Genomic DNA, 55,954 nt, shown 5'->3' with positions numbered 1-55,954 from the left:
CCTGCGCCCAATGCCAGGCCCTCGCCTGACAGTGAGGCGACGATATTCACTTGCCACCCGATCCCGGTCCGTCGCCGCAGGTCGCTGGTACGGCGCATGCCCGGACCGGCGACCGGGGTCGTGGGGCGACTACCGGGTTGTGGTGTGCCCACCGGGTTGTGGTGTGCCCACTACCGACTTTTTGCGCGACTACCCGGTTCCAACCAGGTAGTCGCGCAAAAACTCGGTAGCCGGCCTCGGAGCCACCCGGGGGCGCGCACGCGTCGCCGCGGGCGATTCTCAGCCCTTGACGCGGGCCGACAATCCACGACTCCTCAGTGGACGGGTGACCACGGAATATCCCGGCCCCGGTGAGGTGGACCACTCGCGACCACTGAACCCCTACCCGCGAGTGGTCGCGTCCGCACACTGACCCCCTACCCGCGAGTGGTCGCGTCCGCACACTGACCCCCTTCCCGCGAGTGGTCGCGTCCGCACGCGTCCACTCGCGGGGAGGCGGGACGCACGGGCGCGGTGGGCGAGGGTCGGCGGCTCGAACCCAACCTCTCGGCGTGGCGAGCACGTTTTGGTCCTTACCTCGTCACTGGTGGTCGAGGTTGTTGCGTTCGGCTTCGATACTGGTGTTCTCGCCGTGGCCGGTGTGGACGAGGGTTTCGCCGGGCAGGGTGAGCAGGCGGGCCCGGATGGACTCGAGGATCGTCGGCTTGTCGCTGTACGAGCGGCCCGTCGCGCCGGGGCCACCGTGGAACAGGGTGTCGCCGGTGAAGACCGAGCCGAGCGATTCGACGTACAGGCTGGTGCTGCCGGGCGAATGGCCCGGGGTGTGGATAGCGCGCAGCGTCGTACCGGCCACGTCGAACGTCGTACCGTCGGTGAGGTCGTGGTCCGGCTCCAGCTCGGGGTATTCGGCGGCCCAGAGCATGCGGTCGGCCGCGTTCAGCCAGATCGGCGCGCCGGTGGCGTCCCGGAGGGCGCCCGCGGCGTTGATGTGATCGTTGTGCCCGTGCGTGAGCACGATCGCGAGTACCCGGCGGTCGCCGATGGCCTTCACGATCGGGGCCGCGTCGTGCGCCGCGTCGATGACGATCACCTCGTTGCCGTCGCCGACCAGCCAGACGTTGTTGTCGACGTCCCAGCTGCCGCCGTCGAGACTGAACGTGCCGCTGGTGATCACCCGATCGATCATGGCGCCCATCAGAACACCACCACCGAACGCAGTACGTCGCCACGGTGCATCTTGTCGAAGGCCTCTTCCACTTGGTCCAGCTCGATCGTTTCGGAGACGAAGGCGTCGAGCGGCAACCGCCCTTGCAGGTGGAGATCGATCAGCATCGGGAAATCCCGGCTCGGCAGGCAGTCGCCGTACCAGCTGGACTTGAGCGAGCCGCCGCGGCCGAAGAAGTCCAGCAGCGGCATCTCCAGGCGCATGTCCGGAGTTGGTACGCCGACGAGTACAACCGTGCCCGCGAGGTCCCGCGCGTAGAAGGCCTGCTTCCAGGTTTCGGGCCGGCCGACGGCATCGATCACCACATCCGCGCCGAAGCCACCCGTCAGGTCCTGAACCGCCTCGACAACGCCATCCTGATCGAGGCCCGCCGCGTGGACCGTATGCGTGGCGCCGAGGTTCTTCGCGACGGCCAGCTTCCGCTCGTCCAGGTCGATCGCGATGATGCGGGCCGCTCCGGCCAGGTTGGCACCGACGACGGCCGCCGTACCGACACCACCACAGCCGATCACCGCGACGGAATCACCGCGACCGACGTTGCCGGTGTTGACGGCGGCACCAAGGCCGGCCATCACGCCACAACCCAGCAGGCCCGCCACCTCGGCCTTGACCGCCGGATCCACCTTCGTGCACTGGCCCGCCGCGACCAGGGTCTTCTCGGCGAAGGCCCCGATCCCGAGCGCCGGGGACAACTCGGTACCGTCGTCCAGGGTCATCTTCTGCTCGGCGTTGAACGTGTTGAAGCAGTACCACGGGCGCCCACGCAGACACGCCCGGCAGTTCCCGCAAACAGCCCGCCAGTTCAGTACGACGAAATCGCCGGGCGCGATCGCGGTAACACCCTCGCCGACCGCCTCGACCACCCCGGCCGCCTCGTGGCCCAGGAGGAACGGGTAATCATCGGAGATCCCGCCTTCCCGGTAGTGCAGGTCGGTATGGCACACCCCGCAGGCCTGGACCTGGACAACCGCCTCCCCCGGTCCAGGCGCCGGAATCGTGATCTGCTCGATCGTCACCGGTGCGCCCTTGGCGCGGGCCACCACCCCTCGCACAATTTGGCTCATCCCCGGAGGCTAACCCCCACCGCCGTGTCCCTCCTTCCCCGGCGTGTCGGGCATTCCCGGCCCCTTACGCCCACCTCCCGGCGTGTCATCGGACGCTAGTGACCCGGCGTGTCGCCGTTCATCGGACCCTTGTGACGGAAGGCGGGTGTCCACCGGTCGGGGGACACCCGCGTCATCCGTCCGGCGCCTGTGCGCGCGAGGCGCGGACGCCAGGCTGGAGCCATGACCGATAACGACATCGCGGTACGGGTCCGCGGACTCGTCAAGCGCTATCCGGGCAAGGTCGCCGTCGCGGGCGTCGACCTGGACATCTACGCCGGTGAGGTGTTCGCCCTGCTCGGGCCGAACGGCGCCGGCAAAACCACCACGACGGAGGTACTGGAGGGGTACCGCCGTCGCGACGAGGGTGAGGTCAGCGTGCTCGGCACCGACCCGGCGAAGGCGGATCGCCGCTGGCGCAGCCGGATCGGCATCGTCGCCCAGTCCTCGCGGGATGAGGCCGAGGCGTCCGTCGCCGAACTGGTCCACCACTACGCCGGGTACTACCCGAACCCGCGGGACCCGGACGAGGTCATCGCCGCGGTCGGGCTGGAGTCCAAGCGGAAGACCCGGACGCGCAAGCTCTCGGGTGGCCAGCGCCGCCGGCTGGACGTCGCGCTGGGAGTCGTCGGCAATCCGGAACTGCTCTTCCTGGACGAACCGACGACCGGGTTCGACCCCGAGGCCCGCCGCCAGTTCTGGCAGCTGATCGAGGCGCTTCGCACGGGCGGTACGACGATCCTGCTGACCACGCATTACCTCGACGAGGCCGAGCACCTCGCGGATCGGGTCGGTGTGATCGCGGACGGCCGGATGATCGAGATCGGTACGCCGGAATCCCTCGGTGGCCGCGGGGCGCGGGTGGCCCGGGTCCGCTGGCTCGACGCCGATGGCGCGCGGGAGATCCGTACCGACCAGCCGACCGCCGAGGTGGCAGCGCTGATCAGCCGGTTCGACGGCGAGATCCCCGAGTTGTCGATCCACCGGCCGAGCCTCGAAGACGTGTACCTCGAGCTGATCCGCACCAACACCGCCGCCGCCGAGCTGGAAGCCGGAGTACCCGCATGACCACGTTTGTTGCCACCAGCAACCCGTTGCCCTCGGCACTCAAAGTCGGATTGTCCCGAACCGTTCTGGAGACCAAGCAGTTCTTCCGGGAGCGGGAGCAACTGATCTTCACGTTCTTCTTCCCGGTGATCTTCCTGGCCATCTTCTCGGCGGTCTTCTCCAGCGACGACTTCTTCGACGGCAAGGTCACCGCCGCCACCTACTTCACTCCAGGGATGATTGCCTCCGGCATCTTCCTGACCAGCTTCCAGTCGCTGGCCATCACGATCGCGATGGAGCGCGACGAGGCGCTGCTGAAACGCCTGCGTGGTACGCCGATGTCGCCGCAGGCCTACTTCATCGGCAAGATCGGCCTGGTCCTGGTCACCTCGATCGCGCAACTCGCCCTGCTGCTGGCGATCTCCAGCCTTCTGCTCGGGGTCGAACTGCCGACATCGACGGAGAAGTGGCTCAACTTCGTCTGGATCTTCTTCCTCGGCACCGCCTCGGGTTCGGTGCTCGGCATCGCCTTCTCCGTCGTACCGAAGTCCGGCAAGGCCGCGTCGGCCGTGGTCACGCCGGTGGTGCTGATGCTGCAGTTCATCTCCGGTGTCTACTTCGTCTACAACGCCCTGCCGGAGTGGATGCGGACCGTCGCCGAGGTGTTCCCGCTGAAGTGGCTGGCCCAGGGCATGCGCTCGGTCTTCCTGCCGGACGGGTTCGAGGTGAACGAGGTGAGCGGTTCGTGGCAGCTCGGCACCGGCGCGATCGTGCTGACGGCCTGGCTGGTGGTCGGGCTCGTGCTCTGTCAGCGGTATTTCCGCTGGACCCGCGACGACTCGATCTGAGTCCTGACGATCTGGATGCGCTGAAACGGGTGGCGGGAGATGATGAGCGCTATGGATGGCGTGCGGCACGACCATGAGCAGGATGCCTGGGTGAAGTCCCTGACAGCCTGGCACCTGGTCTTCTGGGCGCTGCTCGGCTCGACTCTGCTGCTCTCGTTCCTGACCGAGATGGCTGCTCCGCATCGGATCGGCTTCGTGGCGGCACTGTTCGGGATGGCATTGGCCCACTACTTCATCGGACAACCCGCCTCGATCTCGCGCCGGCGGCTGCCTTCACACCTGTACCGGATCATCCTGATCGCGCTGATCACGTTCTCGGCGTACATCTATCCGCAATCGATCTTTCTGCTCTTCATCATCACCCCGCAGATGTGGTTGCTGAGCGAGCAAACGCGTGAGGGCGTCGCCTACTGCGTCGCCCTGCTGTTCGCCGTCGGACTGGCCCAGATCGCCGTCGACGGTTTCAGCTGGCAGTCCGTTCGCGAGAACATGCCCTGGATGACGGTCAGCCTCATCGCCAGCGCGATGCTCGGCCTGTGGATCGAGCGGGTGATCAACCAGAGCGAGCAACGGGCCGAACTGATCCACGAACTCGAGGCCGCCCGGGACCAGTTGGCCGACGCTCATCACACCGCCGGGGTGATGGCCGAACGGGAGCGAATGGCGCGGGAGATCCACGACACCCTGGCGCAGGGCATGACCAGCATCGTGATGCTCTCGCAGGCGGCCCAGGTCGAACTCCAGCGCGGTGACACCGACCCGGCGATCGCGCGACTCGTCGCCATCGAGGACACCGCCCGGGAGAATCTCGCGGAGGCCCGGGCCCTGGTGGCCGCGTTCACTCCGATCGCGTTGTCCGGGGCGAACCTGACCGAGGTACTGCGCCGGCAGGCCGCCCGGTTCGCCGCGGAGACCGGGGTCGACGTACAGGTCGAGCTGGATATGGCCGACGACGAGGTGACAGCCCTGCCGCAGGGGCAGCAGGTGGTGCTGCTGCGGGCGGCGCAGGAGGCGCTGGCCAACGTACGCAAGCACGCCGGGGCAACGCAGGTGCGGATCCGGCTGGGGATTTCGGCGGATGGCGTGGGCATCGAGATCCGGGACGACGGCCAGGGCTTCTCACCGTCCGAGCTGCTCGCCGGGTCCGGACAAGCTGCCGGCCCCCGACCAACCTCGGACAGCGTCGGCGGCTCGGGCGGCTCGGGCGCGGGTGGTCAGGTTGCGGCTGGTTTTGGGCTCGCGGCGATGCGGGGGCGGGTCGAGGAGTCGGGCGGCTCGGTTGAAGTGGAGAGCACTCCCGGGCAAGGTACGCGGGTGCAGGTGCTCATCCCCAGGACCAAGCCGGAGGCCGGCGAATGACCAGCGTCGTGCGGGTGGTGGTGGTCGATGATCACCCGGTGGTTCGCTCCGGACTGATCGGCATGCTCGGCGTCACCGACGACATCGAAGTCGTCGGCGAGGCGGGTGACGGTGAAGAGGCCCTCGCGGTGGTCGAGACCACCCGGCCGGATCTGGTCCTGATGGACCTGCGCATGCCGCGCCGCGACGGGGTTTCCGCGACCGGCGCGATCGTGGCGGCCTATCCCGCGACGAAGGTGCTCGTGCTCACGACGTACGACACGGACACCGACATCCTGCACGCGGTAGAGGCCGGCGCGACGGGTTACCTGCTCAAGGACACCCCGCACGCCGAACTGCTCGACGGCATCCGCGCGGCCGCCCGGGGTGAAACCGTACTGGCCCCGCCGGTGGCGGCCAAGCTGATGTCTCGCATGCGTACGCCGGTTTCGGCCGCGGCTGTTCCGTCACCGCGCGAACTGGAGGTCCTCGCGGCGGTCGCGCGCGGGCTGAGCAATGCGGAAATCGGGCGGGAGTTGTTCATCGGGGAGGCGACGGTGAAAACGCATCTACAGCGCCTGTTCGCCAAACTCGACGTCGACGACCGCACCCGAGCTGTCACCACCGCCATCGAACGCGGCCTACTGCCTTCCCCCCGCCGCCGCTGACCGCCCGCGTTGGCCTACTTGGCGCCGCCGTAACGGCGGTCGCGCTGGGCGTAGATCTCGATCGCGCGCCACAGGTCCCGCCGATCGAAATCCGGCCACAGGGTGTCGAGAAAGACCATCTCGGCGTACGCCAACTGCCAGACCAGAAAGTTCGACGTCCGCTGCTCCCCCGACGACCGGACGAACAGGTCCACCTCGGGGATCTCCGGGTGGTACAGATAGCGCGCGACGGTCTGCTCGGTCACGCGGTTCGGACTGAGCTTGCCCGCGGCAACATCCGTCGCGATGTCCCGTACCGCGTCGGCGATCTCGGCCCGGCCGCCGTAGTTCACGCAGAACTGCAGCGTGATCACATCGTTGTCCTTGGTCCGTTCCTGCGCGTCCTCCAGCTCGGAGATCACGCTCTTCCACAGCCGTGGCCGCCGTCCGGACCACACGACCCGTACGCCCATCGCGTCCAGTTCGTCGCGGCGGCGGTGGATCACGTCCCGGTTGAAGCCCATCAGGAACCGGACCTCGTCGGGCGAACGCGACCAGTTCTCGGTGGAGAAGGCGTACGCCGAGATCGTCTTCACGCCGATTTCGATGCCGCCCTTGATCACGTCGAGCAGCGAGGCCTCGCCCATCTTGTGGCCTTCGGTACGCGGCAACCCGCGCGACTTGGCCCAGCGGCCGTTGCCGTCCATCACGATCGCGACGTGCTTCGGCACCAGCTCCGGCGGGATTTCCGGCGGCCGGGCTCCTGACGGATGCGGATCAGGCGCCACGAACTCCCGCCGACCAACCGTTTCCACACTGCGCCGTCGCGTCAACCGAGCCATCCCGCAAGTCTGCCTCACCCGCTTCACAAGCCTGCGAGCGGCCGACTCCGCGGGCCCGGAGGTGGCCGACCTTTGCGAGCCCGCGAGCGGCCGACCTTTGCGAGCCTGCGAGCGGCCGATCACGCGCCGATGCCGACCAGACCGTCGCCGCGAGGCCGGGCGGCGCCGCGGGACCGATGCTGTGGGTCAGACCGCGTTGGGCCGGTCGAGCTCGATCGAGGAGGTCAGGTCCAGGTGCGGCAGGGAACGCAGCTGGCGATCGAGGTGCCATGCGACAAACGCCGAGATGAGCCCGCTGGCCTCGCGACGCGATCTCGGCTCAGCCGCTTCGGCCACGGGCCAGTCGCCGGTCAGCAGCGCGGCCAGCAATCGGACAGTTCCGGGCGCGGGCATGGCCGAGGCCGGCGGACGGCAACTCGCGCAGACCATGCCACCGGCGGCCGGGTTGAACGCGCGATGCGGCCCACCCTCACCGCACTTGGCACAATCCTCGAACGACGGCGCATAACCCGAGATCGCGAGTGAGCGCAGCAGGAACGAGTCGAGCACCAGCCCTGGTTCACGCTCGCCCGTCGACAGCACCCGGAGGGCCCCGGCGAGCAGCAGGTGCTGCTGGGTGGCTGGTTCCTTCTCCTCCACGACCAGCCGATCGGCCGTCTCGAGCAGCACCGTGCCCGCCGTATAGCGCGCGTAGTCGCCGACGATGCGCTCGCCGTACGGCCCGATGGTAACCGCCTGGGTGATGACGTCGAGCGTGCGTCCGGTGGCGAGCTGCAGGTCCACGTGCATGAACGGTTCGAGCCGGGCGCCGAACCGCGACGACGTACGCCGCACGCCCTTGACGACCGCGCGGATCTTGCCGTGCGAGCGGGTCAGGAGCGTGGCGATCCGGTCGGCCTCGCCCAGTTTCTGGGTTCGCAGCACGACGGCTTCGTCACGGTAAAGCGGCACCCGCTCAGTCTCTCACCCCTCGTCGACATTCTTGAGATAAGCCGCCAGGCTCAACGGCGGACGGCCCGTCAGCGCTTCGACATCACCCGACACCGTGGCCAGCTCACCGCTCGCCACCGCGGCGTACGACGTGACCCAGCCGGCCACCTCCCACGAGGGAGCGCCGTACCGCTCGCGGGAGCGGTACGCCTCGTCGAGCGTTTCCGCGTGGTACTTGATCGGACGGCCCCAGGCCTGCGTGAGCAGCGCCGCCACCTCGGCCATGGTCATCGCCTCGGGCCCGGTCAGGTCGTACGAACGCCCCGCGTGGCCCTCGCTCGTCAGAACCCGCGCGGCGACATCCGCCACGTCGGCGCGCGCCACCGCGCCAACCCGGCCTTCACCGGCGGGCCCGCGGATGGTGTCGTCCTCACCGACCATGTCGGGCAGGAAGTCCAGGTAGAGGCTGTCACGCAGGAAGGTGAACTCGACGCCAGCCGCGCGTAGGTGCTGCTCGGTGTGCCAGTGATCCCGCGCCAGCGTGAAGGTGGAATCCGGCGCCGCGTTGAGGAACGACGTGTAGACGATCCGCCGTACGCCGGCCGCGACCGCCGCGTCGATCGTGGCCTGGTGCAACGACAACCGGTCGGCCGATTCGGCGGCGCTGACCATCAACAGGGTCTCGATGCCGTCCAAGGCGTTGAGCAGCGCGTGATGATCGCCGTACGACGCTTGGGCCGTCTCGGCGCCGGGCAGTTCCGGCGCGCGGGCGGGATCGCGGACCACCAGGCGCTGGGTCCTGCTCTCGGCCGCGAGCAGGCGAGCCACCCGGCCGCCGATCTGCCCGGTCGCGCCGGTGATGCCGATCACCGTTCCACCAGCCCCATCGCGCCCTCGGCGTATCGCTCGCCTGCGATGCCGTCGGCCGGGAAGGCCTGCTCGAGCGCGGTCAGATCGTCCTGCGTGAGTACGACGTCCGCGGCGCCGAGGTTCTCCGCGAGATACTTGCGGCGCTTCGTGCCCGGGATCGGCGCGACGTCATTGCCCTGGGCAAGCAGCCAGGCCAGGGCCAGCTGGCTGGCGGACACACCCTTGGCGGACGCGAGTTCGCGCACCTTGTCGACCAGGTCGAGGTTGCGCTGGAAGTTCTCCCCGGTGAAGCGCGGAAGCTGGCGGCGCATGTCGTCGGGCTCGAAGTCGTCCGGCGTGCGGATCTGGCCGGTCAGGAAGCCACGGCCGAGCGGGCTGAACGGAACGAACCCAATGCCCAGTTCACGCAGCGTCGGCAGGACCGCCGTTTCCGGGTCGCGCGTCCACAACGACCACTCGCTCTGCACCGCGCTGATCGGGTGCACCGCGTGGGCCGCGCGCACGGTGTCGCCGTTCACCTCGGACAGCCCGAGATAGCGGACCTTGCCCGCCTTGACCTGCTCGGCCATCGCGCCGACGGTCTCCTCGATCGGCACGGCCGGATCCTTGCGGTGCAGGTACCAGAGATCGACGTGATCAACACCGAGCCTGCTCAGGGATGAGTCGAGCGCGTTGCGGGCGTACTCCGGGGAGCCGTTGACGCCGGTCGGCATGCCGCCGGAGGTGTTGCCCCACTGCAGGCCGAACTTGGTGGCGATCACGACCTCGTCCCGGCGCCCGGCCACCGCCCGGCCGACGAGCGACTCGTTGTGACCCGATCCGTAGACGTCGGCGGTGTCGATGAAGGTGCAGCCCGCATCGATCGCGGCGTGCACGGTGGCGATGGACTCGTCCTCGTCGGTCTGCACGCCGTACGACTGCGACATGCCCATACAGCCGAGGCCAAGACAGGAAACCGTCAGTTCTCCGAGCTGGGATTCACGCATGCTCCGAACTTACCGGCCGTGCCTCGCCAGCGCCCGGAAGGGCAGGTTCACGACCGTTCAGAGGGCAGGTTCACGACCGCTCAAGGGGCAGGTTTACGAAGATGAATACTGATTGCGCAACATCTTCGCATCGGTACGACGACGGTGTCCGGGCGCCGCCGAAACTATCTGGCGAACCGGCCCGCCTCGACCGTAGGTTGCGGCACGTGCGCGGCCGCGGTGGTGGCGCAGGCTGGGGGCTTTGGTGTTTCTCAGGCAAGCGCTTCGTTATCGCTTGTGGCAAACGTGTGTGCTCGCGGGCGTGAGCATGCTGATCGGCACGTGCGCGGCCTTCGCGCCCTGGTTCGCCCGATCGGTGGAACAGACCGTAGTCACGGAGATGCTGACCGTCCAGAGGCTACCTGCCGCCTGGTATCTCGAAGGCCGTCCGGCACCTAGCACGGTCGGCGCCCAGAGGGCTCCCACGCCGGAGCAGCTCACCGAGCTGATCCCTTCTGACGCGGCCGCCATGCTCGAGGCGCCTGTGCACGGGTACAAGACCGACATCGGCTGGGAACCTACTGCGGGTGGTCTCGGCGCCCTCGGCCGGCTGGCGTGGCGCGACAACTTCTGCGCGCACCTCGAGTTCACCAAGGGCCGCTGCCCGAAAGCTCCGAACGAGGTTGCACTGTCGACGACTGATGTCCGCAACTACCGGGCGAAACCCGGGATGACACTCAAGGCCACGCCGACCAAGTACTCCGGCGGCGGTCGACTCACCGTAGTCGGGATCTACCGACCGAAGAACGAACTGGAGCCGTACTGGTTCGGAGTCACGCCGACCGGCCGTTCCGTCGTGCGCGAGGACAAGCCGTCGCAGTCGGATTTCCTGCTGACGGATCGGTCAACCTTTGACAGCACCCCGTCGTGGGGCCAGTTCAGTACGGTCGATACCGCGCCGATCCCGGGCAAGGTCCGGGTGGACGATCTCGCCCTGCTCAAGGCCGTGAGTACCAGCTTTGAGTCAGCCGGGGCAGTGAAGAACCAGGAGGTCGGCAACTTCACGAGCTTCCCGGGGTTGGTGGACTCGCTGTCGGCCGAGCGCCGTCAGGCCACCACGATCATCCCGCTCGTCATGGTGCAGGTGGCGCTATTCGGAGTCGTCGTACTTGCTCTAGCGCTCTCAGCAGTGGTGGACCAGCGTCGGCCCGAACTGGCGATCTCCCGGCTCCGAGGTCTCCGGCAACGCCAGACCGGCTGGCTGCTGGCGGTAGAACTAGCAGGGCCGGTACTAGCTGGAATGCTGGCAGGCCTTCTTGTGGGCTTCGGACTAACGCTCGTGGTTCAGGAGACTTGGCTCGACGGTGGCGCGCCGCTTGAGTTCCCGTGGACAGTGGCGGCAGCACTCGTCGCAGCAGCCATTGCCGGGTTAGCCGTCGTCTTCTGGACTGTGCAAGCCGTTGTTCGGCAGCCGATCTCCACCCTGCTCCGCCGAGTTGTCCCCCGCCGCCGAGGCCGCACGCTCGGCGCGATCGACTTGTCGGTCATCGTGCTCGCTACGGCCGGACTAGTGGCTGCACTCACGGGTGACGGCCGTGGCCCGCTACCGATCCTCACCCCAACGTTGCTCGCTCTGGCCGTCGGACTGGCCTTTGCCCACCTGCTGTTGCCGTTGGCCGGGGTAGTGAGTCGGCGCTCCATGAACAGCGGACGCCTCGGATTGGCGCTTGGCGCGCTGCAGGTGGCTCGACGCCCTGCTGTCACCCGGATCGTGGCGATCGTGGCTGTAGCGAGCGCACTCGTCTCATTCGCCGGCCAGGCGGCATTCGTGGCCGATGACAACCGGGATCTCCGTGCCGGATACGAGACCGGGGCGGAGGCCGTTCTGACCTTGGGCGTGCCGGATCTGCCGAAGCTGGACAAGGCACTCGCGACGGTCGATCCCGAGCGCAAGTGGGTGACACCCGTTTTGCTCGGCATACCGGCATCGCACAATGCGCTCACCACCATGATGGTCGAGCTCGACAGCTTCCGCCGGATCGCCTACCGCGGCGACCGCATCACCGACGAAGCCGGCTTCCAGCAGGTCCGGGCTCCGGCCGACAACGGCGTGCAGGTGAAGGGCAGCCGGCTGCGGATCATCGCGACGCCGTCCCAGATGAGCACGGTGCCGTTACCGACGAACGATGGCACGCCGCCTCCGCCGCTGGAACAAGCCGAGCCGCTGCATATCGAGGCGGTCATCGTGGCTGCCGACGGCGGGCGCTACATCATGCGGATGGGCCCGGTGCCGCTCAGGGCCGGAAAACCCGTGCAGGTGTCGGCCCCGATGGACTGCAAACAAGGCTGCCGTCTGCTGCGGCTGGGCATCGCCCGCCAGTTGGGCGATGTGGCCGGGTTGCAGGGCGAGGTCGCGATCACCAACGTGTCCACCGACGTCCAGCCGAAGGTGGACCTCGGTGCTACCGAGGACTGGCAGCCGATGCGCGGCACGATCCAGGAGGAGGTGATCGAGCCGAGAGCCGAACCGGGCGGCCTGATCCTGGGTTTCACCAACCACGGCAACGCGATCGCGGTCCAGCACGCGTCCGTCCCGGTCATCATGCCGGCCCTGGTGACTCCCGATTTCCCCTTCAGCGAGGGCTCGACTGCACCCGGCCTGGACGGTTTCGCGATGCCGCTGCAATCCGTCCAGCCTCAGCTGGCACCCGTTCCACGGTTGTTGCGATCGACGGCGGTGGTCGATCTCGCCAACGTACGGCGCTTGGGTGGTTCGCCCGATCCCTCCGTGCTTTCGTCGTACTTGTGGCTGAACGCCGAAGGCGTCGCCCATCTCGACGAGATCCTCACGGGTCTCCGGGCCGCCGGACTCACACCCGCGGTGTCGGACCGGCTCGATGACCGCACCGCCGCGTACGCGCGATCCGCCAGCGCCCTCGCTCTCCAGCTCACGCCCGTGGTCGGCATCGCGGGGTGGTCGCTGGCGATCATCGTTTTGCTGCTGATGGTGGTCACCTCGTGGCGATCCCGCGCCCAGGACTACGCCAGCCTGCGGATCGCGGGCGTTCCCGCGGCGGTAACCGGCCGGGCGGCACGCTGGGAACAGACCGGGCCGGTCGCGATCGCCGTACTGCTCGGATCGGTGTGCGGCGTGGTCGGGGCCAAGATCGCCCTGCCACTGATACCGCTGTTCGCCGAGACCACCACGCCCTCGCCCGTACCACTCGATCTCGGCCTCAACGGAGGGGTCGCGATCGGGCTCTGGCTGATCGGCACGCTGGTACTGACCGTGACCACCCTTCTGCTCGGTACGGCGGTCAGCCGGCGAGCGACCTACCCGCGGATCCGGGAGGAACTGTGACCGGACTGGCCATCACCACCCACGGCCTGGTGCACCTCTATCGCAGCGACGGTCACGACGTCGCCGCCCTGTCGGGTATCGGCATCGCCATCCGCCCGGGCGAACTCGTCGGTCTGCTTGGGCCGTCCGGCGCGGGCAAGTCGACCCTGCTGCAACTGTGCGGCGGGCTGATCCAGCCGAGCGCTGGGCGGCTACGGATCGGCGATCACGACGTCGCGAAGATGACCGGTCCCGAACTCGACAACATGCGCGCCGGCGACGTCGGCATCGTCATCCAGGGCGCAGGGCGCAACCTGGTCCCGTACCTGACGCCCGAAGACAACGTCCGCTTCGCCCAACGCGCCGCCCAACGCGCCACCCCGCGCTCCGCCCGCCGCGCCCTGAAACACGCCGCCCGGGCAGGCCAGCCCGGCAACCCTGCGGGGCTGTCGGGCGATTGGGCTGAGCTCGGGCCGAACCGTTGGCGGGAACTACCAACGCCCCTCGAAGTACTCGACCTGGTAGGCCTCGCCGACCACGCACGAACACCGCTCGGCCGCCTCACGCCCGGGCAGGTACAACTCGCGGCAGTTGCCGTCGGCATCGCAACCTTCCCCGGCCTGCTACTGGCCGACGAGCCGACCAGCCAACTGGATCACCGCGCACGCGACGAGGTGATCGAGGCGATCCGCACAGTCAACGCCCAGACCCAGATGACCGTCCTGCTGATCACCCACGATCCCGACGTCGCCGCCGTACTGCCGCGCACGATCACCATCCGCGACGGCCGCATCGCCTCCGAAGGCCGCTCCGGCGAGGAGTTCGCCGTGGTCGCCACGGACGGCTCGCTGCCGCTCCCGCCCCACGTCGCGGACCTACTACCGCCCGGCACCCTGCTCCGCGTAACCACCGTCGACAACGAGGTCCGGCTCACCCCGGTGGACGAGAACGAGGACCCGTCATGATCTCCGTACGCAACCTGACCGTTCGCTACAACCCTTCTGGCACAACCACCCCACCCTCAGGCACCACCGCCCCTCCTTCGCGTTTTCCATCCGACGCCAACGCCGGGGCTGGTTCATCCGCAAATGCCGGTGTTGCAGGTCGATCGGGCGCTGAAGCCGGCATCGTCGCGGTGGCCGACGTCAGCCTCGACGTACCGCTCGGCGCGTTCATCGCAGTCAGCGGCCCTTCTGGCGCAGGCAAAAGCTCCCTCCTGTGGGCGATCGCGGGAGCAGTAGCTCCTACGTGGGGAACAGTCGAGTTCGACGGCACCCCCGTCACCAGCCGTCCCGAGGCCGCCGCGCGTGGCGTCGTACTGATCCCACAAGGCAACGGCTTGGCTCGGGTCCTCACGGCACGCGAGAACCTCACCATTCCGTTGCTCGCGGCCCCCGACCTCGGAAACGTCCTCCGCCGCGCACGCGGAGACGCCGACGAGGAAGACCGTGAAGAGCGCGACGAAACCCTGCACACCATCGACAGCATCATCGCCGACGCCCTCGCCGACGTCGGCCTCGAGGACAGCGGCAACCACCTGGTCGAGGAACTCTCCGGCGGCGAGCAGCAACGAGTCGCCGTCGCGCGCGGCCTGGCCCAGCGCGGCCGGGTGATCCTGGCGGACGAGTCCACCAGCGAGCTCGACGGCACGAACCGCGAGCGCGTACTCACCCTGCTCCGCCGCGAGGCCCACCGCGGCGCCGCCGTACTCATCGCGACCCACGATCCGAACGTCGCGGACGCAGCAGACGCCCACGCCGCCATGGACGAGGGACATCTCACCTGGCTCCGGCGCCTCTGACCACACCCACCAGGATCATCACCCGAACGATCGACGGGGTCGCTCGCGATCGGCGGCACGGCAGAGTCTCGCCTGCCGCCGTGCGGGCGGCCTGCGACTTGGTGACGGCTCGAGCCGTTTCAGGGGCTAGCCAAACAGTGGCCTCGGGTCGAAGAACACCCGTATCGCGCTGATCCGCCCGTCTCTGACCTTGAACCACCCCGAGGTGGGCAGCGTCGCGCCTTCGGTGTTCAGGTCGTAGATCACGCACGCGTCATCGCCGTCCGCGAAGGCGTGTTTTCGATCGGCGGATTTCACGACCTTCACCAAGCCCTCAAGGCCCTTCAGGCAATCCGCTATCCCCTCCGCCGTGCCGAGAGGGCCGACGAACCTGACATCGTCGTGCAGCAGGGACCGAGTGGTTTCGAGATCACCCGTGGTCCACGAATCCACATACCTAATGGCGACGGACTTAGCATCCGTTCCAGTCATAGCGCCTCCGATCGCTTGTCTGGTTGAACTTCCAGACCTCACGCTAGCGACCGGCTCCGACATTTTTTGGTTTCGCCCTGCTCGCCCTGTGGATCACGCTGGACCAAGCAGACCCGCTCCGGATCAACCTGCACGGCGTTGACACCAAGTCCGGCGAGAATCAACCGGAGCGCGTCGTCGTACAGCCGAATCCAGTCCTGCGTCGGCCCACTCGCCGTACGTAGGCGTGCAAGCGAAGTGAAGGCGATTCCCACCCGGCGCCCCGACGGCAGATGCCCGAGCTGAACGACGAGGCCTTCGCCGCCGCAAGTCGATCGGGTGGGCACGAACAACGGCACATGGTCCATGCCTTCGACGCTAGAACGCGGCCGGGCCCCCGGCGTGGCTTCTCACGAAGTTCCAACGCCGGAGGCCCGGATCCGCACAATGCTCTAGCGGTGCGCGCGGTTGATCGCTGAAACGACCGCCTTCAGCGACGCAGTGAGAATGTTCGCGTCCCGGCCGACTCCCCAGAACACCTCATCCCCGACCTCGCACTCGACGTACGCCGCCGCCAGGGCGTCTCCGCCGGACGAGAGCGCGTGCTCGTGGTAGTCCAGCACGCGAACGTCGTACTTCAGCGGCTTGATCGCGTCCACGAACGCCGAAACCGGACCGTTGCCCTCGCCCACCAGATCGTGCGGTACGCCATCGGAGTAGACCTGCACGCGCAGGATGTCGCTCTGGCCCTCGCCCGAGGTCGAGTTGACCGTCAGCAGCGACAAGCGCCCCGAGGACAGATACTCGGTGGAGAAGATCTCCCACATCTGCTGAGGCCCGACCTCGCCACCCGCAGCATCGGTGTGCTGCTGGATCACGCGGCTGAACTCGATCTGCAGACGGCGCGGCAGGTCGAGCCGGTGCTCGGACTTCATGATGTACGCGACGCCGCCCTTGCCGGACTGCGAGTTGACCCGGATCACGGCCTCGTAGCTGCGGCCGACGTCCTTCGGATCGATCGGCAGGTACGGCGCCTCCCAGGCGATCTCGGAAACCGGCACGCCCTCGGCGGCAGCCTGCTTGTCGAGCGCCTCCAGGCCCTTCTTGATCGCGTCCTGGTGGGAGCCGGAGAAGGCGGTGTAAACCAGGTCACCGGCGTACGGCGAGCGCTCGGGTACTCGCATCTGGGTGCAGTACTCGACCGTACGGCGGATTTCGTCGATGTCGGAGAAGTTGATCTGCGGGTCGATCCCCTGGCTGAACAGGTTCATGCCCAGCGTCACCAGGTCGACGTTGCCGGTGCGCTCGCCATGTCCGAACAGGCAGCCCTCGACCCGATCCGCGCCGGCCATCAGCGCCAACTCGGTCGCGGCAACGGCCGTACCCCGGTCGTTGTGCGGGTGCAGGCTGATCGTGCTGAACTCGCGCCGGGTCAGCTGACGGCCGAACCACTCGATCTGGTCGGCGTACACGTTCGGGGTGGACATCTCGACCGTGGCGGGCAGGTTCAGGATGATCTCGCGGCCCTCGGCGGGCTGCCAGACGTCGCTGACCGCCTCGCACACCTCCAGCGAGAAGTCGAGCTCGGTGCCGGTGAAGATCTCGGGGCTGTACTGGTAGCCGAATTCGCAATCGCCCAGCATCTCGTCGGCGTACTTCATCACCATTTCGGTGCCACGAACCGCGATGTTCAGGCACTCGGCGCGGTCGACGTTGAAGACCACCCGGCGGAACAGCGGCGCGGTCGCGTTGTACAGGTGGATGGTCGCCTTCGGGCTGCCCTCCAGCGACTGGACCGTACGCTCGATCAGCTCTTCCCGGGCCTGCGTCAGCACCGAGATCGTGACGTCCTCGGGAATCGCGTCACCCTCGATCAGGCTGCGCACGAAGTCGAAGTCGTACTGGCTGGCGCTGGGGAAACCGACCTCGATCTCCTTGTAACCCATCCGGACCAGCAGGTCGAACATGCGCCGCTTACGGGCAGGCGACATCGGCTCGATCAGGGCCTGGTTACCGTCGCGGAGGTCGGTCGACAGCCAGCGCGGGGTCTGCGTGATCGTCTTAGCCGGCCAGGTGCGGTCGGGCAGATCGATCGGCGGGAAAGCCTGGTAGCGGTGAATCGGCATACCTGAAGGCTGCTGAACGGGCTGAGGCTGGTTCTTCGGGGCCATCTTTAGGTTCTTCCTCTGAGGTAACGCGCACGGGGTGAGACCGGCGTACGACGAAACTCCGCGGCGAGGGAACCGGCCTGCGTCAGGCCTCGCCGCGGCAACGAAGGAGGAGAACGTGGCGCCGCATGATGCCAGCCACTCTAGGCCCGGTCCGTCGCGATTCGAAAACCGGGCGTCCATCTGACAAGACACTGGCGTCTTGACAGGCGGTCACCGGGTGTTCGCTCAGGGTGAGATCGTTGCCTTCAATCGCAGTTGAAGTTCTAACCTTTTCGCATGCTCAAGGATGAACTTCTGGCTCTGCTGGGACAGCGCGGACTCGGCGTACTCACGACCATCAAGCGCGATGGCCGACCACAACTATCCAACGTGACCTACGCCTTCGACCCGGAACCGCGGCTGATCCGCGTCTCCCTCACGGCCGACCGCGCGAAAACCGCCAATCTCCGCCGGGACCCCCGCGCCAGCCTCTACGTCAACGGCCCGGGCGGCGCTTCGTACGTCGTAGCCGAGGGCGACGCCCACCTCTCCCCCGTAGCCGCCGACCCCCACGACGACGTGGTCGAAAGCCTCATCGACCTCTACCGGGCAGCCGCAGACCGCGAACACCCCGACTGGCCCGACTACCGCACCGCCATGGTCGCCGAACGCCGCCTAATCCTCACGCTAACCCCCACCCACACCTACGGCATGGCCTAACCACTCCACCAGTCCATCGCTCACCCCACACCATCACCACCCATCGCCCGACCCTTGGCCCTCGACATCTGGTCTTCGGCCTTGGTCCTCGGCCGTCGGGCTTCGGGCTTGGTCTATGGCCTCCGGGCTTCGGCCTTTGGTCTTCGTGCTTGGGTCTTCGGGCATCGGGCTTGGGTCTCGGTCGTCGGCCTTTGGGCAAGGTGTCTGACCGTCCGTCGAGCTGGCCGCGGCGGCCGTCATCGGCCGCGCTGGCGAAGCGCAGACAAGGGTGCCTCAAACCCGCGCTAGCCGTCGTCCGTACCGGCGGGGCGACGCAAGCACGCCTGACCATGCCCAAACTGGACTCAACGCTGAGGGTCAACCAAAACCGGCACAGCCTCACGCACACCAAGCGGCGTGACCGGCCCAACCGCAGTCAACGGCTGCTCGATGTCCCGCCACTCCCCGCCATCCACGCGATACCTAACCTCGTACGTCGTGGTCACGCTGACCCCGAGCCGCTCAGCCCTCCGGGCGTACTTATGCGTGATGTCCTTCGCCGGATAAGGCCGCCCCGGCGAGGTGGTAGTCACACTCTCCCCATCGCCAAAGTTCCACAGGTACCGCGCAGGCCTTCCCTCCACATCAACCTTGAACCCCAACAACACAATCCCGTATTTCCTCCAGCGCTCCCCACTAGTCGAAAACACCGTCTCCGCATTAACCAACGTCCTCCCCGCCGGCTGCACCAGGACGGTCTTCTTCGCCGCAACCTCATTCTTCACCGCGTCATAAACATCCACCCACGTAAGCACGCGCTCGGGTAGTTGATCAAGCTCGTCCGGATGCAGCTGGTCGGGCCGATAACACTCATAACCGGCCACCACCCAAGGGTCTGCTCGCGTGTAGTCGGGAGGACCATGTCGCTCCCGCTCCCACACCCGAAAGTTCCATTGCCGCTGATCAATCGGAGTGCCTTCGGGGTTACATCGGTCGCTGCCGAGTGAGCACATGTCCACACCAGTCGGAAAGTCTCCGTTCTGATCGGGCGCACGCGTCACACAGGCCGAAACCCTAACCCTTTCAGTTATCGACGATGGCAGCGATTTCCCATTGCCGGTGGAATCTCCGCTCTTGTCGACCGCATTGGAACCTGCAGTTCGGACACACTTCCCTTGCGTGCGGCGCGCCCGGATCTGGACATCGTCTCCTACACCGCCGACGATCAGCTTCCCAGGAACCCATCGGAAGCCGTCAGGGCAAGCGACACTAGCGGCTTGACTCCATGCGGACTGCAAGCCAGCGCATAGGAGAACCGTCGCAAGTAGCAGCGTGAATGCTCTAACCACGCGCTCGATCATCATGAGCCGCCCTCGACCACGTCCCACGTCGCGCGCGTTACCAACCAGCAATCCTTGACGAATTTTAGGTTGAGGGTGTAATCAAGGGTGGCTGGTTTCTTAGGCTCCGGCGACGCGCCACGCTTAGACACCTTCACATATCCAGGAATGTCTGCCCGGAACTGCACATACCCAAGATTGGATCCAGCGAGGTTCGCCAACTGGACTTCGACAAGACGCGCCTGCAGGTCCCCTTCGTATCGCCCGCCAGCCTTATAGACGCCACCGAAGACTTGGACAATGTCTTCGCACCATTCACACGCTGCCGTGTTAAGAGCACTGAAGGGGCGGAAATCCCCGGTCTTAACAAGATAGGAGCGCGCATCGAGCCAGTGGCGGGCGAAGGCTTCTAGGCCGGGTTTTGACTTGGCTTTGGCGGCGGGTGGCATCGCGGGTGGCTGTGGGGTTGGCGATGCGGTGGGGGCTGCGCTGGTGGGGGGAGCCGAGGGCGTAGCGGTGGTTGGCGTCGGGGTGAGGGTCGGGGCCTGGGGGTTTTCGGCGCAGGCGCTGGTGGCTAAGACCAGGGTGGTGGCGAGGGCGGCGAAAAGACCGCGGTAGTTCGGCAAGACAACCCCCGTTACGGAACGAACACAATCAGTGACTCCTTAGAAGAGTGCCATATCCGAGGATCCAGGTCAGCCCCCGCGTGGAGGCTGTGGATAACCCTGGCGCCCGGCGAGCTGGGGGTAGAGGCCGGGGCGTGGGAAGGAGGTGCGGAAGCCGGAGGGTGGGCGCGGGCGGGGGCTGGACAGATGGCGGGCCGCGGGCAGCAACGGACGGACATGTTGGGTCGCACGTGGGCAGATGGTGGGCGTGAGGTGGCGGCAGCGCACGGGGTTGGGCACGGGAGAGGGATGGGCGTGGCAGGCGGAGCGGAGGGGCGCAGGTCCGGGAGCGCGCGGGGTAGGCGGCGCAGCGCCGCCTGGGCGGGGTGGAGGGGCGGCGTGGGCGGGCACGTGGGTGTGAGGTGACGGCGGGACGCTGGGGTTGGACTGGATAGGGGAGGTGGCGCGCGGGTGGGCGGGGTAAATGGGGTGCGGGGGTGGGGGGTTGGGGGGATGGTTGGGGGTGGAGATTGTTGAGTTGGTGGCGGAGGACGGGGTTGGGTGTGCTGCGGCCGTGGGGGTGATGGGGGCGGCTGGGGATGTGGATGTGCCGGCGGTGGTTCGGGATACGCCGGAGACGTTTGCGGGGAAGTTGAAGTACGGGTGGGATGGGGATCCTGGGCGGGCTTGGTTGGCCAGCGTGGATGGGGTTCCGGTCGGCTTGCTAACGGTTGAAGCACCGACGTACGACAACACGAATCTCGCCTGGTTCGAGGTCGAGGTGCACCCGGAGTACCGCGGCCGGGGTATCGGTAGCCAGCTGATGGAGTTCGGATTTGCCGAGGCTAGGCGGCTCGGGCGTAAGTCGTGGGGGTTCGCGCAGTGGGATCTGCCCAAAGCGGACGCGTTCGCGAAAAAGCTCGGCTTTGAAGCGAAATCGGTAGAGGTGAATCGGCGCCAGGAGTTCAAGAACGTCGATTGGGCGGCGGTTGAGCGGTTGTACGACGAAGCGGTCGCGGCCGCGAAGGACTACGAGCTGATCACGCTGGTCGGTGATCTGCCCGAAGAGATGCTCGACGACATGGTCACGTTGACCGCTTCGATCAACGACGCGCCGACCGATGACCTCGAGATCGAGGATGACGTTTATTCGCCGGAGCGGCTCAGGGGATTCGAGATCGCGCAGAAGGCGCGGGGCCGTCGCCTGTACCGGGTGATCGCCCGGCATCGCGAGACCGGCGTACTGGCGGGGCATTCGACCGTTGGCGTGGAGAAGCAGCGGCCGCATATCGGTATGCAGGCCGATACCGCCGTCGCGCGGGACCACCGGGGCCACCGCCTCGGGGTGCTGGTGAAGATCGGCATGATCCGCTGGCTGCGTGAGGCGGCGCCGACCGTCGAGCAGGTCGACACCTGGAACGCGGAGTCCAACGCCCACATGATCGCCGTCAACGACCAGATCGGCTACCGCGTCGTCGCCCGCGCGATCGACTACCAACGCCCCGCCGACCTCTAATAAATACCAGGCAGAGCGCAAAACTGCCTGGGCCCGAAAACAGGCCCAGGCAGTAGAAGGTGCGAAACCTAGAAGCCGAGTTTGCGCAATCCCTTGGCGTCGGTCTGCCAGTTCTTCGCGATCTTCACGTGCAGATCCAGGTAGACCGGCGTACCGAGCAGGGCCTCGATCTGGGTCCGTGCCCGCGCGCCGACGTCCGCCAGCCGCGAACCCTTGTGCCCGATGATGATGCCCTTCTGGCTGTCGCGCTCCAGGTACAGGCTCGCGTACACATCCAGCAAAGGCTTGTCCTCAGGACGCCCCTCGCGCAGATTCATCTCCTCGACCAGTACGGCGATCGAGTGCGGCAGCTCATCGCGGACCCCTTCGAGCGCCGCCTCGCGAATCAACTCCGCGACCAGCGTCTCCTCGGGTTCGTCCGTGATCTCGCCGTCCGGATACAACGGCATGCCCACCGGCAAGAACTTCGCCAGCTCGTCCGAAACCAGGTCGACCTGGAAGCCACTGGTCGCCGAAACCGGTATCACCGAGGCCCATTCGATGCCAACGGCCTCGCCCAACCGCCCGATCTCCAGCAAATGCTCGGCCATCCGTTCCGGCGAGACCAGGTCCGCCTTGGTGGCGAGCGCTACTTTCGGCGTACGGGCGACCTTTGCCGCCTCGCTGACCAGAAACCGGTCGCCCGGGCCGATCTTGTCGCTGGCCGGCAGGCAGATGCCGATCACGTCGACCTCGGCCCAGGTGGTCTTGACGATGTCGTTGAGGCGTTCGCCCAGCAGCGTGCGCGGCTTGTGCAGACCCGGGGTGTCGACCAGGATCAGCTGGGCGTCGTCCTTGTGCACGATGCCGCGAACGGCGTGCCGGGTGGTCTGCGGCTTCGACGAGGTGATCACGATCTTGCGGCCGACCAGCGCGTTCGTCAGCGTCGACTTGCCCGCGTTCGGGCGACCCACGAAACAGGCGAATCCACTGCGGAACTCAGGTGTGGATGACATCTAGAACCTCTCCGTTGCCATCGGCAACAACAACCGGCAGAGCCGCGCCGGCGAAGTGCCGCACCACCTCGACATCGACAGAACCGCCGTCGTTGACCACGGCGGCGGCTTCCAGCCCCTTGACCCCCGACGCGAGCGCCATCGCGACGGCCAACTGCAGGGCCGTCAGCTGAACCGTGCCGAGGTCGACCGTGCAGGCGGAGTATGTCCGGCCGTCGGTGTCGCGAACGGCCGCGCCCTCCTGGGCACGGGTCCGGGCCCGGCTGGCGCGGGCGAGGGTGACGAGCTTGGCGTCTTCGGCCGGTACTTCCAACACACGAGTCCTTAGGGATGGGGTGCAGCGGAGGCGAATTCGGCTGGCTCGGGTTCGGTGAGCCTGCGGACCAGCACCGTACCAACCTGGTTGCGGCGGCCGGAGGGCCGCTCCGCGGTGAGTGACAGGCCCTCGATCTCGACCTCGGCGCCGGGGATCGGCACCTTGCCGAGCAGCTTGGCCATCAGACCGCCCACGGTGTCCACGTCGTCATCGTCGAGCGGTACGTCGAACAGCTCGCCCAGCTCGTCGATCGGGAACCGGCTGGAGACCCGGTAAGCGCCGTCCGCAAGGGCCTGCGCGGAGTCCGGCGCCTCGTCGTACTCGTCGGTGATCTCGCCGACGATCTCCTCCAGGATGTCCTCGATCGTGACCAGCCCGGCGGTACCGCCGTACTCGTCGACCACGATCGCGACGTGCATCCGGGCGGCCTGCATCTCGCGCAGCAGCTCGTCGGCCGGCTTGGAGTCGGGAATGAACATGCACGGCCGCATCACCGACTCGACCCGTTCGGTCGACTCGGCCTGGGCGTTGTCGTAGACGCGGCGCATCACGTCCTTGAGGTAGACCACACCGACGATGTCGTCGAGGGACTCCCCGATCACCGGGATGCGCGAGTACCCGCTGCGCAGCGCGAGCGAGGTGAGCTGGCGCAGCTTCTTGTGCCGTTCGATGAAGACCATGTCGGTTCGCGGCACCATCACCTCGCGGGCGATGGTGTCACCGAGTTCGAACACCGAGTGGATCATCCGGCGCTCGTCGGACTCGATCACCGAGGACTTCTCGGCCAGGTCGACCAGCGCGCGTAGTTCGGCCTCGGTCGCGAACGGGCCTTCGGCGTAGCCCTTGCCCGGGGTCAGCGCGTTGCCCAGCAGGATCAGCAGTTTCGGCAACGGGCCGAGCACCGACGTCAGCGCCATGATCGGCCCGGCCGAGATCATCGCGAACCGGTCCGAGTGCTGCCGGCCCAGGGTGCGCGGGGCGACCCCGATGATCACGTACGACACCAGCACCATCACGGCGGCGGTGACGGCGATGTGCTGCCAGGTCACGCTCAGCACCTCGGACAGCGCCTGCGTGACCAGCACGATGGCGGTGATCTCGAAGATCAGCCGGAACAGCAGCAGGCTGTTCAGATAGCGCGGCGCGTCCTCCAGCAGCGTGCGCAACCGGATCGCGCGGGTGTTGCCGAGTTCGACCTGCTCGTTGGCCCGCACCTTCGAGTACGACGAGACGGCCGCCTCGGCACCGGCGATGAGCCCGGCGAGCAGTACGAGCACGGCCGCCACGATCAGCAGCGCGCCGTCATCCCACGTCACAGCAGACCTCCAAGCCGGAACACGAGCGGTTCAAGCCGGAACACGAGTGTCACTCCGCGGTTTTCCCGGGGGCTCGCCAGGCCTCGAGCAGGCGTCCCTGAATGTCCCACATCTCGGCCTTCTCGGCCGGCTCGGCGTGATCGTAACCAAGCAGGTGCAGGATGCCGTGCACTGTCAGCAGCTCCAGCTCGGCCCACGTACCGTGCCCGGCCTTCGCGCCCTGGGCCGCGGCCACGGTCGGGCACAGGGCGATATCGCCCAGATGCCCGAGCGGCTGGTCGCCGTCGACGGCGTCCTCCGCGCCGGGGCGCAGCTCATCCATCGGCCACGACATCACGTCCGTCGGGCCCGGCAGGTCGAGGAACTCCACGTGGTAGCGCGCCATCGTGTCCTCGTCGACCAGCTTGATCGACAGCTCGCACTCCGGGTGCATACGCAGCGCGTCCATCACGAAGCGGCTGAGCTGCATCAATCCGTTGACGTCGACATCGACGCCGGACTCGTTGTTGACCTCGACGTTCACGCCGCCAAACCTACCGAACCCCAGACGCCAGGCGTTCCACTCATGCCCGCGGCTCGCCGGTGTTCTCGAACTCCTCGTACGCCGCGACGATGCGACCGACCAGCTTGTGCCGGACGACGTCGTGCGCGGTGAGCCGGCAAAACGTCAGGTCCTTCACGCCTTCGAGGATGTTCTGCACCACCCGCAGGCCCGAGTTGGTCCCGGTCGGCAGGTCCACCTGGGTGACGTCACCGGTGACGACCATCTTCGAGCCGAAACCGAGCCGGGTGAGGAACATCTTCATCTGCTCGGGCGAGGTGTTCTGCGCCTCGTCGAGAATGATGTAGGCGTCGTTCAGCGTGCGGCCGCGCATGTAGGCCAGCGGCGCGATCTCGATCGTGCCGGCCGTCATCAGCCGCGGGATCGACTCCGGATCGAGCATGTCGTGCAGCGCGTCGTACAACGGCCGCAGGTACGGGTCGATCTTCTCCGACAGCGTGCCGGGCAGGAAGCCCAGCCGCTCGCCGGCCTCGACCGCGGGCCGGGTCAGGATGATCCGGTTGACCTCCTTGGCCTGCAGCGCCTGCACGGCCTTGGCGACCGCCAGATAGGTCTTGCCGGTACCGGCGGGACCGATACCGAACACGATCGTGTTCTTGTCGATGGCGTCGACGTAGCGCTTCTGGTTCAGCGTCTTCGGCCGGATGGTGCGGCCGCGGCTGGACAGGATGTTCTGCGTCAGCACGTCGGCGGGGCTCTCGGCGGTGGCGGCCTTGATCATCGCGATGCTGCGCTCGACGGAGTCCGCGGTCAGCCCCTGGCCGATCCGGACCACCGCGACCAGCTCGTCGATCAGACGCTCGGCGAGCGCGAGCTCGGCCGGATCGCCGGTCATCGTGATCTCGTTACCGCGCACCAGGATGTCGGCGTCGAAGTCCTTCTCGATCACGCGCAGGAACTCGTCCCCGGCGCCGAGCAGGGAGACCATGTCGATACTGTTCGGCACGACGATCTTGTGGCTTGCCTTGGTTGCGCCCTCAACGGGGTTCGCCGCGTTGGCGCGCGCCGCAGTCGGGTGCGACGGCTCGATACTGCGTGGCCTGGACAGCCTGTCCTCCTGGTGCCGGGATCGTCTAGCTCCCCCATGCTAGCCCTCCGGGCCAGCGCGCATCACCTCGTTAAACCTGGATCCACCGATGAGGTGGCCGGTTGAGCAGGCTCGGCCCTTCTCTCCGCCAACGCGGCCGAATGGCGGGTGGCTGGCCACGGGCGAGCTGGGTCACCACCTGGGAGTGGGCGGGGTGGTAACCCACCGGCGCAACGGCTGGCCAGGTGCGGGATCGATCCGGGTGTCGTTGACCTTGCGTGTTGTCGGGCCGGTCGTCTCGGCGATGGGGTTCGGGCGGTGGGGTTGGGTGGTTTGCATGGGGTTGGCTGCCGGGCTTTTGCGCGGGTGCCGGGTTGTGGTGTGGCCGCTGCCGAGTTGTTTGACCGCTACCCGGTTGGAGCCAGGTAGTCGTACTAAATCTCGGCAGCCGGCCCATCTCGATCGCCGCATTTCGCGTCCGACCGTGGGAAAGGTGCGCCCGCGCCACGCGGAAGACTCAGCGCGGAGCGTACGGGTGGCTTCGAACCCGGCCAGACCTCACCCGTCCCCCTGATAGCCCGAACCGACCTGACAATCGCGACCACTCAGGGGGACGGGCGACCACCGTTCCACCGGCTTCGAAAGGGAGCGAGGTTAAACGCCCGGCGGCCCCGGTTTTGTCACGAGTGTCAACCAGATGGCCGCCATGCGCGTCTTGCAGGTGTGACGCGGCCCGCGGTGGTGTACGAAGAAACCGTGGCACCTGAGTCCTGGAACGCCGACGAGGCACTGACCGCTATCTACAGCGCTCACTACTCGTCGCTGGTCCGGCTGGGTGCCCTACTGCTGCGTGACAGCGGTACGGCGGAGGAGGTCGTGCAGGACGCGTTCGTCGCGATGCACGGCCGGTGGCAGCGGCTACGCGACCCCGACAAGGCGCTGGCCTACCTGCGCACCACCGTGGTGAACCGGTGCCGCTCCCGGCAGCGCCACTTGGTGGTGGTCGACAAGCACATGCCGAAGTCCCTGCCGGACGAGCCGAGCGCCGAGCACGCCGCGATGGCGACGGCCACCACCGACACCGTGATCGCGGCCATGCGTACGCTGCCGGAGAAACAACGCACGGTGATGGTGCTGAGGTACTACGGCGAGTTGTCCGAGGCGGAGATCGCCGAGACGATGGGCATCAGCCGGGGAGCGGTCAAGAGTCACGCATCGCGGGCGACCAAGTCGCTGCGCCTGGTCCTGGAGCAAGTGAGATGACCGAGCCCCGCAACGAATTCGACGACCTGATGCGCCGCGCGCTCCGGGCCGAGGCCGACCAGGTCCAGCCCAGCGACGACGGCCTGCACCAGATCCGCGAGCGCCTCGCCCGCCAGCCGCGCCCGGTGGTCGCCGCCCGGTCCATCCGCCGGCACCCGTGGCTGCTTACCGCGGGTGGCGCCGTGCTCGGCACCGCCGCGACGATCGGCCTGTTCACCGTCCTGATGGACCGGCCGCCGGGCGACCTGGAAGCCTCCGTACCGGAGTCCGTCGCGACGAGTCCGACGCCGAAGCAGACCCGGGTCGCGCCGACCACCCCGGCGGTAACGCCCCGTCCCAGCCCTGCGCCCACACTCAGTACGACGATCGGGCCGGAGGTCAGCCCGGAGCCGACCGAGACGCGGGCGGTCCCGGTCTACTGGGTCGGTGACACCGTCGGGATCGAGAACGTCGGCCCCAAGCTCTACCGCACGTTCGTCCCGATCAAGGGTCGTGCCGCGTACGAGGCCGTCCTGGCCATGACGGCGTCCAAGGCGGACGACCCCGACTACCGCTCCCCCTGGTTCGGTGCCAAGGTCAACGCGGTTCAAGTCGGCAGCAAGGTCATTACGGTCGATTTCGCCGAGCTACCGCGCACGAAGCTCGACAAGGACTACGCCGAGCTGGCGCTGCAGCAGCTCGTCTACACCGTCCAGGGCACTCTGCAGTCCCAGGCGCCGGTCAAGATCACCCATAACGGCAGGGACGTCCGGACCGTCTTCGGCGCCGCGAACGCGCTGACCCCGATCCGCCGCGCGCCGCTGATGGAGGTACAGGCCTTCGTCTGGATCAACTCGCCCACAAACGGCGTGAAAACCACCTCCCCGCTGCAGGTGACCGGTATCGCCTCCGCCTTCGAGGCGACGGTCAACTGGCAGGTGCGCAACCTCAAGACCCGCGCGGTGGTACAGACCGGGTTCACCAATACGGCCGAGGGCCAGAAGCACTCGCCGTACGCCTTCACGGTCAAGCTGCCCGCCGGGGAGTACGAGCTGCTCGTCTACCAGGAGTCCGGCGAGGACGGCAGTATCACCAACGCGGATTCCAAGACGTTCAGCGTGGCGCGCTGACGGTCCACCGGGACCGGGCCAGCAGCGCGGCCGCGGCGGCCACCCCGGCCGTCGACGTACGCAGCACCGTGTCGCCCAGCAGCACCGGGTCGACGCCGAAGGCGGCCAGCTCGGCGGGCGCGATGCCACCTTCCGGCCCGACCACGATGACGACCTCGCCCGCGGCCGGTACGTCGAGGGTGGCGAGCGGTGTCGTCGCCTCCTCATGCAGTACGGCGGCAAGCGCGGCGCCTCGCACCAGCTCGGCCACCTCCGCGGTGGACGCCAGCTCCGCGACCTCGCAGAACCAGGCGCGTCGCGACTGCTTGCTGGCCTCGAACGCCCAGGCGCGCCACTTCGCCAGCAGTTTCGCCGTGCGCTCGGGATTCGCCCGGAATTGACTGCGCTCCGCGTTCCACGGCACGACCAGGTCCACGCCGACCTCGGTCAGCATCTCGACCGCCAGCTCGGCCCGCTCCCCCTTCGGCACGGCCTGTACGACGACCAGGCGCGGCGCGGGCGGTTCCACTGTCGTGCGGCTCTCGACAGCGACGACCAGGCCGGCCTTCGACGCCGACACCACCGGGCCTTCGGCGACTGCGCCCCGGCCGTCGCTCAGCCGGACACGCTCGCCCGCCGCGATCCGCCGTACGACGGCCGCGTGATGCCCTTCGCTACCGCCGAGCGTGAGTTGATCGCCGGACAGGTCGTCCAGGTGGAATACCGCGAGGCCCATGCGTCAGTGTGAACCGAAGGCGTCGCGCAACCGGCCGAAGACACCCTTGTGCGCGGCCTGGATCTGGCCCAGCGGGCGCTCCTCGCCGCGGGCCTCGGCCAGCTTGCGCAGCAGGTCGACCTGGGCGTCGTCCAGCTTGGTCGGGGTCTCGACCAGTACCTCCACGATCAGGTCGCCGCGACCCGCGTGCCGCAGGCGCGGAACTCCCCGGGCGGTGAGCGTGAACGCCGTCCCGGACTGGGTGCCGGGCTTGATCTCGAGCGGAGTCGGCTCGCCTTCCAGCGTCGGCAGGTCGATCGTCGTACCGAGAGCGGCGGCCGTCATCGGCAGCGTGACCGAGCAGTGCAGGCTGTCGCCGTGCCGGGTGAAGATCTCGTGCTGCTCGACCTCGATCTCGACGTACAGATCGCCGGCCGGACCGCCGCCAGGGCCGACCTCACCCTGGCCGGACAGCTGGACCCGGGTGCCGGAGTCGACGCCCGCGGGGATCTTGACCGTGACCGAGCGGCGCGAGCGGACCCGGCCGTCACCGGAACACTCGACACACGGGTTCGGAATCGTCGTACCGAAACCGCGGCAGGCCGGGCAGGGGCGCATCGTGCGCACCTCGCCGAGGAACGAGCGCTGCGTGTGCGTCACCTCGCCGCGGCCGTGGCAGATCTCGCAGGTGACCGGCTTGGAACCGGCCGCGGCGCCCGAACCGGTACAGGTCGGGCACACCACGGCGGTGTCGATCTTCAGCTCACGGGTGGTACCGAAGGCCGCCTCGGCCAGATCGATGCGCAGCGGGATCAGCGCGTCCTGGCCCCGGCGCATCCGCGGGCGCGGGCCACGGTTGGCGGCGCCACCACCCTGGCCGAAGAACGCGTCCATGATGTCGGTGAAGGTGAAGGCCTGGCCGAAACCACCGCCGGCGCCACCGCCACTGCCGAGCGGGTCGCCGCCGAGGTCGTAGACCTGCTTCTTCTGCGGGTCGCTGAGCACCTGGAAGGCGCGGCCGATCTCCTGGAACTTGTCGTGCGCGTCCTCGGAGTCGTTCACGTCCGGGTGGTACTGCCGGGCGAGCTTGCGGTACGCCTTCTTGATGTCGTCGGCGGAAGCGTCCCGGCTGACGCCGAGGACCGCGTAGTAGTCGGTGCTCATACTCCTGTTTCCAAGGGGGTCATGAGTCGGCCAGGATCTGGCTGACATACCGGGCGACGGCTCGCACCGCTCCCATCGTGCTCGGATAGTCCATGTGTGTCGGGCCGACGATGCCGAGGGTGGCCAGCGTCTCCGACCTCGAGCCGTACCCGGCCGCGACCACCGAGGTGGTGGCGAGCTCCTCGTACGGATTCTCGTGGCCGATCCGCACCGTGAGGGTCTGCGGATGGGTCGCCTCACCCAGCAGCTTGAGCAGGATCACGTGCTCCTCGAGCGCCTCCAGCACCGGCTTCACGTTGCGCTCGAAGTCGTCGCCGTACCGGGTCAGGTTGGCCGCCCCGCCGACCGCGATCCGGTGCTCGCCCTCGACCGTGAACGCCTCCATCAGCGTGGTCACGATCGCGGCCACCAGCGGCCGGTCGCCCGGCCCGAAGCTGTCCGGCAGGCCCGCGAGCGTGGTCGCGGCGTCGGTCAGCCGCTGGCCGGTGAGCGCCGCGTTCAGCTTGCTGCGCAGGTCGACGACAAGCTGGTCGGAGACGTCCTCGAGGGTTTCCACGATGCGCTGCTCGACCCGGCCGGTGCTGGTGATCAGCACCAGCAGCAACCGCCGCGGCGACATCGTCACCACCTCGATGTGCCGCACGGTCGAGCGGGTCAGGGTCGGATACTGCACGATCGCGACCTGCCGGGTGATCTGCGCCAGCAGGCGCACGGTCCGGCGGACCACATCGTCCAGGTCCACTGCACCGGCCAGGAAGGTGGAGATCGCCTTCTTCTCCGCGCCGGACAGCGGTTTGACCGTACTCAGTTTGTCGACGAACAACCGGTAGCCGGCGTCGGTCGGAATCCGGCCCGCGCTGGTGTGCGGCTGGGTGATGTACCCCTCCTCCTCCAGCGCGGCCATGTCGTTGCGGACCGTCGCCGGGGAGACACCCAGATTGTGCCGGTCGACCAGCGTCTTCGAGCCGACCGGTTCATGGGTGGCCACATAGTCCTCGACGATGGCCCGGAGCACGTCCAGCTTGCGTTCGTCCAGCACGCGACTTGCACCACCTCTCGTCTTGGCACTCCCGACTTACGAGTGCCAGTCTACCGAGCCACCCACGAATCGCGCGCCGCCAGGCTTGAGGTCCGGTGTCAGGCCTGATCCGGGGAGGCACCCAGCGGTACGGCTGCCGGGCGCTCGACCGTACTGAGTACCTGGACCGGCTGATCGCGTTCGGCGGCTTCGAGCAGTGACTCCATCACGTCGAGCACGTGGAACGCCAGCGATCCGCTCGCGCGATGCGGCTCACCGGTCCGGATCGCGCGGGCCATGTCGGCCAGCCCGACGCCTCGGCCCGCGCCCGCGTAGCCGCCCGCGACATCGAGTGCGCGCCACTCGCCCGCCTGGGGTGACCAGAGTTCGACCTCGCCGTCGAAGTTGTTCGGGTCCGGGACCGCCAGGGTGCCCTGGGTGCCGTAGATCTCGATCCGGGGCATCCGGCTGGCCCAGATGTCGAAGCTCATCAACACGGTGCTCAACGCGCCCGACGTGTGTTCCACCACACCGGTCAGATGGGTCGGGATATCCACGCCGAACGTCGTTCCAGCCCGCGGCCCGGTGTGGATCGTGCGCTCCGCGTGGGCGCTCCCGGCCCGGGCCGTCACCCGTGCGACCGGTCCGAGCAGGGTGACCAGGGCCGTCAGGTAGTACGGGCCCATGTCGAGCAGCGGCCCTCCGCCGTCCTGGTAGTAGAACTCGGGCGCGGGATGCCACCGCTCGTGCCCGGGCGTGACGAACGACGCCGTCGCCGCCGTCGGTACGCCGATATCGCCCCGGTCCAGCGCCGCCCGGGCGGTCTGGATTCCCGTGCCGAGCACGGTGTCGGGCGCGCAGCCGATGCGAAGGCCCCGCGCCGCGGCGGCCGCCAGCAACGGCTCCGCCTCGGTACGCCGTACGGCCAGGGGCTTCTCGCCGTACACGTGCTTGCCCGCTTCGAGTGCCGCCAGGGCCACCGGCGCGTGCGCGGCGGGGATCGTCAGGTTGAGTACGACGTCCACGTCCGGGTCGGTGAGTAAGTCCTCCGACCTCATCGCGCGCAGGTTGCCGCGCTTGCTCGCCACCTCGGTCGCGCGTTCCAGGTCGATGTCCGCGACGGCGACCACCTCGACGCCGGGCAGGACCTCCAGGTGGTCCAGGTAGGTCCCGCTGATCACGCCCGTCCCGATGATGCCGACGCGGGTGTTGCCGCCCGCGGCGGTCACCGGCTCGCCCAGAGCAGGCCGCGCTCGATGATCGTGCGGACCTCGGGCACGTCCAGGTCCTCCAGGCTGTGCCCCGGTGTGCAGACGAAGATCCGGCCCTGTCCCCAGGTGCGGGTCCAGACCGCGGGCATCGTCGCGCCTTCGATCCACGGGTAGTCCGGATGCGCGCGGAACGTGGTGGTCGCGAGCACGTTGTTGGTCGGATCGGCGTGCACGTAGTACTGCTCGGTGCGCAGGTCGAAGTGGGTCAGACCGGCCACGATCGGGTGGTCGGCGACCACCTTGATCTCGTGATCGACAAAACCGCCCGGGTGCGAGATGAACTGCCCGCCGGTGATGAACTGGTAGTCGGTGTTGTTGCGGAACGAGTCCACGATGCCGCCGTGCCAGCCGGCGAATCCGGTCCCGCCACGAATGGCCGTTTCCAGGCCCTTGCACTGCTCGGCCGTAATCTCGCCCATGCTGATGCACTGCAGTACCAGGTCGGTACCGTCCAGATCGAGATACGCGTCGAGATCGTCGGTCACCTTGACGGTGAATCCGTTCTCCTCCAGATACGGCGTGAACAGCTCGGTCGCTTCCTGTGGCTTGTGCCCGGGCCAGCCGCCCCAGACCACCAGTGCCCGTCGTTCGCGTCGTTGTTCAGCCACGCCAGCCGCCTAACAGAGGTCCGATGAGTCCACCCGACCCTAAGCGCGCGTTTGACCGCCTTCAAGGGTCGTCCCACGGGCCGGTTAGGCTCACTCGGGTGACTTCGAACTGGACCGAGCTGGGCGACCGTTGCTGGGTCCGCCGTTATCCCGAGTGGGACCTGAACATCGGCGTTGTCGCGGGTTCGGCCGGTGTGCTGGTGGTCGACACCCACGCGACCGAGGCCTTTGCGACCGAACTGCTGGCCGACGTCCGGCGGCTTGTGCCCGGCGCCGAGGTCCGCTGGGCGGTGAACACGCACGCGCACTTCGATCACACCTTCGGCAACTCGGTCTTCGCCGCGGCCGGCGCCACCGTCATCTCGCACGAGAACGCGGCGGCGCAGCTGCTCGAGCGCGGCCCCGAACTGCAGCGGCGGTACGCCGAGAACCCGGGCGTCGATCCGGACTTCCCGGCAATCCCGGCCGAGGTCATCGCGCAGATCGCGACCGCTCCGCTGGTTCCGGCCGATCAGACGTTCTCGGTCGCGAAGGTGATCGACCTCGGCGACCGGCGGGTGGAGTTGCTGCACCTGGGCAACGGTCATACCGACGGCGACATCGTCGTCCTGGTGCCGGACGCCGACGTGGTGTTCATGGGCGACCTGATCGAGGAGTCGGCCCCACCGTCGTACGGCGACGACTGCTATCCGCTGGACTGGTCCGACACCGTCGACCGGGTGGTCGGGTTGCTGACGGCAACTACCCGGGTGGTACCGGGCCACGGCGCGGTGGTGGACGCCGAGTTCGTGCGCGACCAAGGGGCCGAGATCGGCTCGGTGGCGAACAACATCTCCGGCCTGCACCACAACGGAGCCACCCTCGAGTACGCGTTGCGCCATGACGAATGGCCTTATCCGGCCGAGCACCTCGCGGCCGCCGTACGGCGTGGCTACGAGCAGCTCGGCGGCGTGCGCCGAACGCTGCCGATGGCCTGAGGAGCCGTGCGTTTGATGAAGTAGCCGGTTATTCGTTGACATCGGCGCCACCCGTCCCTCAAGTTGGTCCGAAACGACCGGCGGACGAGGTGGCGCGATGACTTCCACGGCAGCATCAGCAGAGCAGATCACCCACCCCGACGGCCGGGTCGAACTGCGCGATCCGGCCGTGCTCGAAGGCAGCCCGTACGGCAACGCCGAACTGGCCCCGACGCGACTACCCGAGCGCCGCTGGACGACGTACAACTACGCCGCGCTGTGGATGGGGATGGCGCACAACATCCCGTCGTACCTGCTGGCGGCCGGACTTGTTGCCATCGGCATGAACTGGCTGCAGGCCTTTCTCACCATCACGCTCGGCAACCTGATCGTGCTGGTCCCGCTGCTGCTGAACAGCCACGCCGGGACGAAGTACGGCATCCCGTTCCCGGTTTTCGCGCGGGCCTTCTACGGCGTGCGCGGCGCGAACTTGCCGGCCCTGCTGCGGGCGTTCATCGCCTGCGGCTGGTTCGGCATCCAGACCTGGGTCGGTGGCCAGGCGATCTTTGTCATCGTCGGCAAACTGGCCGGCGAGGGCTGGATCGGCGCGGCCGCGATCGGCGGGCATCCGTGGACGATGTGGCTGAGCTTCACGTTCTTCTGGGTATTGCAGATGATCCTGATCTGGCGTGGCATCGAAGGCCTGCGCCGGTTCGAGAACTGGGCCGCGCCGCTGGTCACCGTCGCGTTCCTGGCGTTGATGATCTGGGTGCTGGTCAAGGCCGGCGGTTTCGGGCCGATCCTGTCGCAGCCCTCGCAGCTTGGCTGGGACGCCGACTTCTGGAAGATCTTCGCGCCGTCGCTGATGGGCATGATCGCCTTCTGGGCCACGCTTTCGCTCAACATGCCCGACTTCACCCGCTTCGGCCAGGGGCAACGCCAGCAGGCCCTCGGCCAGGTCATCGGCCTGCCCACCACGATGTCGTTCATCGCGCTGGTCTCGATCGTGACCACCTCCGGCACCGTGGTGATCTACGGCGAGGCCATCTGGGACCCGGTCGAACTGGCCCGCCGGTTCGAAAGCCCGATCGTGGTGGTGATCGGCCTGGTGATGGCGATTCTGGCGACCATGTCCACCAATGTCGCGGCCAACGTCGTCAGCCCGTCGTACGACTTCTCCAACGCCTTGCCGCGCTGGCTGAACTTCCGCACCGCCGGTCTGCTCACGGCCGTGGTCGGTGTGCTGATCCAGCCCTGGCGGTTGATCGCGGACCCGGAGATCTACATCTTCGTCTGGCTTTCGTTCTACGGCGGCGTACTCGCGTCCGTGGCGGGTGTGCTGATCGCGGGCTACTGGTTCGTCGCCCGCACCGAGCTACACCTGGCCGACCTTTACCGGTCCGAAGGCCGATACTGGTTCGCCTCCGGCTGGAACTGGCGCGCGGTCGTCGCCACGCTCGCGGGCGCCGTACTGGGTGTCGGCGGTGCCTACTCGAATCCCGGCGGCGGCCCGTTCCCGACGGACGGCCTGATCCCGTTGCTCAAGCCGCTGTACGACTACTCCTGGCTGGTCGGTCTGGCCGTCGGGTTCGGGGTCTACCTCGGTTTGTCGATGACCAGCGCCACAACCCCGGACACCGCGCGCCAGGACCGCGAGGCCGTTCGTTGATGGTTACGGTGGAGCCGTGACCGATCGCTATGGTTCAGACGTCCTCGCCGGTGACTGGAACAAGCCCAAGAACGGCCGCACCGTCGACCTCGAGATCTCCCGCGGTCTCGTGGTCGAGGAGCCGTCCTCCGGTTTCGTCGGCGCCGTGGTCCGCTGGGAACACGGCGTGGTGGATCTGGAAGACCGCCACGGCCAGGTGCGCACGTACCCGCTCGGACCGGGCTTCTGGGTCGACGGCAAACCCGTGGCCCTGAAGGCCCCGGCCAAGGCGGGACCGGCCGCACCCACCCGTACGGCGTCCGGCTCGGTGGCCGTCGCCGGCGTGAAGGCGCGAGTGGCCCGCGCCGGGCGGATCTACGTCGAAGGCCGGCACGACGCCGAACTGGTCGAGAAGGTCTGGGGCGACGACCTTCGCATCGAGGGCGTGGTGGTCGAATACCTCGAAGGCGTGGACGATCTGCCCGCCATCGTGGCGGAGTTCGATCCCGGGCCCGGGCGGCATCTCGGCGTACTGGTCGACCATCTCGTACCCGGCTCCAAGGAGTCGAAGATCGCGGCCCAGGTGACCGGCGACCACGTGCTGGTGGTCGGCCACCCGTTCATCGACATCTGGGAAGCGGTCAAACCGTCGTCCCTCGGCATCGCCGCCTGGCCGAAGATCCCCCACGGGCAGTCGTGGAAGCACGGCATTCTCGAGACCTTCGGCTGGCCCGCCGCCACCCAGGCCGACGTAGCCGCCGCCTGGAAGCACATCCTCGGCAAGGTGAAGACCTATGCCGACCTCGAACCGGCCCTGCTCGGCAGAGTCGAAGAACTCATCGACTTCGTCACCACCGGTCCCGAGGACTAGTCCTCAGTCCCCGGCCATCCGGGGCGTCAGTCCCCAGCCGCCTGGGCGCCGGGGTCTGCTGATTTGACCTCGACCAGGATCACGTTGACCTCTCCGGCCAGCAACTCCCACGAGTGATCGAAGGCGTCCGCCTGCCAGACGACCGCGCCCGGGTTCAGGTCGACGATCTGGGTCGAGCCGTCCGGCCAGGTCACCTTCTGCCGCCCTGAGCCGAGATTGATCACCAGCATCGGCAGGTGCGAGTGCATCTCGTTCTGCCATCCCGTGGAAGCGCGGGCGTGGATCACCCGGACGTGCTCGTTGTCGACCAGGACCTGATGTGCGTCCGGGTCCACGACTACCGCGTGCTGCGGCTTCTGAACCGTGGCCGGGGTCTGCTCCGAAAGCGACGTGCTCATTGCTGGCTCCTGTCTAAAGGCATTCTCGTCCGCCACTCCGGCGGGCTCGCCTCGCAACGGTAACCTGTTGAGGTTGTTAAAAACAACTTATTGCGGTTGCTATTTTTACCCATCTGAAGCGAGGGGAGTTGTGAAAAGCAACTACGATGGGTGGAAGTTCAGATCGCGAGGGAGCCTGCAATGCCGACCAGCCGTAGCTATCGCGACTCCTGTGCGGTCGCCCGGGCGCTCGATGTCGTCGGCGAGCGCTGGGCACTGCTGGTTGTACGCGAGCTGCTCTTGATGCCGCAACGCTTCTCCGAACTGCGGCACTCGCTGCCCAACGCGAGCTCCAACCTGCTGGCCGATCGTCTTCGCGAACTCGAGCAGCACGGCGTGATCCGTCGCCGCACGCTCACGTCGACGACCGGGCCGAAGGTCTATGAACTGACCGAGTGGGGCCGGAGGCTGGAAGCGATCGTCCTGGCATTGGGCGACTGGGGAGTCGACGCTCCGCACCCCGCGGAACCGGCGTCGCTCAGCGCCACCTCGGTGCTCATCTTCCTGCGCGGCAGCGCCCGTCCCGATCCGGAAGCGCCGCCGATCGTCTGCCGCCTCGAGCTGGACGGTGCGATCTGGACGGTGTCGGTCGACGGCGGCGAAGTGCAGGTGGAGAGCGGTGAACCGGCCAAGGCCGACATCTCGCTGCGCACGGACCCGAAGACCCTCGGCGGCCTGCTAGCCGATCCGGCGTCCCTCGACACCACCCTCGCGCAAGGCGCCATGAGCTTCGTAGGCGACCTGCAGGCCCTCAAACGCCTCCTACAGCTCTACACCCCGGCATCCGCCTGACACCTTGTCGGGGCCGAGCACCCCAAACGGTGACTGAGCAGGGGCTATAACCCCCGCCAGGACCCCGTTGCCCGTGCTAGGGCTCTGGTTCCGCCTTCGCCGCAGCACTGTCAGGCGGAGTCGCGGATGATCAGTTCGGTGGTGAAGAGCGGCGGGCTGGCTTGCGGGGCGCCGTTGATTTGGGCCAGCAGAAGTTCGACCAGACGCGCGCCTAGGTCTTCGACCGGCTGGCGGATCGTGGTGAGGCGCGGGGTGGTTGTGGTGGCGAGGACCGAGTCGTCGAAGCCGACCACCGCGACGTCTTCGGGTACGCGTCGGCCTCGTTCCGACAGGACTCGCAGGGCCGCCGTGGCCATCAGGTCCGACGCCACGAAGAGGCCGTCGAGGTCGGGATGACTGGCGAGCAGTTCGTTGGCCGCCGCCTCGCCGCCGTCGGCCGTGAAGTCGCCGACGGCCACCGCGTCATCCGGCAGGCCTGCCTCGGCGAGAACTTCCTTGAAGCCGGCCAACCGGTCCACCCCGGCGGTCATGTCGAGCGGACCCGTGATCGTGCCGATGCGCCGGCGACCGCGGGACAACAGGTGCTCGACCGCCGTACGGGCTCCCGCCACGTTGTCGACGTCCACGCTCGTGACGGGTACGTCGACACCGAGCGGCCGGGCGCTGAAGACGATCGGCAGCGGGAGCTGGGCCAGCTCCTGGATGATGGTGTCGCGACCGTGGTGACTCACCACGATCGCGCCATCCACGTGTCCCCCGCGCAGGTAGCGCAGTAGCCGCCGGTCGTCGACCTGGTCCGGTGCCGAGGCCGGTTCGAGCAGGAGCACCAGCTGGGACGACGTCGGGGCCAGCGCCGTACTCACACCGCGCAGGATTCCGGCGAAGAACGGGTCCGAGAAGATCCGGCTGTCCGGCTCCGGTACCACCAGCGCCACCGAGTCGGTACGTCGCGTCACCAGGGCACGAGCGGCCCGGTTCGGGACGTAGCCGAGTTCGGTGATCGCACGGTTGACGGCCTCGACGGTGTGCGGCAGGACCTTGGGCGAGCCGTTCACGACCCGGGACACGGTGGCCCGGGATACGCCCGCGAGCGCCGCCACCTGTTCGAGCGTGGGTGAGCCCGTGTCCTGCCCTGCGATCGACATCAGGCCGCTCCTTCGCTCTGTTTGCTCATAGGTTCGCTGCAGCTTCGCACAACGGTAAGCCCAGCGGGCGAGGCGCGACGGATGTCATCAACCCTTGACCGCGCCTTGCATGATTCCGGCGACCAGCTGGCGGCCGGCCACCAGGAACACGAAGAAGATTGGCAGAGTCGCCATGACAGCTCCAGCCAGAACGAGCGAGTAGTCCACGTAATAGCCGGATTGAAGCTGATTAAGTGCCACCTGCAGCGTCGGGCTCTCCGGGTTCAGTACGACCAGTGGCCAGAGGAAATCGGTCCAGGTCTGCATGAACGTGAACAACCCGAGCATGCCCGCCGCAGGCCGCGCGGCCGGCGCACAAACGTGCCAGAACACCCGCAGGGTAGAACAGCCGTCCATCCGGGCAGCCTCGATCAGTTCGTCTGGGATGGCGTCAACCAGGTACTGGCGCATCCAGAACACACCGAAGGCACTGACCATCGCAGGCACTATTACCGCCGACAACGACCCGGCCCAGCCGAACTTGGCCATGACCATGAAGAGCGGGATCACCCCGAGTTGGGTCGGTACGGCCATCGTGGCGATCACGAACCCCATCAGGCCGTTCCGGCCCTTGAACTTCAGCTTGGCGAAGGCGAATCCCGCCAACGTCGAGAACACCACCACCGACAGCGTCACTGCCGATGACACGACGATGCTGTTGCCCAAAGCCTTCCAGAACGGGATGGTGTCGATAACCCGCTCGATGTTCGCGAAAAGGTTGCCACCCGGTAGAAGCGGCGGAACCCGGTCCTGCGACACAGACGGCTTGTGGCTGGCCACGATGAACGACCAGTACAAGGGAAAGGCCGAACCGAGTAGGAACGCCGCGAGCAGACCGTAGACGAGGAACCCGGGCCTACCGGTCCACCCGCGCCGAGAGCCGCTAGGCCGTCGTACTGGCGTTTGAGGTTGCACGTCGGCCAGTGCGGGTTCTTGCGTTAGTAGCGCGCTCACGCCTTCCGTCCCTTCTTGGCGATTCCTGCGTCCGCCGAGGCGATCCGCCGGGTCAGGAGGTAGTTGAGGACCGCGAAGAGTACGACGACCAGGAACAACGTCCAGGCGACGGCACTACCCGCACCGAGGTTCTGGTTCCGGAAGGCCCGCTCGTACAGGTAAAGCGTGACTGTCTGGAACTGGCGGTCCGTTCCACCCGTGACCGAGGCCGACGAACTGTCGAACAGCAGCGGCTCCGCGAAAACCTGCAAGCCACCGATTGTCGAAGTGACCACCACGAAGATGATCGTCGGCCGCAACATCGGCACGGTCACCGCGAAGAACCGGCGAATCGCGCCCGCGCCGTCGGTGATCGCGGCCTCGTACAGCTCACGCGGAATGGCCTGCATCGCGGCGAGAAAGATCAGCGCGTTGTAACCGGTCCACCGCCAGTTGACCATCGTCGCGATCGCCAGATGCGAGGGCAGTCGCTCGGTATGCCAGTCGATCGGCGGCAGGCTCAGCAGTTCGAGGCCCGCGTTGACGAGGCCGAAGCGATCCCCGAACAAGTTGCCGAAGATGATCGCGACGGCCACCGGCGCCACGACGTACGGCAGCAGCACGCTCATCCGCCAGAAGGTCTTGCCGCGCAATCGCGTGTCCAGCAAGGCCGCGAGCACGATCGCGATGACGATCTGCGGTACCGACGACAGTACGAAGATGCTGACCGTGTTGAAGAGGGCGTTCCAGAAATAGCCGTCCGCGAGCAGATCCGCGAAGTTCTGGAGGCCGACGAACTCGTGGGTGCTGCCGCCGAGCTCCCACTTGTGCAACGCGACGTACGCCGTATAGGCCAGCGGGAACAACCCGACCAGGCAGAACAGCAGGAAGAACGGCGCGATGTACAAGTACGGCGACAGGCGCAGGTCCCACCGGTGAGCCCGGTCCCGCGCCGGAGACTGCGGCAGCGGGGACCGGGTAGCGGTTGTGCGGGTCATCCCTTCGCGGCCCGCTCGCCGTCCTTGAGCGCTTGCGCCCAGGCCTCGTCCGGCGACTGCTTGCCCTGCTCCACCCGGCCGAGCGCCTGGGTGAAGCCCTGGTTCACGTCACCGTCCTTCGGGCCCTTGTACTGCTTGATCGTGACGGCCTTGGCGCGGTTGATGAAGATCGGCCCGACCGGCGCGTTGTTGAAGTACGCGTTCTTCTGCCCGGTCACCTTGGCATCGGTGTAGGCCGCGACCGTGGACGGGAACGCGCCCACCTTCTTGAAGACCTTGATCTGCTGCGCCGGCGCGGTCAGCCAGGCCGCGAGTTCGGCGGCCTCCTTCTGATGCTTGGACTGCGCCGGCACGGTCAGGTACGAACCACCCCAGTTGCCACCGCCACCGGGGAAGACGTCCGCGACGTCCCACTTGCCCTTGCCGTACTCCGCCGCGTTGCCCTCGATCACGCCGAGCAGCCAGCCCGGGCACGCCACGGTGGCGAAAGCGTCGGTACGGAAGGCCTTGACCCAGTCGTCGCTCCAGGCCTCGAGCTTGGCGGACAGTCCGTCGCTGGTGCCTTGCATGATCTTGTCCCAGGTCGCCTTCAGGCCCTGGTTCTCGGCGCCGATGTACCGGTCCTCGTTGGTGTAATACGCCTGGATGAGCTGGTTGCGCATGGCCTCCCAGGTCTGCCCGGCCGAGTCGTACCAGGCCGACTTCGGCACCTTGGCGACGTACTGCTTGCCAACCGCGAAGTAGGCGTCCCAGCTCGGAAAGAGCTTCGCCACGGAGGCCCGGTCGGTGGGCAGGCCGGCCTTCGCGAACAGGTCCTTGCGGTAGCAGATCGCCATCGGCCCGATATCCGTGCCGTAGCCGATGACCCGGCCGTCCTTGGCGGTCGCGCCGGCCGTCTTCCAGTCCAGCCAGCGACTCTTCAGGTCCTCGGCGCCGAACTCGCGCAGATCGACGAACCGGTCCGCCTTGGCCAGGTAGGTGTTGATCCAGCTGACCTCCATCGCCTCGATGTCCGCCAGCCCCGAACCCGCCGCGAGCTTGGTGTTCAGGTTGTCGACATGCGCGTCGACCGTGCCGGATTTGCGCTCGGTGATCTTGATGTCCGGATGCGCCGCCTCGTACTCCCGGTAGAGCTCGGCGTACCCGAACTCGTTGAAGGTGGCGATGGTCAGCTCGACCGGCTCGCCCGGCTTGGAACCGGGCTCGTCACCACCACAAGCGGTGGCGAGGAGGGCCAGACCGACCGCGGTCGCGGTCAGGGTCGTGCGACGGGCACTGGGTCGCATGGCGGTTTGCTCCCTGCAGATTCGATGGACAGTTCGACGGACACACGGTCATGAGAGCGCTCTCATGGCGCCTGAGTTTCACCGCTGACCACAGAACGTGTCAAGACCTCACCCTCACCTCCCGGGAGTAGCCTCTGCCCGCCACCCATCACCTCCACCCGCGAGTCCCGCACACCGTCACGAGTGGACGCGTGTGCACGCGTCCACTCGCGGGTGGTTGGGCGACGGCCGCTAAGGTGCGCTTGGCTCGCGGGGCTAAGGCGGATCGCGAGCATCGCGGGATCAGGGAGGATCGCGGGATCAGGGAGGATCGCGGGATCAGGGAGGATCGCGGGGGATGCTCCTATGGCAGACCCGGTCGGCGGTAGACGGGCGGCCGTACATCATCGGCGGTCGGTCTGTGGCCGGCAGGTGCGGCAGTGCCCGGCACGAATGCGGTCATGCGCGTTTCCTCCACTCGCGAGTGGTCGCCAATGAACCAGTCACAGCGGCCAATCAAGGGACGGCCGAGGTCTGGCCGATCCGGCGCCTCCCGTTTATTGCGTGACGGGTTGGGTGGCGGCTTTGGGCGGTTGGTGACGACCGGCGGTCTGGGCGGATCGGCTACCGACTTTTGGCGCGGCTACCTGGTTGGAGCCGGGTAGCGGTCAAACAACTCGGCAGCGGCGGCGCCACAACCGGGTAGCCGTGCAAATCCCCGGCACTGGTGTCTGGGTAGGCCGCCCAGGATGGCGGCTTGTCCGGTGTCTGGCAGTGGCTGGCCAGGCCATGCCGGGGATACCTCGGGCGCCGATCGCGCGGGCGAATCGCGGCGACCATTGCGCAAGTCGACCTCCGAAATGGGGAGTGGACCCGTCAAGTTCGAGACGTCGACCCCCGATCGGAGAGGTCGACCCGCGAACTTCGAGCGCGTGCCTGCAAGGCCGATACGGGATACGCCTCAACCCGAACACCGATGCGCCCGGACCTCCACGCGACGACGCGTTCAACTCTCGAGGAGGCGGGGCACATCCGTCCGGCAGACCGGGCTTTTGACCTGCAGGCGTCCCGGTTAGACCCTGGTATGTCCACGCCAGACCGCGATCCGGGCCGCGGCGACCAGGCATGGTGGCGCGTCCACCCCGCTGCCTTCACGTCGTCACTGTGAGGGCGGATCGCGCGGGTTAGGGCAGGAGGTCGCGGATTATGGCGTCGGCGAGGAGGCGGCCGGGGCGGGTGAGGACCAGGTGCGGGCCTGGTTCGAGGGTGAGCAGGCCGCGGGCGAGGGCTTCGGCGGCGGCTTTGTGGCCGGGTTCGTCCAGGAGGGACGCGGGTAGGCCGGAGCGGAGGCGGAGTTCGAGCAGAACTCGTTCTACCCGGCGGGTCTCGTCGTCCAGGACCTCACGGGCGTACGCCGGACTCGTGCCGGTGGTAAGCCTTTCGGCGTAGGCGGTCGGGTGTTTGACGTTCCACCAGCGGACACCGCCGACATGGCTGTGCGCGCCTGGGCCGATCCCCCACCAGGTGTCGCCACGCCAGTAGAGCTCGTTGTGCCGGCACCGGGCCTCGGGACTACGCGCCCAGTTCGAAACCTCGTACCAGCCGAGGCCGGCCGCGGTCAGCAGGTCGTCGGCCAGCACGTACTTGTCGGCCAGATCGTCGTCATCGGGCATGGGCAGTTCACCCCGGCGGATCCGCCGCGCCAGCTGCGTCCCGTCCTCGACGATCAACGCGTACGCGCTGACGTGATCCGGCTCGGCCGATAACGCCGACTCCAGCGAGATCCGCCAGTCCTTCAGCGACTCCCCCGGCGTCCCGTAGATCAGATCCAGGTTCACATGCTCGAATCCGGCCGCGGTCGCCTCGCGCACAGCCTCGAGGGCACGCCCGGCCGTGTGCTGCCGGTCCAGAATCTGCAGCACCTTCGCCGAGGAGCTCTGCATGCCGAAGGAGACCCGGTTGAACCCGGCCTCCCGCAACGCCGCCAGCGAAGCCGGGTCGACCGACTCCGGATTGGCCTCGGTGGTGACCTCCGCGTCCGGCGCGAGCCCGAACTCGTCGCGAACGGCCGCCAGCATCCGGCCCAAGTCGTCGGCCGGCAGCAGGGTCGGCGTACCGCCGCCGAAGAACACCGTGTCGACCGGCCGGCCGAGGTCGCCGAGGGCCTGGCGGGCCAGCCGGACCTCGGCGACGGCGGTGTCGGCGTACGACGCCTGGGAACCGCCGCCGCCGAGCTCCTTGGCGGTGTAGGTGTTGAAGTCGCAGTAGCCACACCGGGCGGCGCAGAACGGCACGTGCAGGTAGAACCCGAACGGCCTGGTCCGCGCCTCCGCTATCGATGCCGGGGGCAACGACCCGTCAACGGGTGGCGGGTCGCCCTCGGGCAGCGTGGATGGCACACGGTCAAGCCTACTTGTACATCTCGTCCAAGGTGTCGCGGTAGGTCTTCTCGACGTGCTTGCGCTTCAGCTTGAGACTGGGCGTGATCTCGCCGTTCTCCACGGTGAGGTCCCGGTCGAGAATGGCGAACTTCTTCACCGTCTCCCAGCGGTTCAAGCCCGAGTTGAGCTCGTCGATGTAACCCTGCACCATCTCGCGGGCCTGGTCGGACTTGACGATCTCGGCGTACGACTTGCCGCCGAGGTCGTTCTGCTCCGCCCAGCCCTGGATCGCGTCGGGGTCCAGAGTGACCAGGGCGCTGACGAAGTTGCGCTGGTCGCCGTGCACCACGAACTGGCTCGCGTACGGGCAGATGGTCTTGAAGGAACCCTCGATCGACTGCGGCGCGATGTACTTGCCGCCGGAGGTCTTGAAGAGGTCCTTCTTCCGGTCGGTGATGTAGAGGAAGTTGTTCTCCACATGGCCGATGTCCCCGGTGTGGAACCAGCCGTCGACGATCACCTCGGAGGTCTGGTCGGGTTGGTTGTGATATCCGCTCATCACGCCCGGGCCCTTGATCAGCACCTCGCCGTCCTCGGCGATGGCGATCTGCGTGCCAGTCAGCGGCGTACCGACGCTGCCGAGGCGGTACTTGTCGGTGCGGTTCAGCGTCGAGCCGGCCGCGGTCTCGGTCAGGCCGTAGCCCTCGACGATCAGCAGGCCGGCCGCGTGGAACCACTCGGCCAGTTCCTTGTTCAGCGCGGCGGCACCGGACACGAACAGCCGGATCCGGCCGCCGAACCGGGCCCGGATCTTCGACAGCACGAGCTTGTCGGCCAGTCCGAACTGCACCGCAAGCAGGCCGCTCGGCTCCTTGCCGTCCTGGCGCAGCTTGGACACCTTGCGCCCGACGCCGAAGGCCCAGTGGAACAGCTTGGCCTTGATCCCGCCCTCGGCCTCCATCATCGTCACGACCCGGCCGTGGGCCTTCTCGAAGATACGCGGCGCCGCGCCCATGAAAGTGGGCTGTACGACGGCGAGGTTGTCCACGATCTTGTCGACCCGGCCATCAACCGCGCTGGCGAAACCGATCTGCATCTGCGCGGCGATCAGGCCCTGGCCGAACACGTGGGCCAACGGCAGCCACAGGTACTGCAGGTCGTCCCCGGTCAGCTGACGGGAGTGCTCGACCGAGGAGCCGAGCCAGGTCCACGCCGAGTGCGCCAGGCGCACGCCCTTCGGCCGGCCCGTCGTACCGGAGGTGTAGATCAAAGTGCAGAGCTGGTCCGGCTGGATCTGCCCGACCCGGTCATCGACCACGTCGGGGTGCTCGGCGAGGTACTTCTGGCCGAGCTCGTCCAGCTGGGCGACCGTCATCACCCAGTCGCCGTCGCGCTCTTCGGGCTCACCGTCGATCAGCACGACCTTCTGCACCGAAGGCAGTTCGGTGCGGTGCTGGCGCAGCTTGTCGACCTGGCCGGCGTCCTCGGCGAAAACCAGCCGGGCCTCGGAGTCGGCGGTGATGAACGCGACGTCGGTCGCCACCGTGGTCGGGTAGATCGTGGTCGTCGCCGCGGCCGCGAGCACGATGGCCAGATAGCACTGGATCCACTCGACCCGGGTGCTCGACGCGATGGCCACCCGCTGCTGCGGTTCGATTCCCAGGGCGATCAGGCCCGCGGCCCGTCGCCGTACCAGCTCGTCGGTTTCTTTCCAGGTGACCGACTTCCAGCCCGAATCGGCTGGTGCGCGGAACGCCTCCCGATTCGGTGTCGTCGCGACGCGGTCCAGGAACATCTGCGCGAGATGGTCCTTGCGCGTAGTCAGCTCGGTGACGTCGCCACCGTCTGCAACAGGCATCATGCGGGCCTCCCCAGGCACTAAGTAACCGAACGGTAGTGCGTCAGCCGGGTGCCTGACTACGGTCCTCGCATGCCTGTCCGCACCATCTAGATTACGTTTCCGCATCATCCGGGCACAGCGCGTGGCCCCGACCTCACTGCGCGTACCGATCGGGGCCGATCGGCTGCTCAGAGCGTCAGCGGCGGCGGCGCAGTTCCTCCGCGATCTGTACGGCGTTGAGGGCCGCGCCCTTGCGCAGGTTGTCGTTCGAGACGAACAGCACCAGCCCGCGCCCACCCGGAACGGACTGGTCCACCCGGATCCGGCCGACGTACGACGGGTCGTTGCCCGCGGCAAGCAAAGGCGTGGGAATGTCGGCCAGCTCGACGCCGGGAGCCGCCGAGAGCAGTTCGGTGGCCCGCTCCGGCGAAATGGCCTCGGCGAACTCGGCGTGGATCGTCAGCGAGTGCCCGGTGAAAACCGGCACGCGCACGCACGTCCCGGCGACGGCCAGCTCCGGAATGTGCAGGATCTTCCGGCTTTCGTTGCGGAGCTTCTGCTCCTCGTCGGTCTCGCCCGAGCCGTCGGCCACGATCGAGCCGGCCAGCGGTACGACGTTGAACGCGATCGGCGCCTGGTAGACCGAAGGCGTGGGCAGTTCGACGCCCGCCGTACCGAGCGCGAGCGCCTCGGCGCCCTCGATCAAGCCCTGGGTCTGGCCGTACAGCTCTTGTACGCCGACTCCACCCGAGCCCGAAACGGCCTGGTACGTCGACACGATCAGCCGGGTCAGTCCGGCCTCGCGGTGCAACGGCGCGAGCACCGGCATCGCCGCCATCGTGGTGCAGTTCGGGTTGGCCACGATGCCCTTGGGCGTGTGATCCAGGTCCTCGGGATTGACCTCGGCCACCACCAGCGGCACGTCCGGGTCCATCCGCCAGCCGGACGAGTTGTCCACCACGATGGCGCCGGCAGCCGCGACCTTCGGCGCGAACTCGCGGGAAGCCGTTTTGCCGTTGGAGAACAGCGCGAGATCCAGCCCGGCGAAGTCGGCCGTGGCCGAGTCCTCGACGGTGATCTTCTCGTCACCGAACGGCAATTGGGTGCCGGCGGACCGGGCGGAGGCGAAGTACCGCACCTCGTCCACCGGGAACTTCCGCTCGATCAGCAACTGGCGCATCACGGCGCCGACCTGGCCTGTGGCTCCGAAGACTCCTACTCGCATGCCTTGAATCTAGTCGACCGTCGCCTGGTCCACCGCCGCATTCCGAGCAGTGAACAAGAGCAGGCAGTGACCACGAGCGGACGGCGCAGCGAAGGACAGGGGGCCGGCGGCAGGCGGCAGGCGGCAGGCGGACGTGGAACGACCCGGGTCCCGGCGGGGTGGGCTGGGACCCGGGTCGGCTGTGAGGACTCAGACCTCGTCGGACACCAGGGTGCCGCCGTTGGCCACGTCGGACTTCTCGATCTCGGTGAAGACGATGCGCACCGACTCCCGCTTCGCATTCAGGATCGAGATCGCCGCCTCGGTCACCGCGGTGACGAACTCGCGCCGCTGGTCCATGGTCCGGCCGGACAGCAGCTCGACGGAGATGTTGGGCATAGGTGCTCCTTCAGAAGGCGTCAATGGTTCCGCAGTTGAGAACAGGCTCCCATCATATGGAACCGATCAATGTACGGGCGCGGGCTGCCCATCAGCAGTCTCGGTGACGTCGTCGTCGTCGTTCAGCGAGTCGACCAGCACGTTCACGTCGTCGCGGCGCTCCGGCATCAGCAGGCCCATGCCGACGTAGATGACCAGAGAGGTTGCCAATGGCAACGCCACCACCAGCGTGACGTCCTTGGACTCGATGCCCCACTTCACGATCGCCCAGACGGTCAGGCCGACGGCCCAGGAGGTGATCGCGGCGCGCGGGCCGGAACGCTTGAACCACGGCAGCATGCCGAGCATCAGCGGAATCGAGATCGGGCCCATCGTCGCGGCCACCAGGTCGACGACGATCTTCAGTACCACGCCCTGGCCGTTGGTCAGGATCGCGATCAGCATGCTCGCGGTGACAAAGGTGAAGGTGGTGATCCGGGCGAACTTCAGCGCGCCGGCGTCGCTGAGGTTGCGCACCTTCTTGACCAGCACCGGGGCGATATCGCGGGTGATCACCGAGGAGATCACGTTCGCGTCGGAGGCCACCATCGCCATCGTGTGCGAGAAGAACCCGGCCAGCACCAGACCGATCAGGCCGGACGGCAAGAGCAGCTGCGCCAGCTCGACGTACGCCTGCTCGGACTTGCCGAGGTTGGGCACCAGCAGCGGCGCGGCGCACATCGGGATGAACAGGATCAGTGGCCAGACCAGCCACAGACCACTGGACAGCAAAGCCGAACGCTTGGCGGCGGAGCCGGACGGCGCGGCCATGTACCGCTGGGCCAGGTTCCACATACCGCCGTTGTACTCGAAGGTCTTGATGAACAGGAAGGCGATCAGATAGCCACTGGTGTACGGTCCGGTGAGCGGATCACCGTGGCCCTCCGGCAGCTTGTCCCACATCGTCCACAGCGTGGAAACGCCGTCCAGGTGGGCCAGCACGCCGATGAACATGGCGATACCGGCCGCGGCCTGGATGATGAACTGACCGAAATCGGTGAGCACGTCGGCCCACAGACCACCGAGCGTCGCGTACAGCATCGTGACGACGCCGGTGAGCAGAATGCCCCAGCGCATCGGCACGCCGGTGAATCCGTTCAGCAAAATGGCGATCGCGACCCACTTGGCGGCGATGTCGACCACCTTCAGGGTGGCACCGCTGTACGCGAGCACCTGCTGGGTGGGCAGGTTGTAGCGCCGCGCCAGATACTCCAGCGGCGAGACGACGCCGTGCTTCGACCGCAGGCGGTTCCAGCGGGCGGCGAACAGGAACGCGCCGATACCGACACCGACGCCGATCGAAACCGCCCACCACACGTAGACCGTGATGCCGTAGTCGTAGGCGACGGCGGCGAACGCGACGAACATGACCGCGCTGTAACCGGACATGTGGTGGGAGATCCCCGACAGCCACCACGGGATCCGTCCCCCGGTGGTGAAGTAGTCGACGATCGTTTTGATCTTCGTGCGGGACCACACGCCGATCAGCACCATCAACACGAAATAGCCGGCCAGCACCGACCAGTCGAGGGCTGTCATGACACTCCTCACGAGCAGGCTGAGACCCCAGACGGGGTGACCAGAAGGTTCCATCTGTCAGAACCAGGTGTCAATAGGTGGAACTGTTTCCTCCCGCCTCTGCAGCCGACCTGAGCTGAGTGAACGCGAAATGCAGACAGGGTTTGACAGAAGGTTCCGCCTGATAGAACCTGGTTCTGTGACTGATCTCGAGGTTCGCCACGCCACGCATCCCGACCAGGTGCCCGGGTTCGACACCGCCGCGCTGCGCCGCGCCTATCTGGTCGAGCGGCTGTTCACCGACGACGAGGTGACCGCCGTACTGACCCATCACGACCGGATCGTGCTGGCCGGCGCCCGCCCGGCGAACGGCCCGCTGACACTCGGCACCTGGCCGGAGCTGCGCAGCGAGTTCTTCCTGGAGCGCCGCGAGGCCGGCATCGTGAACGTCGGCGGCGCCGGCACGATCACGGTCGACGGCACGAAGTACGACCTGGCCCCGGGCGCCTGCCTGTACGCCGGCCGAGGCGCGCGGGAGGTCACGTTCGAGTCCGCGAGCGCCTCCGAACCGGCCGACTTCTACATCTTCTCGGCGACGGCCCACACCGCCTACCCGACGACCCTGGTCGCGCCCGGCGAGGGCAACCGCCTCGAGCTCGGCGACCAGCAGACCTCGAACCGCCGCACGATCAACCAGTACATCCACGCCAACGGCGTGCAGAGCTGCCAGGTCGTGCTGGGTGTCACCACGCTCCACCCCGGTAGTACCTGGAACACGATGCCCGCGCACACGCACGACCGCCGGACCGAGTGCTACCTCTACTTCGGTCTGCCCGAGACCGAGCGCGTCGTACACCTGCTCGGCGAGCCGGACGAGACCCGCCATCTGCTGATCGCGGACCGCCAGGCCGTCATCTCCCCCAGCTGGTCGATCCACTCCGGCGTCGGTACGGCGGCGTACAGCTTCGTCTGGGCGATGGCCGGAGAGAACCAGGCCTTCACCGATATGGACGGCGTCGACGTCCAGGACCTTCGGTGACGTTCTCCCTGCGCGGCCGGACCGCCCTCGTCACGGGTGCCCGGCGCGGTATCGGCGCGGCGATCGCGGCCGGCCTCGCGGAAGCGGGCGCGGATCTGGTCCTGATGGCGCGCGACGACGCACTGGCGGACACCCTCGCGGCGATCAAGGCGCACGGCCAGGACGCGAGTGTGGTCACCGCGGACTTCACGGATCCGGCCGAGGTCGAGGCGGTCGCGACGGCGCTGGCCAGGTCCCGGCCGATCGACATCCTGGTGAACAACGCGGGCACGATCCGGCGGGGGCCCGCGGCAACAACCGAGGCGGCCGACTGGCAGCACGTACTGGACGTGAATCTGAACTCGACCTGGGCGGTCACTCGGCCGATCGGCGCGGCCATGCTCGAACGCGGCGCCGGCAAGATCATCACGATCGCCTCGCTGCTCAGCTTCCAGGGCGGTATCACCGTGCCGGCCTACACCGCCAGCAAGCACGCGGTGGCCGGCCTGACCAAGGCGCTCGCGAACGAGTGGGGCCCGCACGGCCTGCAGGTCAACGCGATCGCCCCGGGCTACATCGCCACCGACAACACCACCGATCTGCGCGCCGACGCCGAGCGGGAGGCGGGCATCCGCGACCGCATCCCGGCCGGCCGCTGGGGTACGCCGGAAGATCTGACCGGAGCGGCGGTCTTCCTCGCGTCGGGCGCCTCCGACTACGTCAATGGCCATATCCTCGCGGTCGACGGCGGGTGGCTGGCCCGCTAGTGCCCTGCGTCCGAAGTTGCTTGAGTGATTGCGGTGGTCAGGGGCGTGCATCGCGGTCGCAGGGCACTAGACCCTGCGGGGATTCGGAGAAAGAGGTGTCAGGATGAGCACCATGAGTTCACCTTCGGCCATCGACAAGACGCTGATGGTGCTCGACGCCGTCCTCGAGCACTCCCGGTTCACCGACGTGGTGAACGCGACCGGCCTGGCCAAGTCCACCGTGCACCGGATCATGGCCTCGCTGGTCGAACACGAGTTCGTCGCGCAGGCCGAGGACGGGTCGTACCATCCCGGTCCGAAGGCCCTACGGCTCGCCGGGCACGCCCTGACCAACGTCGACCTGGCGACGGTGGCCCGGCCGGTGCTGGCGGACCTGGTCGCGCAGACCCGGTGCACGGTGCACGTCGGCCTCCTGAACGGCGACGAGGCGATCTACGTCGCGCGCCTGGACGGGCCGAAGCCGTACCGGATGCCGTCGCGGGTCGGTAAGGCCTTCTGGCTGCACTGCACGGGTATCGGCAAGGCCCTACTGGCCGAACAAAGCGACGAGACGATCGACGCGCTGGTGCATCGGACGGGGTTGCCGGCGCGTACGCCGCTCACCCACACGACCGCGACGGCGTTGAAGGCGGACCTGGCTCAAGTCCGCGCGCGTGGTTACGCCCTGGACGACGAGGAGAACGAGCCCGGCATCCGCTGCGTGGCCGCCGTAATCCACGACCACACCGGTACCGCCATCGCCGCGGTGAGCATTTCCACTCTCTCCCTGGAACAATCCATCGCCCAGGTAGCCCTCATGGCCCCCGCCGCCATCGAAGCCGCCCGCAAAATCTCCGCCGCCCTCGGCCACCGCGAACCCTAACCACCCCAACGACCGCATTGGCCTAGGCACTGCGTCGATTGGTCTGGATTTGACCCGCTGCCGCGGCGGGTCACCGTGGTCGCGGACGATCATGCGGTCAAATCCTGACGAATCGCCGCTAATCCCGGCCAAGGAACCACCCCGGCACGGACGTCTTTCCCACGGAACCACCCGGGCGGAGCTAGTACGTCGTACAGCACTAGCGTCCTGAGTCGGGATTTGCCCGCATGCACCTTGCCAGTCGTCTGACCCGCCGCTGAAGCAGGGCAAATCCAGACCAATCGACGCAGGGCTTAAGTGGTTCCGGCTGGTGCGGGGGTTGGTACGGGGGTTGGTACGGGGTTGGGGCGGCGGGCGGCGGCCCAGTGGACTACGGGGACGAACAGGACGCCGACGAGGGCGAACCAGGCGCCGAGGATTAGCCAGCCGGGGACGCCGAGGCCGAGTGGCAGGAGGGCCAAGACGGTTGGGGCGAGCATCGTGCTGATCGACATACTCGTACCCCAAACACCCTGGTACTGCCCCTGCGCATGCTCCGGCGCCAGGTCATAACCGAGCAGGAACGAACCAGACGACTGCATCAGCTCACCCAGCACCTGCACAAACGCGCCGATCGCGAGCAGCGCCACGGCCGTTTTGACCCCACCACCCGACGCCCCGGCGAACAACGCCATCGATGCCAAGAGCAACAACCCGGCGGTCCGGCTGGCACGCGCGGCCGAAGCGGGATCCGAAATCCCCCGGCTGGAACGGACCTGGAACAACGCGACCACCGCCGTGTTGATGATCAGCAGCAGCGCCACCGTCCAGGCCGGCGCCTCGGTGTGATCGACCACCCAGAGCGGAATCGCGACATCCAGTACGGCGAAGTGGATCGACATCGCGGCGTTGAGCCCGGCCACGGCGAGATATCCCTTGTCCCGCAGGGCGACCCAGACCGGCCCGTCATCGCTGTTGGGAACCGGCGCCACCCGCGGCACGGTCAAGATGATCAGCGCCGAGGCGATCGTGAGCGCCGCGTTCGTGACGAACATCCAGCGGTAGACCGACGCGCTGTCGAAATGCAGGGCCAGCGCACCGACACCCGCACCGGCCATGATGCCGATGTTGGTGATCGCGCGCAGATATGCCCTGGCCGCGACCCGGCCGACGCCGTCCTTGGTCAATGCCCCGATCAACGCGGCCCGAACGGCGCCCGCGCCACGGTCGAGCATCGTCAGCACGATCGCGACGGCCAGGAACTGCGCGAACGTATCGACCAGCAGGTAGAGCAGCGATATGCCCGCCACGGTGATGCTCAGGAGAACGAACAGCGTGCGCGGCCCACGCCGATCGGCCAGATGCCCGAGCGGTACGGCGGACAGCAGGCCGAACAACCCCGCGATGGTCAGTCCCAGGCCGATCTCCGCGATCGACAGGCCCACCACCCGGTTGAAGTAGAGCACGCTGATCGTCATCAGCAGGCCATTGCCGATCCGGCTGATCAGCGTCGCGAGCGCCAGCGGCCGGAGCGGACCTGGTGCCGGGATCACGCCCTTCACGCGCGGGCGGCGACGCGTTCGGCGAGCGCGCGGATCTCCGGCATCAGGTTGATCCCGGACGCCAGCAGACCGCGCATCTTGGCCGGGTCCTGATCGCCGAACAGGACCGCGATCGTCACCTCATGCTCGGGTCGACGCAGCACGGTGATCGCATCGCCCGTAGCGACCGACCCGGTCTTGAGCACCTGCAGGTACGCGCCCGGCCGGCCGGCTTGGTGGAACCGCTTGATCCACCCGGGCAAACCCATCCGGTCCTGGAAGGTGATGCACGGAATTCGCGGCGCCCGTACCTCCACCTCGACGGCATCCGGCCCGTCGCCGAACCGCCACCGCTCCCCGATCAACGCGCCACTCACGTCCAAACCGTCGGTGTCGAGGTTCTCCCCGAACAGTCCCGGCGGAATTTCCCGCTCGAGCTGTCCCGCCCACCAGGACCGGTCCTCGTCGGCGTACAGGTACAACGCCTGATCGGGTCCACCGTGGTTCGCGGTATCGCAAACCGAGTCCCCCGCAAGCCCCAACGATCCGACCGCCACCCGTCCGGCCTGCGGCCGCTTGTCGATCGCCGTGAACCCGGTGTCCTTCGGCCCGGGGATCAGCTCCTCCACCACATTCACCGAAGTAACCCGCATGCCCCCATCCTCCCCCTTCCCCCCCACCCCCGCCCACCCATTTTCCGCCCCCCCCCGCGCGCCGGTATCCCACTCATCGGGCGCTTGGAACGCGGCGTGTCGCCGTTCATCGGACTCTTCTGACCGGCTCGCCGGCGGCCGCGAGCCGGGGGTGATCGGGCGGGCGAGATGTTGATCGGTCAAGCTTGGGCATGGCTTTGATCTCCCGCCCGACCGTTCGGGTGGTCCTGCTGGACGACAAGGACCGATTACTGCTGTTCTCAAGCGAGTCGCCCCGGCGCTGGTATCTGCCCGGCGGCGGACTTCGCCCCGGCGAGACGTACGAGGCCGCCGCGCAGCGTGAGATCGAGGAAGAGACCGGTCTCGCCAACGCGCCGATCGGCCCCGAGGTCTGGCGCGGCCGGCCGTGGACGGCCAACTTCGAAGGCGTGGGCTACGAGGTGCACCAGCGCTACTACCTGGCGCGCGTACCGGCGTACGAGATCTCGACCGCCGGGTTCGAGGCGTTCGAACGCTCGCAGATCACCGGACACAAATGGTGGACCTTGCGCGAGTTGACCATCAGTACGGACCTCCTGCGCCCAGCGAACCTCCCGGCCCTGGTGGCCGACTTACTGCACCAGGGACCGCCGGTGACCCCCACGTCGATCGACGGCTGAACGGCCGCGTCAGTCCTGGACTGCGGTCGACGGCTAAAGCGCGGCCTTTGCGGCCTCCGCGACCGTGAGGGTTGTGGTGTCCAGCCGTACGTCGCCCAGGTCGTTGCGTTCTAGGTCGTCGGCGAGGCGCTGGGCCTTCGCGATGACCTCGCGTACGACGTTCGGCGGCTGGCCAGCGAGGCTGTCGCCGGGCGCGCGCCAACCATCGCCTTCGGCGCGAAGCTGGATCCGCTCGGCCAGTTGCCGATGCTCCGCGTGGAGACGGACCAACGTCAGCTTCAACTCGGCCTTGTAGACGTCGAGCGCGTCCTCATCCTCGACCGGGCCGGCGACCACCAGCCGTTCGGCCCCGGCCTTGCGGAACGACTGCCACAAATCGGCGAGATTGCGCGCCTTGATCCGATGGCCGGCGGGACCCGGGACGGGCCGCATGAACCCGATCTGCTCGAGGTCGAGATAGGCCGTCGGCACGCCACTTCCCAGCAACGACTGGAAGATCTCGAACCCGACCGACGACTTCCCCACGCCGGTAGGCCCGCACAACCAGAGGACGTCGCCGGACGCACCGGCCGCAACTCGTCGTCGACACGGCGATCCGGTCGCACCTCGTCCTCGGCAAGGCGATCCGGCCCTGCGTCGTCCTCGGCAAGGCGGTCCGGCCGCACGTCGTCCTCGGCGACGCAGTCAGTCGGCGGCGGCAGGTTGGCTTGGGCGAGGCGGGCCACGTCGGCGACCGACAGGCCGTCGGTATCGACGTACAGGTCGGCGAAGTCGCTGCGGTCGAGCGCCTCGGCCTCGGCAAGCGCCTCCGCCTGCAGCTCGGCGTCCCACCCTCGCTCGCGAAGACGCCGAACGAGTTCGCCCGTTCCGACCCGAAGTCTGCACAACCTCAGCGCCGTACCCACGAAGTGCTCGGCATACGTGTGCGCCTGGGCCGCGTCAACGGTCCCC

General features: G+C 67.7%; 54 protein-coding genes and 1 pseudogene (2 of these 55 only partly in view). 20 read left to right on the top strand and 35 right to left on the bottom strand.

Annotated features, from left to right (window positions below; genetic code table 11):
- Positions 1 to 29, top strand: the final stretch of a protein-coding gene (locus ACFFGN_RS01575) for a Fur family transcriptional regulator (protein WP_380043409.1). 367 nt of this gene lie to the left of the window's left edge; only the last 29 of its 396 coding nucleotides appear in the window; its start codon lies beyond the left edge, outside the window; it ends in the stop codon at positions 27 to 29.
- A gap of 551 nt (positions 30 to 580) precedes the next feature.
- On the opposite strand, the gene ACFFGN_RS01570 is transcribed toward ACFFGN_RS01575, so the two are convergent.
- Both ACFFGN_RS01570 and ACFFGN_RS01565 read right to left on the bottom strand, forming a co-directional pair.
- Entirely contained in the window at positions 581 to 1,195 is a 615-nt protein-coding gene (locus ACFFGN_RS01570; protein WP_380043408.1) for an MBL fold metallo-hydrolase, read from the bottom strand.
- Entirely contained in the window at positions 1,195 to 2,289 is a 1,095-nt protein-coding gene (locus tag ACFFGN_RS01565; protein ID WP_380043407.1) for an S-(hydroxymethyl)mycothiol dehydrogenase, read from the bottom strand. The genes ACFFGN_RS01570 and ACFFGN_RS01565 overlap by 1 nt, the downstream gene beginning before the upstream one ends.
- Positions 2,290 to 2,511: 222 nt before the next feature.
- On the opposite strand from ACFFGN_RS01565, the gene ACFFGN_RS01560 reads away from it, so the two are divergent.
- From ACFFGN_RS01560 to ACFFGN_RS01545, 4 genes are all read left to right on the top strand, one after another.
- Positions 2,512 to 3,396 (top strand): ABC transporter ATP-binding protein, encoded by an 885-nt coding sequence (locus ACFFGN_RS01560; RefSeq protein WP_380043406.1) that lies wholly within the window; start codon positions 2,512 to 2,514, stop codon positions 3,394 to 3,396.
- On the top strand, positions 3,393 to 4,223 hold the full coding sequence (locus ACFFGN_RS01555; RefSeq protein ID WP_380043405.1) for an ABC transporter permease: 831 nt from the start codon (positions 3,393 to 3,395) through the stop codon (positions 4,221 to 4,223). Before ACFFGN_RS01560 ends, ACFFGN_RS01555 begins: the two co-directional genes overlap by 4 nt.
- Before the next feature lie 90 nt (positions 4,224 to 4,313).
- Positions 4,314 to 5,582, top strand: a complete 1,269-nt coding sequence (locus tag ACFFGN_RS01550; protein WP_380043404.1) for a sensor histidine kinase — start codon at positions 4,314 to 4,316, stop codon at positions 5,580 to 5,582.
- Entirely contained in the window at positions 5,579 to 6,229 is a 651-nt protein-coding gene (locus tag ACFFGN_RS01545; RefSeq protein ID WP_380043403.1) for a response regulator, read from the top strand. Before ACFFGN_RS01550 ends, ACFFGN_RS01545 begins: the two co-directional genes overlap by 4 nt.
- A 14-nt stretch (positions 6,230 to 6,243) precedes the next feature.
- Here ACFFGN_RS01545 and ACFFGN_RS01540 read toward each other — a convergent pair whose 3' ends face one another.
- From ACFFGN_RS01540 to ACFFGN_RS01525, 4 genes are all read right to left on the bottom strand, one after another.
- A complete protein-coding gene (locus ACFFGN_RS01540) occupies positions 6,244 to 7,050 on the bottom strand; it encodes an isoprenyl transferase (RefSeq protein ID WP_380043402.1) in 807 nt (268 codons plus the stop codon).
- A 186-nt stretch (positions 7,051 to 7,236) separates the two neighbouring features.
- Positions 7,237 to 8,001, bottom strand: coding sequence for a DNA repair protein RecO (gene recO / locus ACFFGN_RS01535; protein ID WP_380043401.1), 765 nt, complete (start codon positions 7,999 to 8,001; stop codon positions 7,237 to 7,239).
- A gap of 12 nt (positions 8,002 to 8,013) precedes the next feature.
- Complete coding sequence (locus tag ACFFGN_RS01530; RefSeq protein ID WP_380043400.1) at positions 8,014 to 8,850, bottom strand: SDR family oxidoreductase; 837 nt, start codon at positions 8,848 to 8,850, stop codon at positions 8,014 to 8,016.
- The gene (locus ACFFGN_RS01525) at positions 8,847 to 9,836 is read right to left on the bottom strand and encodes an aldo/keto reductase (protein ID WP_380043399.1); all 990 of its coding nucleotides are present in this window, start codon (positions 9,834 to 9,836) and stop codon (positions 8,847 to 8,849) included. Before ACFFGN_RS01525 ends, ACFFGN_RS01530 begins: the two co-directional genes overlap by 4 nt.
- 307 nt (positions 9,837 to 10,143) lie before the next feature.
- On the opposite strand from ACFFGN_RS01525, the gene ACFFGN_RS01520 reads away from it, so the two are divergent.
- The 3 genes from ACFFGN_RS01520 to ACFFGN_RS01510 all read left to right on the top strand — a co-directional run bounded on the left by ACFFGN_RS01520 (position 10,144) and on the right by ACFFGN_RS01510 (position 14,956).
- Positions 10,144 to 13,176 carry an FtsX-like permease family protein gene (locus ACFFGN_RS01520; protein ID WP_380043651.1) on the top strand — a complete coding sequence of 1,011 codons (3,033 nt, stop codon included), beginning with the start codon at positions 10,144 to 10,146 and terminating at the stop codon, positions 13,174 to 13,176.
- The gene (locus tag ACFFGN_RS01515; RefSeq protein ID WP_380043398.1) at positions 13,173 to 14,120 is read left to right on the top strand and encodes an ABC transporter ATP-binding protein; all 948 of its coding nucleotides are present in this window, start codon (positions 13,173 to 13,175) and stop codon (positions 14,118 to 14,120) included. Before ACFFGN_RS01520 ends, ACFFGN_RS01515 begins: the two co-directional genes overlap by 4 nt.
- A 170-nt stretch (positions 14,121 to 14,290) precedes the next feature.
- Positions 14,291 to 14,956: an ATP-binding cassette domain-containing protein gene (locus ACFFGN_RS01510; RefSeq protein WP_380043397.1), complete on the top strand. Its 666-nt coding sequence runs from the start codon at positions 14,291 to 14,293 to the stop codon at positions 14,954 to 14,956.
- A gap of 126 nt (positions 14,957 to 15,082) precedes the next feature.
- On the opposite strand, the gene ACFFGN_RS01505 is transcribed toward ACFFGN_RS01510, so the two are convergent.
- The 3 genes from ACFFGN_RS01505 to leuA all read right to left on the bottom strand — a co-directional run bounded on the left by ACFFGN_RS01505 (position 15,083) and on the right by leuA (position 17,577).
- Positions 15,083 to 15,427 carry a nuclear transport factor 2 family protein gene (locus ACFFGN_RS01505; protein WP_380043396.1) on the bottom strand — a complete coding sequence of 115 codons (345 nt, stop codon included), beginning with the start codon at positions 15,425 to 15,427 and terminating at the stop codon, positions 15,083 to 15,085.
- 38 nt (positions 15,428 to 15,465) lie between these two features.
- Positions 15,466 to 15,774: an SAV_915 family protein gene (locus ACFFGN_RS01500; RefSeq protein ID WP_380043395.1), complete on the bottom strand. Its 309-nt coding sequence runs from the start codon at positions 15,772 to 15,774 to the stop codon at positions 15,466 to 15,468.
- An 84-nt stretch (positions 15,775 to 15,858) separates the two neighbouring features.
- The gene (gene leuA / locus ACFFGN_RS01495) at positions 15,859 to 17,577 is read right to left on the bottom strand and encodes a 2-isopropylmalate synthase (protein WP_380043394.1); all 1,719 of its coding nucleotides are present in this window, start codon (positions 17,575 to 17,577) and stop codon (positions 15,859 to 15,861) included.
- Positions 17,578 to 17,853: 276 nt separating this feature from the next.
- On the opposite strand from leuA, the gene ACFFGN_RS01490 reads away from it, so the two are divergent.
- Positions 17,854 to 18,276 (top strand): PPOX class F420-dependent oxidoreductase, encoded by a 423-nt coding sequence (locus tag ACFFGN_RS01490; RefSeq protein WP_380043393.1) that lies wholly within the window; start codon positions 17,854 to 17,856, stop codon positions 18,274 to 18,276.
- Positions 18,277 to 18,620: 344 nt separating this feature from the next.
- Here the strand turns inward: ACFFGN_RS01490 and ACFFGN_RS01485 are convergent, their stop codons facing one another.
- Complete coding sequence (locus tag ACFFGN_RS01485) at positions 18,621 to 19,139, bottom strand: PKD domain-containing protein (protein WP_380043392.1); 519 nt, start codon at positions 19,137 to 19,139, stop codon at positions 18,621 to 18,623.
- A 476-nt stretch (positions 19,140 to 19,615) separates the two neighbouring features.
- Positions 19,616 to 20,044: a DUF6318 family protein gene (locus ACFFGN_RS01480; RefSeq protein ID WP_380043391.1), complete on the bottom strand. Its 429-nt coding sequence runs from the start codon at positions 20,042 to 20,044 to the stop codon at positions 19,616 to 19,618.
- A 739-nt stretch (positions 20,045 to 20,783) separates the two neighbouring features.
- Here ACFFGN_RS01480 and ACFFGN_RS01475 point away from each other — a divergent pair.
- Positions 20,784 to 21,716, top strand: a complete 933-nt coding sequence (locus ACFFGN_RS01475) for a GNAT family N-acetyltransferase (RefSeq protein WP_380043650.1) — start codon at positions 20,784 to 20,786, stop codon at positions 21,714 to 21,716.
- Positions 21,717 to 21,784: 68 nt separating this feature from the next.
- Here the strand turns inward: ACFFGN_RS01475 and era are convergent, their stop codons facing one another.
- Genes era through ACFFGN_RS01450 form a run of 5 tightly spaced genes read right to left on the bottom strand, consistent with a single transcriptional unit; the run spans position 21,785 to position 25,833 of the window.
- Complete coding sequence (gene era / locus ACFFGN_RS01470; RefSeq protein WP_380043390.1) at positions 21,785 to 22,711, bottom strand: GTPase Era; 927 nt, start codon at positions 22,709 to 22,711, stop codon at positions 21,785 to 21,787.
- Entirely contained in the window at positions 22,695 to 23,027 is a 333-nt protein-coding gene (locus tag ACFFGN_RS01465; protein WP_380043389.1) for a cytidine deaminase-like protein, read from the bottom strand. Before ACFFGN_RS01465 ends, era begins: the two co-directional genes overlap by 17 nt.
- An 8-nt stretch (positions 23,028 to 23,035) precedes the next feature.
- The gene (locus tag ACFFGN_RS01460) at positions 23,036 to 24,343 is read right to left on the bottom strand and encodes a hemolysin family protein (RefSeq protein WP_380043388.1); all 1,308 of its coding nucleotides are present in this window, start codon (positions 24,341 to 24,343) and stop codon (positions 23,036 to 23,038) included.
- Between the two features lie 49 nt (positions 24,344 to 24,392).
- Positions 24,393 to 24,866, bottom strand: a complete 474-nt coding sequence (gene ybeY, locus ACFFGN_RS01455) for an rRNA maturation RNase YbeY (protein ID WP_380043387.1) — start codon at positions 24,864 to 24,866, stop codon at positions 24,393 to 24,395.
- Positions 24,867 to 24,906: 40 nt separating this feature from the next.
- Positions 24,907 to 25,833, bottom strand: a complete 927-nt coding sequence (locus tag ACFFGN_RS01450; protein ID WP_380043649.1) for a PhoH family protein — start codon at positions 25,831 to 25,833, stop codon at positions 24,907 to 24,909.
- Between the two features lie 855 nt (positions 25,834 to 26,688).
- On the opposite strand from ACFFGN_RS01450, the gene ACFFGN_RS01445 reads away from it, so the two are divergent.
- Both ACFFGN_RS01445 and ACFFGN_RS01440 read left to right on the top strand, forming a co-directional pair.
- Positions 26,689 to 27,195 (top strand): SigE family RNA polymerase sigma factor, encoded by a 507-nt coding sequence (locus ACFFGN_RS01445; protein ID WP_380043386.1) that lies wholly within the window; start codon positions 26,689 to 26,691, stop codon positions 27,193 to 27,195.
- Positions 27,192 to 28,304, top strand: a complete 1,113-nt coding sequence (locus ACFFGN_RS01440; RefSeq protein WP_380043385.1) for a Gmad2 immunoglobulin-like domain-containing protein — start codon at positions 27,192 to 27,194, stop codon at positions 28,302 to 28,304. Before ACFFGN_RS01445 ends, ACFFGN_RS01440 begins: the two co-directional genes overlap by 4 nt.
- On the opposite strand, the gene ACFFGN_RS01435 is transcribed toward ACFFGN_RS01440, so the two are convergent.
- The 5 genes from ACFFGN_RS01435 to ACFFGN_RS01415 all read right to left on the bottom strand — a co-directional run bounded on the left by ACFFGN_RS01435 (position 28,288) and on the right by ACFFGN_RS01415 (position 33,059).
- Positions 28,288 to 29,019 carry a 16S rRNA (uracil(1498)-N(3))-methyltransferase gene (locus tag ACFFGN_RS01435; protein ID WP_380043384.1) on the bottom strand — a complete coding sequence of 244 codons (732 nt, stop codon included), beginning with the start codon at positions 29,017 to 29,019 and terminating at the stop codon, positions 28,288 to 28,290. The genes ACFFGN_RS01440 and ACFFGN_RS01435 overlap by 17 nt on opposite strands.
- A 3-nt stretch (positions 29,020 to 29,022) precedes the next feature.
- A complete protein-coding gene (gene dnaJ / locus ACFFGN_RS01430; protein WP_380043383.1) occupies positions 29,023 to 30,162 on the bottom strand; it encodes a molecular chaperone DnaJ in 1,140 nt (379 codons plus the stop codon).
- Positions 30,163 to 30,181: 19 nt separating this feature from the next.
- Positions 30,182 to 31,201: a heat-inducible transcriptional repressor HrcA gene (gene hrcA, locus ACFFGN_RS01425; RefSeq protein WP_380043382.1), complete on the bottom strand. Its 1,020-nt coding sequence runs from the start codon at positions 31,199 to 31,201 to the stop codon at positions 30,182 to 30,184.
- Between the two features lie 98 nt (positions 31,202 to 31,299).
- Positions 31,300 to 32,409, bottom strand: coding sequence for a Gfo/Idh/MocA family protein (locus ACFFGN_RS01420; protein WP_380043381.1), 1,110 nt, complete (start codon positions 32,407 to 32,409; stop codon positions 31,300 to 31,302).
- Entirely contained in the window at positions 32,406 to 33,059 is a 654-nt protein-coding gene (locus tag ACFFGN_RS01415) for a ThuA domain-containing protein (RefSeq protein ID WP_380043380.1), read from the bottom strand. Before ACFFGN_RS01415 ends, ACFFGN_RS01420 begins: the two co-directional genes overlap by 4 nt.
- A 98-nt stretch (positions 33,060 to 33,157) precedes the next feature.
- Here ACFFGN_RS01415 and ACFFGN_RS01410 point away from each other — a divergent pair, with 98 nt between their 5' ends.
- The 3 genes from ACFFGN_RS01410 (at position 33,158) to ACFFGN_RS01400 (ending at position 36,534) form a co-directional block, all read left to right on the top strand.
- On the top strand, positions 33,158 to 34,036 hold the full coding sequence (locus ACFFGN_RS01410; RefSeq protein ID WP_380043379.1) for an MBL fold metallo-hydrolase: 879 nt from the start codon (positions 33,158 to 33,160) through the stop codon (positions 34,034 to 34,036).
- 97 nt (positions 34,037 to 34,133) lie between these two features.
- Positions 34,134 to 35,684, top strand: a complete 1,551-nt coding sequence (locus ACFFGN_RS01405) for an NCS1 family nucleobase:cation symporter-1 (RefSeq protein WP_380043378.1) — start codon at positions 34,134 to 34,136, stop codon at positions 35,682 to 35,684.
- 16 nt (positions 35,685 to 35,700) lie between these two features.
- Positions 35,701 to 36,534, top strand: a complete 834-nt coding sequence (locus ACFFGN_RS01400) for a DUF3097 domain-containing protein (protein ID WP_380043377.1) — start codon at positions 35,701 to 35,703, stop codon at positions 36,532 to 36,534.
- 26 nt (positions 36,535 to 36,560) lie between these two features.
- Here the strand turns inward: ACFFGN_RS01400 and ACFFGN_RS01395 are convergent, their stop codons facing one another.
- A complete protein-coding gene (locus ACFFGN_RS01395) occupies positions 36,561 to 36,932 on the bottom strand; it encodes a hypothetical protein (RefSeq protein ID WP_380043376.1) in 372 nt (123 codons plus the stop codon).
- 180 nt (positions 36,933 to 37,112) lie between these two features.
- On the opposite strand from ACFFGN_RS01395, the gene ACFFGN_RS01390 reads away from it, so the two are divergent.
- Positions 37,113 to 37,763: a winged helix-turn-helix transcriptional regulator gene (locus ACFFGN_RS01390; RefSeq protein WP_380043375.1), complete on the top strand. Its 651-nt coding sequence runs from the start codon at positions 37,113 to 37,115 to the stop codon at positions 37,761 to 37,763.
- Positions 37,764 to 37,873: 110 nt separating this feature from the next.
- Here the strand turns inward: ACFFGN_RS01390 and ACFFGN_RS01385 are convergent, their stop codons facing one another.
- The 9 genes from ACFFGN_RS01385 to ACFFGN_RS01345 all read right to left on the bottom strand — a co-directional run bounded on the left by ACFFGN_RS01385 (position 37,874) and on the right by ACFFGN_RS01345 (position 49,545).
- Entirely contained in the window at positions 37,874 to 38,908 is a 1,035-nt protein-coding gene (locus tag ACFFGN_RS01385; protein ID WP_380043374.1) for a LacI family DNA-binding transcriptional regulator, read from the bottom strand.
- Positions 38,909 to 38,995: 87 nt separating this feature from the next.
- A complete protein-coding gene (locus ACFFGN_RS01380) occupies positions 38,996 to 39,901 on the bottom strand; it encodes a carbohydrate ABC transporter permease (protein WP_380043372.1) in 906 nt (301 codons plus the stop codon).
- Positions 39,898 to 40,878, bottom strand: coding sequence for a carbohydrate ABC transporter permease (locus ACFFGN_RS01375; protein ID WP_380043370.1), 981 nt, complete (start codon positions 40,876 to 40,878; stop codon positions 39,898 to 39,900). Before ACFFGN_RS01375 ends, ACFFGN_RS01380 begins: the two co-directional genes overlap by 4 nt.
- Positions 40,875 to 42,164 carry an ABC transporter substrate-binding protein gene (locus tag ACFFGN_RS01370; RefSeq protein ID WP_380043369.1) on the bottom strand — a complete coding sequence of 430 codons (1,290 nt, stop codon included), beginning with the start codon at positions 42,162 to 42,164 and terminating at the stop codon, positions 40,875 to 40,877. The genes ACFFGN_RS01375 and ACFFGN_RS01370 overlap by 4 nt, the downstream gene beginning before the upstream one ends.
- Before the next feature lie 1,163 nt (positions 42,165 to 43,327).
- A complete protein-coding gene (gene hemW, locus ACFFGN_RS01365; protein WP_380043368.1) occupies positions 43,328 to 44,542 on the bottom strand; it encodes a radical SAM family heme chaperone HemW in 1,215 nt (404 codons plus the stop codon).
- A 10-nt stretch (positions 44,543 to 44,552) separates the two neighbouring features.
- Complete coding sequence (locus ACFFGN_RS01360) at positions 44,553 to 46,385, bottom strand: AMP-dependent synthetase/ligase (protein WP_380043367.1); 1,833 nt, start codon at positions 46,383 to 46,385, stop codon at positions 44,553 to 44,555.
- A 175-nt stretch (positions 46,386 to 46,560) separates the two neighbouring features.
- Positions 46,561 to 47,589, bottom strand: coding sequence for an aspartate-semialdehyde dehydrogenase (locus ACFFGN_RS01355; RefSeq protein ID WP_380043366.1), 1,029 nt, complete (start codon positions 47,587 to 47,589; stop codon positions 46,561 to 46,563).
- A 189-nt stretch (positions 47,590 to 47,778) separates the two neighbouring features.
- Positions 47,779 to 47,967 (bottom strand): tautomerase family protein, encoded by a 189-nt coding sequence (locus ACFFGN_RS01350; RefSeq protein ID WP_380043365.1) that lies wholly within the window; start codon positions 47,965 to 47,967, stop codon positions 47,779 to 47,781.
- 66 nt (positions 47,968 to 48,033) lie between these two features.
- The gene (locus tag ACFFGN_RS01345; protein WP_380043364.1) at positions 48,034 to 49,545 is read right to left on the bottom strand and encodes a sodium:solute symporter family protein; all 1,512 of its coding nucleotides are present in this window, start codon (positions 49,543 to 49,545) and stop codon (positions 48,034 to 48,036) included.
- Between the two features lie 178 nt (positions 49,546 to 49,723).
- Here ACFFGN_RS01345 and kduI point away from each other — a divergent pair, with 178 nt between their 5' ends.
- From kduI to ACFFGN_RS01330, 3 genes are all read left to right on the top strand, one after another.
- Complete coding sequence (gene kduI / locus ACFFGN_RS01340) at positions 49,724 to 50,563, top strand: 5-dehydro-4-deoxy-D-glucuronate isomerase (RefSeq protein WP_380043363.1); 840 nt, start codon at positions 49,724 to 49,726, stop codon at positions 50,561 to 50,563.
- The gene (locus ACFFGN_RS01335) at positions 50,560 to 51,309 is read left to right on the top strand and encodes an SDR family oxidoreductase (protein WP_380043361.1); all 750 of its coding nucleotides are present in this window, start codon (positions 50,560 to 50,562) and stop codon (positions 51,307 to 51,309) included. The genes kduI and ACFFGN_RS01335 overlap by 4 nt, the downstream gene beginning before the upstream one ends.
- 112 nt (positions 51,310 to 51,421) lie before the next feature.
- Complete coding sequence (locus ACFFGN_RS01330) at positions 51,422 to 52,171, top strand: IclR family transcriptional regulator (RefSeq protein WP_380043360.1); 750 nt, start codon at positions 51,422 to 51,424, stop codon at positions 52,169 to 52,171.
- A 293-nt stretch (positions 52,172 to 52,464) separates the two neighbouring features.
- Here ACFFGN_RS01330 and ACFFGN_RS01325 read toward each other — a convergent pair whose 3' ends face one another.
- Positions 52,465 to 53,712: an MFS transporter gene (locus ACFFGN_RS01325; RefSeq protein WP_380043359.1), complete on the bottom strand. Its 1,248-nt coding sequence runs from the start codon at positions 53,710 to 53,712 to the stop codon at positions 52,465 to 52,467.
- On the bottom strand, positions 53,709 to 54,344 hold the full coding sequence (locus ACFFGN_RS01320) for an MOSC domain-containing protein (RefSeq protein WP_380043358.1): 636 nt from the start codon (positions 54,342 to 54,344) through the stop codon (positions 53,709 to 53,711). Before ACFFGN_RS01320 ends, ACFFGN_RS01325 begins: the two co-directional genes overlap by 4 nt.
- A gap of 191 nt (positions 54,345 to 54,535) precedes the next feature.
- On the opposite strand from ACFFGN_RS01320, the gene ACFFGN_RS01315 reads away from it, so the two are divergent.
- Positions 54,536 to 55,003: an NUDIX domain-containing protein gene (locus ACFFGN_RS01315; RefSeq protein ID WP_380043357.1), complete on the top strand. Its 468-nt coding sequence runs from the start codon at positions 54,536 to 54,538 to the stop codon at positions 55,001 to 55,003.
- Positions 55,004 to 55,036: 33 nt separating this feature from the next.
- Here the strand turns inward: ACFFGN_RS01315 and ACFFGN_RS01310 are convergent, their stop codons facing one another.
- On the bottom strand, positions 55,037 to 55,528 hold the full coding sequence (locus ACFFGN_RS01310; protein ID WP_380043656.1) for a hypothetical protein: 492 nt from the start codon (positions 55,526 to 55,528) through the stop codon (positions 55,037 to 55,039).
- A gap of 341 nt (positions 55,529 to 55,869) precedes the next feature.
- Positions 55,870 to 55,954 (bottom strand): annotated as a pseudogene (locus ACFFGN_RS01305) (adenylyl-sulfate kinase); its annotated part runs 236 nt beyond the window's last position; the annotation flags it as partial.

Source organism: Kribbella deserti, from assembly GCF_042434725.1.
Lineage (GTDB): Bacteria > Actinomycetota > Actinomycetes > Propionibacteriales > Kribbellaceae > Kribbella > Kribbella deserti.
The sequence above is the reverse complement of the archived record's forward strand: the minus strand, read 5'-3'. Positions and strand labels throughout refer to the sequence as shown.

Excerpts from the sequence above, each read along its gene's own strand:
- ACFFGN_RS01345 (WP_380043364.1), bottom strand. The coding sequence starts at position 49,545 with ATGACAGCCCTCGACTGGTCGGTGCTGGCCGGCTATTTCGTGTTGATG.
- ACFFGN_RS01545 (WP_380043403.1), top strand. The coding sequence starts at position 5,579 with ATGACCAGCGTCGTGCGGGTGGTGGTGGTCGATGATCACCCGGTGGTT.
- era (WP_380043390.1), bottom strand. The coding sequence starts at position 22,711 with ATGTCATCCACACCTGAGTTCCGCAGTGGATTCGCCTGTTTCGTGGGT.
- ACFFGN_RS01440 (WP_380043385.1), top strand. The coding sequence starts at position 27,192 with ATGACCGAGCCCCGCAACGAATTCGACGACCTGATGCGCCGCGCGCTC.
- ACFFGN_RS01355 (WP_380043366.1), bottom strand. The coding sequence starts at position 47,589 with ATGCGAGTAGGAGTCTTCGGAGCCACAGGCCAGGTCGGCGCCGTGATG.
- ACFFGN_RS01565 (WP_380043407.1), bottom strand. The coding sequence starts at position 2,289 with ATGAGCCAAATTGTGCGAGGGGTGGTGGCCCGCGCCAAGGGCGCACCG.
- ACFFGN_RS01520 (WP_380043651.1), top strand. The coding sequence starts at position 10,144 with ATGCTGATCGGCACGTGCGCGGCCTTCGCGCCCTGGTTCGCCCGATCG.
- ACFFGN_RS01570 (WP_380043408.1), bottom strand. The coding sequence starts at position 1,195 with ATGGGCGCCATGATCGATCGGGTGATCACCAGCGGCACGTTCAGTCTC.
- ACFFGN_RS01395 (WP_380043376.1), bottom strand. The coding sequence starts at position 36,932 with ATGAGCACGTCGCTTTCGGAGCAGACCCCGGCCACGGTTCAGAAGCCG.
- ACFFGN_RS01475 (WP_380043650.1), top strand. The coding sequence starts at position 20,784 with ATGGGGGCGGCTGGGGATGTGGATGTGCCGGCGGTGGTTCGGGATACG.
- ACFFGN_RS01315 (WP_380043357.1), top strand. The coding sequence starts at position 54,536 with ATGGCTTTGATCTCCCGCCCGACCGTTCGGGTGGTCCTGCTGGACGAC.
- ACFFGN_RS01330 (WP_380043360.1), top strand. The coding sequence starts at position 51,422 with ATGAGTTCACCTTCGGCCATCGACAAGACGCTGATGGTGCTCGACGCC.
- ACFFGN_RS01480 (WP_380043391.1), bottom strand. The coding sequence starts at position 20,044 with ATGCCACCCGCCGCCAAAGCCAAGTCAAAACCCGGCCTAGAAGCCTTC.
- ACFFGN_RS01405 (WP_380043378.1), top strand. The coding sequence starts at position 34,134 with ATGACTTCCACGGCAGCATCAGCAGAGCAGATCACCCACCCCGACGGC.
- ACFFGN_RS01370 (WP_380043369.1), bottom strand. The coding sequence starts at position 42,164 with ATGCGACCCAGTGCCCGTCGCACGACCCTGACCGCGACCGCGGTCGGT.
- ACFFGN_RS01540 (WP_380043402.1), bottom strand. The coding sequence starts at position 7,050 with ATGGCTCGGTTGACGCGACGGCGCAGTGTGGAAACGGTTGGTCGGCGG.
- leuA (WP_380043394.1), bottom strand. The coding sequence starts at position 17,577 with ATGGCCCCGAAGAACCAGCCTCAGCCCGTTCAGCAGCCTTCAGGTATG.
- dnaJ (WP_380043383.1), bottom strand. The coding sequence starts at position 30,162 with ATGAGCACCGACTACTACGCGGTCCTCGGCGTCAGCCGGGACGCTTCC.
- ACFFGN_RS01375 (WP_380043370.1), bottom strand. The coding sequence starts at position 40,878 with ATGACCCGCACAACCGCTACCCGGTCCCCGCTGCCGCAGTCTCCGGCG.
- ACFFGN_RS01435 (WP_380043384.1), bottom strand. The coding sequence starts at position 29,019 with ATGGGCCTCGCGGTATTCCACCTGGACGACCTGTCCGGCGATCAACTC.
- ACFFGN_RS01450 (WP_380043649.1), bottom strand. The coding sequence starts at position 25,833 with ATGGTCTCCCTGCTCGGCGCCGGGGACGAGTTCCTGCGCGTGATCGAG.
- ACFFGN_RS01385 (WP_380043374.1), bottom strand. The coding sequence starts at position 38,908 with ATGTCGATCGCAGGGCAGGACACGGGCTCACCCACGCTCGAACAGGTG.
- ACFFGN_RS01360 (WP_380043367.1), bottom strand. The coding sequence starts at position 46,385 with ATGATGCCTGTTGCAGACGGTGGCGACGTCACCGAGCTGACTACGCGC.
- ACFFGN_RS01560 (WP_380043406.1), top strand. The coding sequence starts at position 2,512 with ATGACCGATAACGACATCGCGGTACGGGTCCGCGGACTCGTCAAGCGC.
- ACFFGN_RS01320 (WP_380043358.1), bottom strand. The coding sequence starts at position 54,344 with ATGCGGGTTACTTCGGTGAATGTGGTGGAGGAGCTGATCCCCGGGCCG.
- ACFFGN_RS01350 (WP_380043365.1), bottom strand. The coding sequence starts at position 47,967 with ATGCCCAACATCTCCGTCGAGCTGCTGTCCGGCCGGACCATGGACCAG.
- ACFFGN_RS01390 (WP_380043375.1), top strand. The coding sequence starts at position 37,113 with ATGCCGACCAGCCGTAGCTATCGCGACTCCTGTGCGGTCGCCCGGGCG.
- ACFFGN_RS01525 (WP_380043399.1), bottom strand. The coding sequence starts at position 9,836 with ATGCGTGAATCCCAGCTCGGAGAACTGACGGTTTCCTGTCTTGGCCTC.
- ACFFGN_RS01490 (WP_380043393.1), top strand. The coding sequence starts at position 17,854 with ATGCTCAAGGATGAACTTCTGGCTCTGCTGGGACAGCGCGGACTCGGC.
- ACFFGN_RS01500 (WP_380043395.1), bottom strand. The coding sequence starts at position 15,774 with ATGGACCATGTGCCGTTGTTCGTGCCCACCCGATCGACTTGCGGCGGC.
- ACFFGN_RS01505 (WP_380043396.1), bottom strand. The coding sequence starts at position 15,427 with ATGACTGGAACGGATGCTAAGTCCGTCGCCATTAGGTATGTGGATTCG.
- ACFFGN_RS01555 (WP_380043405.1), top strand. The coding sequence starts at position 3,393 with ATGACCACGTTTGTTGCCACCAGCAACCCGTTGCCCTCGGCACTCAAA.